Annotated in this window: 65 protein-coding genes, 3 pseudogenes and 2 riboswitches (1 of these 70 cut by a window edge); of the genes and pseudogenes, 57 read left to right on the plus strand and 11 right to left on the minus strand. The window is 41.9% G+C overall.

The window, feature by feature from the left end:
* The 3 genes and pseudogenes from ERX27_RS06865 to nhaC (ERX27_RS06875) form a co-directional block, all read left to right on the plus strand.
* Positions 1-705, plus strand: a 705-nt coding sequence (locus ERX27_RS06865) for a Rib/alpha-like domain-containing protein (protein WP_133432098.1), incomplete at its 5' end; no start/stop codon positions are given.
* Positions 706-931: 226 nt separating this feature from the next.
* Complete coding sequence (locus tag ERX27_RS06870) at positions 932-1,291, plus strand: MarR family winged helix-turn-helix transcriptional regulator (RefSeq protein WP_165983117.1); 360 nt, start codon at positions 932-934, stop codon at positions 1,289-1,291.
* 151 nt (positions 1,292-1,442) lie between these two features.
* Positions 1,443-2,799 (plus strand): annotated as a pseudogene (gene nhaC, locus ERX27_RS06875) (Na+/H+ antiporter NhaC).
* Positions 2,800-2,819: 20 nt separating this feature from the next.
* On the opposite strand, the gene ERX27_RS11395 reads toward nhaC (ERX27_RS06875), so the two are convergent.
* Entirely contained in the window at positions 2,820-2,978 is a 159-nt protein-coding gene (locus ERX27_RS11395; RefSeq protein WP_165983118.1) for a hypothetical protein, read from the minus strand.
* A 112-nt stretch (positions 2,979-3,090) separates the two neighbouring features.
* On the opposite strand from ERX27_RS11395, the gene ERX27_RS06880 reads away from it, so the two are divergent.
* Positions 3,091-3,393: a hypothetical protein gene (locus tag ERX27_RS06880; protein WP_133432100.1), complete on the plus strand. Its 303-nt coding sequence runs from the start codon at positions 3,091-3,093 to the stop codon at positions 3,391-3,393.
* Positions 3,394-3,928: 535 nt separating this feature from the next.
* The gene (gene nhaC / locus ERX27_RS06885) at positions 3,929-5,350 is read left to right on the plus strand and encodes a Na+/H+ antiporter NhaC (RefSeq protein WP_133432101.1); all 1,422 of its coding nucleotides are present in this window, start codon (positions 3,929-3,931) and stop codon (positions 5,348-5,350) included.
* 21 nt (positions 5,351-5,371) lie between these two features.
* Here the strand turns inward: nhaC (ERX27_RS06885) and ERX27_RS11400 are convergent, their stop codons facing one another.
* The gene (locus tag ERX27_RS11400) at positions 5,372-5,530 is read right to left on the minus strand and encodes a hypothetical protein (RefSeq protein ID WP_165983119.1); all 159 of its coding nucleotides are present in this window, start codon (positions 5,528-5,530) and stop codon (positions 5,372-5,374) included.
* Positions 5,531-5,644: 114 nt separating this feature from the next.
* Between ERX27_RS11400 and ERX27_RS06890 the strand changes: the two genes are divergently transcribed.
* Entirely contained in the window at positions 5,645-6,577 is a 933-nt protein-coding gene (locus ERX27_RS06890; RefSeq protein WP_133432102.1) for an LCP family glycopolymer transferase, read from the plus strand.
* 27 nt (positions 6,578-6,604) lie between these two features.
* Here ERX27_RS06890 and ERX27_RS06895 read toward each other — a convergent pair whose 3' ends face one another.
* Positions 6,605-7,285 carry a DUF3169 family protein gene (locus ERX27_RS06895; RefSeq protein ID WP_133432103.1) on the minus strand — a complete coding sequence of 227 codons (681 nt, stop codon included), beginning with the start codon at positions 7,283-7,285 and terminating at the stop codon, positions 6,605-6,607.
* 80 nt (positions 7,286-7,365) lie between these two features.
* Here ERX27_RS06895 and ERX27_RS06900 point away from each other — a divergent pair, with 80 nt between their 5' ends.
* From ERX27_RS06900 to ERX27_RS06920, 5 genes are all read left to right on the plus strand, one after another.
* Positions 7,366-7,830 (plus strand): Dps family protein, encoded by a 465-nt coding sequence (locus ERX27_RS06900; RefSeq protein WP_133432104.1) that lies wholly within the window; start codon positions 7,366-7,368, stop codon positions 7,828-7,830.
* Between the two features lie 95 nt (positions 7,831-7,925).
* A complete protein-coding gene (gene deoC, locus ERX27_RS06905; protein ID WP_133432105.1) occupies positions 7,926-8,588 on the plus strand; it encodes a deoxyribose-phosphate aldolase in 663 nt (220 codons plus the stop codon).
* Between the two features lie 15 nt (positions 8,589-8,603).
* Positions 8,604-9,905, plus strand: a complete 1,302-nt coding sequence (locus ERX27_RS06910; protein ID WP_133432106.1) for a pyrimidine-nucleoside phosphorylase — start codon at positions 8,604-8,606, stop codon at positions 9,903-9,905.
* 11 nt (positions 9,906-9,916) lie between these two features.
* A complete protein-coding gene (deoB, locus tag ERX27_RS06915) occupies positions 9,917-11,089 on the plus strand; it encodes a phosphopentomutase (RefSeq protein WP_133432107.1) in 1,173 nt (390 codons plus the stop codon).
* Positions 11,082-11,429 carry a DoxX family protein gene (locus ERX27_RS06920; protein WP_133432108.1) on the plus strand — a complete coding sequence of 116 codons (348 nt, stop codon included), beginning with the start codon at positions 11,082-11,084 and terminating at the stop codon, positions 11,427-11,429. The genes deoB and ERX27_RS06920 overlap by 8 nt, the downstream gene beginning before the upstream one ends.
* Positions 11,430-11,470: 41 nt before the next feature.
* Here the strand turns inward: ERX27_RS06920 and ERX27_RS06925 are convergent, their stop codons facing one another.
* Positions 11,471-11,743 carry a hypothetical protein gene (locus ERX27_RS06925; protein ID WP_133432109.1) on the minus strand — a complete coding sequence of 91 codons (273 nt, stop codon included), beginning with the start codon at positions 11,741-11,743 and terminating at the stop codon, positions 11,471-11,473.
* A gap of 128 nt (positions 11,744-11,871) precedes the next feature.
* Here ERX27_RS06925 and ERX27_RS06930 point away from each other — a divergent pair, with 128 nt between their 5' ends.
* The 4 genes from ERX27_RS06930 to ERX27_RS06945 all read left to right on the plus strand — a co-directional run bounded on the left by ERX27_RS06930 (position 11,872) and on the right by ERX27_RS06945 (position 15,597).
* Complete coding sequence (locus ERX27_RS06930) at positions 11,872-12,432, plus strand: hypothetical protein (protein WP_133432110.1); 561 nt, start codon at positions 11,872-11,874, stop codon at positions 12,430-12,432.
* Between the two features lie 100 nt (positions 12,433-12,532).
* On the plus strand, positions 12,533-13,852 hold the full coding sequence (locus tag ERX27_RS06935) for an ABC transporter substrate-binding protein (protein WP_133432111.1): 1,320 nt from the start codon (positions 12,533-12,535) through the stop codon (positions 13,850-13,852).
* A gap of 9 nt (positions 13,853-13,861) precedes the next feature.
* A complete protein-coding gene (locus ERX27_RS06940; protein WP_133432112.1) occupies positions 13,862-14,758 on the plus strand; it encodes a carbohydrate ABC transporter permease in 897 nt (298 codons plus the stop codon).
* The gene (locus tag ERX27_RS06945; RefSeq protein ID WP_133432113.1) at positions 14,758-15,597 is read left to right on the plus strand and encodes a carbohydrate ABC transporter permease; all 840 of its coding nucleotides are present in this window, start codon (positions 14,758-14,760) and stop codon (positions 15,595-15,597) included. The genes ERX27_RS06940 and ERX27_RS06945 overlap by 1 nt, the downstream gene beginning before the upstream one ends.
* A 34-nt stretch (positions 15,598-15,631) precedes the next feature.
* Here the strand turns inward: ERX27_RS06945 and ERX27_RS06950 are convergent, their stop codons facing one another.
* The 4 genes and pseudogenes from ERX27_RS06950 to ERX27_RS11515 all read right to left on the minus strand — a co-directional run.
* A complete protein-coding gene (locus ERX27_RS06950; RefSeq protein ID WP_133432114.1) occupies positions 15,632-16,105 on the minus strand; it encodes an S-ribosylhomocysteine lyase in 474 nt (157 codons plus the stop codon).
* A gap of 12 nt (positions 16,106-16,117) precedes the next feature.
* Positions 16,118-17,272, minus strand: a complete 1,155-nt coding sequence (locus tag ERX27_RS06955) for a bifunctional cystathionine gamma-lyase/homocysteine desulfhydrase (protein WP_133432115.1) — start codon at positions 17,270-17,272, stop codon at positions 16,118-16,120.
* The gene (locus ERX27_RS11510) at positions 17,272-18,186 is read right to left on the minus strand and encodes a PLP-dependent cysteine synthase family protein (RefSeq protein WP_239035717.1); all 915 of its coding nucleotides are present in this window, start codon (positions 18,184-18,186) and stop codon (positions 17,272-17,274) included. Before ERX27_RS11510 ends, ERX27_RS06955 begins: the two co-directional genes overlap by 1 nt.
* Before the next feature lie 144 nt (positions 18,187-18,330).
* Positions 18,331-18,792: pseudogene (locus tag ERX27_RS11515) on the minus strand (class I SAM-dependent methyltransferase); the annotation flags it as partial.
* A gap of 221 nt (positions 18,793-19,013) precedes the next feature.
* Here ERX27_RS11515 and ERX27_RS06965 point away from each other — a divergent pair.
* From ERX27_RS06965 to ldmS, 5 genes and pseudogenes are all read left to right on the plus strand, one after another.
* A pseudogene (locus ERX27_RS06965) lies at positions 19,014-19,481 on the plus strand (GrpB family protein); the annotation flags it as partial.
* A gap of 74 nt (positions 19,482-19,555) precedes the next feature.
* Positions 19,556-20,218 (plus strand): response regulator transcription factor, encoded by a 663-nt coding sequence (locus tag ERX27_RS06970; protein WP_133432116.1) that lies wholly within the window; start codon positions 19,556-19,558, stop codon positions 20,216-20,218.
* Positions 20,215-21,876 (plus strand): sensor histidine kinase, encoded by a 1,662-nt coding sequence (locus ERX27_RS06975; RefSeq protein ID WP_133432117.1) that lies wholly within the window; start codon positions 20,215-20,217, stop codon positions 21,874-21,876. Before ERX27_RS06970 ends, ERX27_RS06975 begins: the two co-directional genes overlap by 4 nt.
* 43 nt (positions 21,877-21,919) lie before the next feature.
* A riboswitch (SAM riboswitch) is annotated at positions 21,920-22,016 on the plus strand.
* A 66-nt stretch (positions 22,017-22,082) separates the two neighbouring features.
* On the plus strand, positions 22,083-23,252 hold the full coding sequence (locus ERX27_RS06980) for a M20 family metallopeptidase (protein ID WP_133432118.1): 1,170 nt from the start codon (positions 22,083-22,085) through the stop codon (positions 23,250-23,252).
* 3 nt (positions 23,253-23,255) lie between these two features.
* Positions 23,256-24,431, plus strand: a complete 1,176-nt coding sequence (ldmS, locus tag ERX27_RS06985) for an L-aspartate--L-methionine ligase LdmS (protein ID WP_133432119.1) — start codon at positions 23,256-23,258, stop codon at positions 24,429-24,431.
* A 33-nt stretch (positions 24,432-24,464) separates the two neighbouring features.
* Here ldmS and coaW read toward each other — a convergent pair whose 3' ends face one another.
* Entirely contained in the window at positions 24,465-25,277 is an 813-nt protein-coding gene (gene coaW, locus ERX27_RS06990; protein ID WP_133432120.1) for a type II pantothenate kinase, read from the minus strand.
* Positions 25,278-25,418: 141 nt separating this feature from the next.
* On the opposite strand from coaW, the gene ERX27_RS06995 reads away from it, so the two are divergent.
* The 3 genes from ERX27_RS06995 (at position 25,419) to ERX27_RS07005 (ending at position 28,570) form a co-directional block, all read left to right on the plus strand.
* Complete coding sequence (locus tag ERX27_RS06995; RefSeq protein WP_133432121.1) at positions 25,419-26,222, plus strand: GNAT family N-acetyltransferase; 804 nt, start codon at positions 25,419-25,421, stop codon at positions 26,220-26,222.
* 91 nt (positions 26,223-26,313) lie between these two features.
* Positions 26,314-26,829, plus strand: coding sequence for a DNA-directed RNA polymerase subunit delta (rpoE, locus tag ERX27_RS07000; RefSeq protein WP_133432122.1), 516 nt, complete (start codon positions 26,314-26,316; stop codon positions 26,827-26,829).
* A 145-nt stretch (positions 26,830-26,974) separates the two neighbouring features.
* On the plus strand, positions 26,975-28,570 hold the full coding sequence (locus ERX27_RS07005) for a CTP synthase (RefSeq protein ID WP_133432123.1): 1,596 nt from the start codon (positions 26,975-26,977) through the stop codon (positions 28,568-28,570).
* A 39-nt stretch (positions 28,571-28,609) separates the two neighbouring features.
* On the opposite strand, the gene ERX27_RS07010 is transcribed toward ERX27_RS07005, so the two are convergent.
* Positions 28,610-29,110, minus strand: coding sequence for a DUF2529 family protein (locus tag ERX27_RS07010; protein WP_133432124.1), 501 nt, complete (start codon positions 29,108-29,110; stop codon positions 28,610-28,612).
* Between the two features lie 90 nt (positions 29,111-29,200).
* Here ERX27_RS07010 and ERX27_RS07015 point away from each other — a divergent pair, with 90 nt between their 5' ends.
* The 30 genes from ERX27_RS07015 (at position 29,201) to fabZ (ending at position 52,707) form a co-directional block, all read left to right on the plus strand.
* Positions 29,201-29,542 (plus strand): response regulator, encoded by a 342-nt coding sequence (locus ERX27_RS07015; protein ID WP_239047281.1) that lies wholly within the window; start codon positions 29,201-29,203, stop codon positions 29,540-29,542.
* 76 nt (positions 29,543-29,618) lie between these two features.
* Positions 29,619-30,476 (plus strand): class IIb fructose-bisphosphate aldolase FdaB, encoded by an 858-nt coding sequence (fdaB, locus tag ERX27_RS07020; protein ID WP_133432126.1) that lies wholly within the window; start codon positions 29,619-29,621, stop codon positions 30,474-30,476.
* Between the two features lie 175 nt (positions 30,477-30,651).
* A complete protein-coding gene (locus ERX27_RS07025) occupies positions 30,652-31,908 on the plus strand; it encodes a UDP-N-acetylglucosamine 1-carboxyvinyltransferase (RefSeq protein ID WP_133432127.1) in 1,257 nt (418 codons plus the stop codon).
* Between the two features lie 95 nt (positions 31,909-32,003).
* Positions 32,004-32,324, plus strand: coding sequence for a winged helix-turn-helix transcriptional regulator (locus ERX27_RS07030; RefSeq protein ID WP_133432128.1), 321 nt, complete (start codon positions 32,004-32,006; stop codon positions 32,322-32,324).
* Between the two features lie 124 nt (positions 32,325-32,448).
* Positions 32,449-33,426, plus strand: a complete 978-nt coding sequence (gene glpX, locus ERX27_RS07035) for a class II fructose-bisphosphatase (RefSeq protein WP_133432129.1) — start codon at positions 32,449-32,451, stop codon at positions 33,424-33,426.
* A 146-nt stretch (positions 33,427-33,572) separates the two neighbouring features.
* Positions 33,573-34,889, plus strand: coding sequence for a transcription termination factor Rho (gene rho, locus ERX27_RS07040; RefSeq protein WP_133432130.1), 1,317 nt, complete (start codon positions 33,573-33,575; stop codon positions 34,887-34,889).
* Between the two features lie 103 nt (positions 34,890-34,992).
* On the plus strand, positions 34,993-35,250 hold the full coding sequence (locus ERX27_RS07045) for a type B 50S ribosomal protein L31 (protein WP_133418455.1): 258 nt from the start codon (positions 34,993-34,995) through the stop codon (positions 35,248-35,250).
* Positions 35,251-35,382: 132 nt separating this feature from the next.
* Positions 35,383-35,970 carry a thymidine kinase gene (locus ERX27_RS07050; protein ID WP_133432131.1) on the plus strand — a complete coding sequence of 196 codons (588 nt, stop codon included), beginning with the start codon at positions 35,383-35,385 and terminating at the stop codon, positions 35,968-35,970.
* Position 35,971: 1 nt separating this feature from the next.
* A complete protein-coding gene (gene prfA, locus ERX27_RS07055) occupies positions 35,972-37,048 on the plus strand; it encodes a peptide chain release factor 1 (protein ID WP_133432132.1) in 1,077 nt (358 codons plus the stop codon).
* Positions 37,038-37,871 carry a peptide chain release factor N(5)-glutamine methyltransferase gene (gene prmC, locus ERX27_RS07060; RefSeq protein ID WP_133432133.1) on the plus strand — a complete coding sequence of 278 codons (834 nt, stop codon included), beginning with the start codon at positions 37,038-37,040 and terminating at the stop codon, positions 37,869-37,871. The genes prfA and prmC overlap by 11 nt, the downstream gene beginning before the upstream one ends.
* An 87-nt stretch (positions 37,872-37,958) precedes the next feature.
* The gene (locus ERX27_RS07065) at positions 37,959-38,969 is read left to right on the plus strand and encodes an L-threonylcarbamoyladenylate synthase (protein ID WP_133432134.1); all 1,011 of its coding nucleotides are present in this window, start codon (positions 37,959-37,961) and stop codon (positions 38,967-38,969) included.
* Positions 38,970-38,976: 7 nt separating this feature from the next.
* A complete protein-coding gene (locus ERX27_RS07070) occupies positions 38,977-39,402 on the plus strand; it encodes a low molecular weight protein arginine phosphatase (RefSeq protein ID WP_133432135.1) in 426 nt (141 codons plus the stop codon).
* A 65-nt stretch (positions 39,403-39,467) separates the two neighbouring features.
* Positions 39,468-39,920: a ribose 5-phosphate isomerase B gene (gene rpiB / locus ERX27_RS07075; protein ID WP_133432136.1), complete on the plus strand. Its 453-nt coding sequence runs from the start codon at positions 39,468-39,470 to the stop codon at positions 39,918-39,920.
* The gene (locus ERX27_RS07080; protein ID WP_133432137.1) at positions 39,907-40,437 is read left to right on the plus strand and encodes a TIGR01440 family protein; all 531 of its coding nucleotides are present in this window, start codon (positions 39,907-39,909) and stop codon (positions 40,435-40,437) included. Before rpiB ends, ERX27_RS07080 begins: the two co-directional genes overlap by 14 nt.
* Before the next feature lie 12 nt (positions 40,438-40,449).
* Positions 40,450-41,679: a serine hydroxymethyltransferase gene (locus tag ERX27_RS07085; protein WP_133432138.1), complete on the plus strand. Its 1,230-nt coding sequence runs from the start codon at positions 40,450-40,452 to the stop codon at positions 41,677-41,679.
* Between the two features lie 15 nt (positions 41,680-41,694).
* Positions 41,695-42,324 (plus strand): uracil phosphoribosyltransferase, encoded by a 630-nt coding sequence (gene upp, locus ERX27_RS07090; RefSeq protein WP_133432139.1) that lies wholly within the window; start codon positions 41,695-41,697, stop codon positions 42,322-42,324.
* A 12-nt stretch (positions 42,325-42,336) separates the two neighbouring features.
* The gene (gene wecB / locus ERX27_RS07095) at positions 42,337-43,479 is read left to right on the plus strand and encodes a non-hydrolyzing UDP-N-acetylglucosamine 2-epimerase (RefSeq protein WP_133432140.1); all 1,143 of its coding nucleotides are present in this window, start codon (positions 42,337-42,339) and stop codon (positions 43,477-43,479) included.
* Between the two features lie 175 nt (positions 43,480-43,654).
* The gene (locus ERX27_RS07100) at positions 43,655-44,008 is read left to right on the plus strand and encodes an ATP synthase subunit I (RefSeq protein ID WP_133432141.1); all 354 of its coding nucleotides are present in this window, start codon (positions 43,655-43,657) and stop codon (positions 44,006-44,008) included.
* A 24-nt stretch (positions 44,009-44,032) separates the two neighbouring features.
* Complete coding sequence (atpB, locus tag ERX27_RS07105) at positions 44,033-44,755, plus strand: F0F1 ATP synthase subunit A (RefSeq protein WP_133432142.1); 723 nt, start codon at positions 44,033-44,035, stop codon at positions 44,753-44,755.
* A 44-nt stretch (positions 44,756-44,799) separates the two neighbouring features.
* Positions 44,800-45,012 carry a F0F1 ATP synthase subunit C gene (gene atpE, locus ERX27_RS07110; RefSeq protein WP_041636195.1) on the plus strand — a complete coding sequence of 71 codons (213 nt, stop codon included), beginning with the start codon at positions 44,800-44,802 and terminating at the stop codon, positions 45,010-45,012.
* 50 nt (positions 45,013-45,062) lie between these two features.
* Positions 45,063-45,614: a F0F1 ATP synthase subunit B gene (locus ERX27_RS07115; RefSeq protein ID WP_133432143.1), complete on the plus strand. Its 552-nt coding sequence runs from the start codon at positions 45,063-45,065 to the stop codon at positions 45,612-45,614.
* Entirely contained in the window at positions 45,614-46,144 is a 531-nt protein-coding gene (locus tag ERX27_RS07120) for a F0F1 ATP synthase subunit delta (RefSeq protein WP_243715874.1), read from the plus strand. Before ERX27_RS07115 ends, ERX27_RS07120 begins: the two co-directional genes overlap by 1 nt.
* A 19-nt stretch (positions 46,145-46,163) precedes the next feature.
* A complete protein-coding gene (atpA, locus tag ERX27_RS07125; protein WP_133432145.1) occupies positions 46,164-47,672 on the plus strand; it encodes a F0F1 ATP synthase subunit alpha in 1,509 nt (502 codons plus the stop codon).
* A 33-nt stretch (positions 47,673-47,705) separates the two neighbouring features.
* Positions 47,706-48,566, plus strand: coding sequence for an ATP synthase F1 subunit gamma (atpG, locus tag ERX27_RS07130; RefSeq protein WP_133432146.1), 861 nt, complete (start codon positions 47,706-47,708; stop codon positions 48,564-48,566).
* Between the two features lie 18 nt (positions 48,567-48,584).
* The gene (gene atpD, locus ERX27_RS07135; protein WP_133432147.1) at positions 48,585-49,997 is read left to right on the plus strand and encodes a F0F1 ATP synthase subunit beta; all 1,413 of its coding nucleotides are present in this window, start codon (positions 48,585-48,587) and stop codon (positions 49,995-49,997) included.
* 17 nt (positions 49,998-50,014) lie between these two features.
* Positions 50,015-50,422 carry a F0F1 ATP synthase subunit epsilon gene (locus ERX27_RS07140; RefSeq protein ID WP_133432148.1) on the plus strand — a complete coding sequence of 136 codons (408 nt, stop codon included), beginning with the start codon at positions 50,015-50,017 and terminating at the stop codon, positions 50,420-50,422.
* 53 nt (positions 50,423-50,475) lie between these two features.
* Positions 50,476-50,700, plus strand: a complete 225-nt coding sequence (locus ERX27_RS07145) for a DUF1146 family protein (RefSeq protein ID WP_133432149.1) — start codon at positions 50,476-50,478, stop codon at positions 50,698-50,700.
* An 83-nt stretch (positions 50,701-50,783) separates the two neighbouring features.
* Complete coding sequence (gene murA / locus ERX27_RS07150) at positions 50,784-52,061, plus strand: UDP-N-acetylglucosamine 1-carboxyvinyltransferase (RefSeq protein WP_133432150.1); 1,278 nt, start codon at positions 50,784-50,786, stop codon at positions 52,059-52,061.
* Between the two features lie 4 nt (positions 52,062-52,065).
* Positions 52,066-52,263 carry a DNA-directed RNA polymerase subunit beta gene (locus tag ERX27_RS07155; protein WP_208001767.1) on the plus strand — a complete coding sequence of 66 codons (198 nt, stop codon included), beginning with the start codon at positions 52,066-52,068 and terminating at the stop codon, positions 52,261-52,263.
* Entirely contained in the window at positions 52,264-52,707 is a 444-nt protein-coding gene (gene fabZ / locus ERX27_RS07160) for a 3-hydroxyacyl-ACP dehydratase FabZ (RefSeq protein WP_133432151.1), read from the plus strand.
* Between the two features lie 61 nt (positions 52,708-52,768).
* Here fabZ and ERX27_RS07165 read toward each other — a convergent pair whose 3' ends face one another.
* The gene (locus ERX27_RS07165; RefSeq protein ID WP_133432152.1) at positions 52,769-53,197 is read right to left on the minus strand and encodes a YwpF-like family protein; all 429 of its coding nucleotides are present in this window, start codon (positions 53,195-53,197) and stop codon (positions 52,769-52,771) included.
* A 212-nt stretch (positions 53,198-53,409) separates the two neighbouring features.
* On the opposite strand from ERX27_RS07165, the gene ERX27_RS07170 reads away from it, so the two are divergent.
* The 4 genes from ERX27_RS07170 to tenA form a co-directional block, all read left to right on the plus strand.
* Complete coding sequence (locus ERX27_RS07170) at positions 53,410-54,018, plus strand: single-stranded DNA-binding protein (RefSeq protein ID WP_133432153.1); 609 nt, start codon at positions 53,410-53,412, stop codon at positions 54,016-54,018.
* 189 nt (positions 54,019-54,207) lie between these two features.
* Positions 54,208-54,567 (plus strand): LysM peptidoglycan-binding domain-containing protein, encoded by a 360-nt coding sequence (locus ERX27_RS07175; protein WP_133432154.1) that lies wholly within the window; start codon positions 54,208-54,210, stop codon positions 54,565-54,567.
* A 172-nt stretch (positions 54,568-54,739) separates the two neighbouring features.
* Complete coding sequence (locus tag ERX27_RS07180; protein ID WP_133432155.1) at positions 54,740-55,570, plus strand: transglycosylase family protein; 831 nt, start codon at positions 54,740-54,742, stop codon at positions 55,568-55,570.
* Positions 55,571-55,651: 81 nt separating this feature from the next.
* A riboswitch (TPP riboswitch) is annotated at positions 55,652-55,747 on the plus strand.
* A 49-nt stretch (positions 55,748-55,796) separates the two neighbouring features.
* A protein-coding gene (gene tenA, locus ERX27_RS07185) for a thiaminase II (protein WP_133432156.1) crosses the window boundary here: on the plus strand, positions 55,797-55,954 show its 5' portion. Its footprint extends 508 nt past the window's final position; 158 of the gene's 666 nt are visible here — the first part of the coding sequence; its start codon is at positions 55,797-55,799; its stop codon lies beyond the right edge, outside the window.

Genomic DNA, 55,954 nt, shown 5'->3' on the forward strand with positions numbered 1-55,954 from the left:
GTAGAAGTACCTGCAGGGCCGACGGATGCCGTTGAAAACACGCCAATCGTGACACCGATCACAACACCAATAGGTGTAGTACCGCCAGCAACAGAGGGCATCGGTAATGAAGGTACATTCCCGCCAGGCACAACAGTGGAATGGCAGACACCACCGGATGTATCCAAGCCGGGCACGACAACAGGCACAGTAGTGGTGACATATCCAGACGGTACAAAAGATGTGGTAACAGTACCAGTGACAGTAGAAGTACCTGCAGGACCGACGGATGCCGTTGAAAACACGCCAATCGTGACACCGATCACAACACCGGTAGGTGTAGTACCGCCAGCAACAGAGGGCATCGGTAACGAAGATACATTCCCGCCAGGCACAACAGTGGAATGGCAGACACCACCGGATGTATCCAAGCCGGGCACGACAACAGGCACAGTAGTGGTGACATATCCAGACGGTACAGAAGATGTATTAATAGTCACGGTAGCAGTGAAAGAACAGGCAGATAGTAGATTGGAAACACCGACTAATGTTCATAACAGTTCTCCTGTTAAATCGAAAACAACTAAAAATGTAGAGCGATTACATCAATTACCTGATACTGGGGAAACTTATAATAAAGGTTTGCTTGCAAGTGCTATAGCAATGTTTGGTGGATTATTAATTATTACATCACGCAGAAAAAAAGAACGTCATAAAAACAATTAATCAGATGAAATTATAATTAAATTAAAAAGAAGTATTAATCGAGTCTGGGACATAAATAGCTAAATCTGCTATTTATGTCCCAGACTCTTTTTAATATGCTGTCACGTTTTCGAAAGTTTCAGATAATATATTAAAATAATATTCGCTTTACAAATCCTTTTAGTTTAAAATATATGAGTAAAGATTATAAGTGTCTAGAAATTGCTATATGAAAGTAGGATTTAGAATGGTTGAGAATCAAAAAATAGAAATAGCTCATAATTTCTTTAATAAGGTTAATATAACGAGAAAAGTTTTCAAGACTTTTCTTAATGAATATCAATTAAGTATATATGATATAGAGTTGTTACTAATTATTTATGAAGCAAATAGCATTCAATTAAAAAATATTTATAAAAATGAGACTATAAAAATGAGTCAGATTAATAAATCGGTTAAAAAACTTTATGATTTTAACTTAATTACAAAAAAAAGAGTTCCAGAGGATGAGAGAACTGTTATACTGTGTATCAATCAAGAGCGCAAAGAAGAAGTCAAACATATAATTCATCATTTTAGTAGCATGATTAAAAAAGTATACAGATAAAAAATAGTTATTTTAATCAAAAAATATAGTATCTCCATAAACATTTCTTTATTATTATAATTGAAAGCGATTTCATAAAGGGGTGTCTTAATTGGAGAATAAGCATAGAAGAGAGATTGGGATTGGATGGGCATTACTTCTTTTAGTATTCATGATAGTAAGTATGTTCGGAGCTGTATATTTCCTGGAACTTGCGCCGCATATACCACTTATGATTGGTACGGCAATAGCGGCGCTTGTCGCTTACTATCATGGTTTTAGTTGGGAAGAAGTAGAGGAGATGATGTATAAAGGGATTAGACTTGCGCTCCCTGCAATCATCATTATTATCCTGGTTGGTTTAATTATTGCTGCCTGGATTGGTGGTGTTGTTGCAACGATGATATATTATGGTCTTAAGATTATTACGCCTTCCATGTTTCTTGTCACCATCTGTATCAGCTGCGGCATCGTTGCTTTAGCTATCGGATCATCATGGTCAACAATGGCGACAGTGGATGTTGCCGGTATGGGGATTGGATTAAGTCTGGATATTCCAGCTGGTATGATTGCTGGTGCTGTCATTTCAGGCGCTTATTTCGGAGATAAGATGAGTCCGTTATCTGATACGACAAACCTCGCTGCCGCCCTTACGGGAATGGATTTGTTTGATCATATCAAGCATATGTTTTATGCAACTATTCCGGGACTGAGTATCGCACTGATTGCGTATTTCTTTATTGGCCGTCAGTTCAGCGGTGCTCATCTAGATATGGATAAAATTAATGCCATTAATACAGGAATGGAAAGCTAGTTTATATTATCACCATGGCTGCTACTCATTCCAGTGGTGGTTATTGTCTTAGTGGCAATTAAAGTGCCTACTGTGCCTGCATTAGTAGGAATACTGTTAGGATTTGGGGTACAGATATTGGTTCAGGGTGATACGATTCTGTACGCGGCGACGACTTTGCAGTCTGGATACGTCATTGATTCAAAAGATAAGTTCTTAACTGAGTTATTTAACAAAGGGGGACTCGAATCCATGTCTTTTACGAATATCAATGACTATTGTGGCCATGACATTCGGCGGTATTCTGGAATACAGCGGCATGTTGACAGCCATTATCAATATTATTCTTAAGTTCGCTCGTAACACAGGTAGTTTAGTGGCAGCAACTGTAGTAAGTTGCTTTGCAACAAATGCAACATGTTCAGAACAGTATATTAGTATTGTCGTACCGAGTCGCATGTACATTAAGGGTTATATTGATAGAGGATTACATCCTAAAAACTTGTCTCGTGCTCTTGAAGATGGCGGTACGCTGACAAGTGTGTTTATTCCTTGGAACACTTGTGGTGTCTTCATATTAGCAACATTAGGTGTTCATGCTTATGAATATGGGCCATACGCTATATTGAATTATATTATTCCATTTATTTCAATATTATTTGGTTTTATTGGTTTTAAAATAGTGAAGATGACTGATGAAGAAAAAGCTTACTATCAAACAAAATCCTTAGGTTAGATACGGTTCGCCGTATCTTTTTATTTGAAGTCTTTTAGCTGTCTTGACTCCATGCCGCAGTCCAGACAAATATAAATGCCCTGCTGATCAACTATTTGTTTATGAGGGCAGTCCTCTTTTTTATGCATAGCAACTGCCTGTGTTAAATGAGCAATTTCGTCTGGAGTCATATGTTCCATGGTATTCACTCCTTTTTGATATCTATACCCATTCTATGGATTTTCATTTTATTTCCGTTATAAAGAAGGTTGGGGACTTTTTCAGGCAAATCGATATCCATGGAAATTTAATATGAATTGGGCGTTAGATGTTTCAGTTCAGATAAGCCAATCGAATTATAGATATGGTAATTACGAAAAACTATATGGAAAATCAACAAATTTAACAGTATTTCATGTACTCAGAGATATATACGATCCAAACAATAAAATAGAAAGTTCTCAAGACCCTTATGATATTGTAAATGATGTGTTTGAAGGTAAAAAATATTCAGATAGTGAAAAAGAAAATTTAGCTAATGGTTTAACCTATATTGCAATGAGAGAGAGTAAAGCCACTACGTTAGAAGAATACATTAAATTTATGCAACACTAGTGAAAATATATGAGTAATGCTTGTAAGTGTCTTTTAAAGGTTCGATGAAAGTAGGGAAGTCTTTTGACAGCAAAACAGTCAGCACAGATTGCACTTAATTTTTTTTGAAGGAATTAATAGTACTAGAGCCATATTAGATGAGTTTCTTGATAAGTATCATCTGAATTTATATGATATTGAATTGCTCTTAATCGTCTACAAACATGGTGAAATACAATTTAGAACGATTATCCAGAATGAGATGATTAAAGCTAATCAGATTTAAAAGTCAGTTAGAAACTTATATGATCTGAAACTTATCAATAAGGAACGTCTGCCTATGGATGAACGCACAGTACGACTTTCAATTAGAGAGTCGAGTCGAGAGCAAGTAAATCATGTGATTGAGCAGTTCAGTGATAAGGTAAGAAAAATTAATTTAGATCACAATCTTTAATATATGCACTTATTATTAAATTTTCATTTTTAGTATAGTAATTCTCAGTACACTCCATTAAAATATAATTGAAAGCGATTTCATTAAGGGGTGTTTTATTTGGAGAACAAGCAAAAAAGAGAAATTACTATTGGCTGGGCGTTACTTCCGCTTATTTTTATGATCGTCAGTATGTTCGGCGCAGTTTATTTCCTGGAACTTGCACCGCATATACCGCTCATGATCGGTACAGCTATTGCGGCGCTTGTCGCCTATTATCATGGCTTTAGCTGGGAAGAAGTCGAAGAGATGATGTATAAGGGGATTAAACTGGCACTTCCGGCAATTATCATCATTATTTTGGTCGGTTTGGTTATTGGCGCCTGGATTGGCGGCGGCGTTGTTGCAACAATGATTTATTATGGTCTTAAGATTATTACGCCTTCTATGTTTCTGGTGACCATCTGTATTATCTGCGGTATCGTCGCTCTAGCTATCGGATCATCTTGGTCAACGATGGCAACAGTTGGTGTTGCAGGTATGGGAATCGGACTCAGTATGGATATTCCGGCAGGCATGATTGCTGGTGCTGTTATTTCGGGTTCTTATTTTGGGGATAAAATGAGCCCGTTATCTGATACAACAAACCTTGCAGCAGGTCTGACGGGTACGGATTTATTTGATCATATCAAGCATATGTTTTATACAACGATTCCAGGACTGATTATCGCGCTGATTGCCTATTTCTTTATTGGACGACAGTTCAGCGGTGCTCATCTGGATAGGGATAAAATTAATTCAATCAATACAGGGATGGAAAATCAGTTTGTCTTATCACCGTGGCTGTTACTGATTCCAGTGATTGTTATTATTTTAGTCGCAGTCAAAGTTCCGGCTGTGCCTGCTTTAGTAGTAGGGATACTGTTAGGATTTGGTGCGCAGATTTTTGTTCAAGGAAATTCGATCTTGCAGGCGGCTACGACTTTGCAGTCTGGATACGTCATTGATTCAAAAGATAAATTCTTAACTGAGTTATTCAATAAAGGTGGACTTGAATCGATGTTCTTCACGATATCGATGACGATTGTGGCCATGACATTCGGCGGGATTCTGGAATACAGTGGCATGCTGACAGCGATCATCAATATTATTCTTAGGTTCGCTCGGAATACTGGCAGTTTAGTCGCAGCTACAGTTGCAAGCTGTTTTGCGACAAATGCGACATGTTCAGAACAATACATCAGTATTGTAGTGCCCAGCCGAATGTATATTAAAGCTTATATTGACAGAGGGCTGCATCCTAAAAACTTGTCCCGTGCGCTGGAAGATGGTGGGACGCTGACAAGTGTCTTTATCCCTTGGAATACCTGCGGGGTCTTTATACTCGCAACATTAGGTGTCCATGCTTATGAGTATGGACCGTACACAGTGTTGAATTATGTCATTCCATTTATTTCGATTTTCTTCGGGTTTATCGGATTTAAAATAGTGAAGATGACAGATGCAGAAAAAGTTTACTATAGTGAAAAATCTTTAGGATAGATACGGTTCGCCGTATCTTTTTTATTTGAAGTCTTTTAAGTCTCGCGATTCCATTCCACAGTCCAGGCAAATGTAAATACCTTGTTGGTCGACTACTTGCTCATGAGGACAGTCCTCTTTTTTTGTGACAGACGCTACCTGTGTTAAATGAGCGATTTCATCTGAAGTCATATGTTCCATCGTATCCACTCCTTTTTGATATCTATACCCATTCTATAGATTTTCATTTTATTTTCATTGTATTATGATAAAGTATAAGTGAGAAGAGTTGTGGAAATTAGAAGAGGTGGAAAAATGAAGAAAAAAGGATGTTTCAGCTGGTTAGTCACGATAGCTTTGATTATTCTGTTAGTGATAGGAGGTATACTGGGTTACGCGTATTTTAAAGTAAAAGGGACTGCAGATTCAATTCATTCTCCGATAGCAGGGCGTGAGAAATCTGATTTAAGAGACAAAGGGGTCGATGTCAAGAATAAAGATGCCATTTCTGTCGCTTTGTTTGGTGTAGATGCAAACGCAAAACGTTTATCAGAAGGAGACCATGGCCGTACAGATACCATCCTTCTTCTCAGTATTAATCCGAATAATAAAAAGACGGTTATGATTTCCATCCCCCGTGATACATATAGCGAGATAGTGGGACATAACTCAAGAGAGAAAATCGCCCATGCTTATGCCTATGGTGGTGCGAAAATGGCAGTGAATTCCGTCGAAAAATTAATGAACGTACCGATTGACTACTATGCAGCAATCAATATGGACGGTATGCAGGAACTAATTGATACAGTTGGTGGAGTGGATGTTGTCAGCAACGCAACTTTTACTGCACAGGGAGAAAGCTTTGTTAAAGGTCAGAAAGTGCATTTAGACGGTAAAAAAGCACTCGTCTTTATCAGAAGCCGTAAAGAAGAGGGTGCTGGGGATGATTTCGGGCGTCAAGAACGTCAGCAGATTGTCATCCAGGGATTAGCACATAAACTGTTATCAGCGGAATCTGTAACTAAATTTGATGGCATCTTAAAAGCTACATCGAAAAACGTTATTACCGATATGACATTCTCTGATTTAACTTCATTGCAGTCAGGCTATTCTAAGACACTGAACAATGTGGAAAAATATCAGCTAGAAGGCACTGGAAAGATAAAGGACGATGGTCTCTGGTACTTCCTTGCTGATGAGAATAAAAAACAGCAAATTTCTGATGTATATAAAGAAAATCTCAAATAAAGAAGGGGCTCATATTGAGCCCCTTCTTTATATCATTTTACGAACTGTCAGCTGATAGATGATGTTGATAGCAACTGCACACAGCACAATAATGATTAAAGCGAAGTGTTGTGGCTGTCCGGTTTCCAGGCCGTAGAGCGTAATCAACAGCATAGAAGCAGGCAGCAGGATATTCGTCAGTTTGAATGCGTTATAAAGACCCGTAAAAATAACAATCATTTCTTCCTTATTTAATGTTTCAATCAATTTATCATCAAATTCACTGTCGAAATTGTTCGGCAGTTCGCGTTCCGGATAAAGTTTATTGATCATACCATAGCCGTAATAGCGCAGGAAGATAATGAGAAGAAATACAATAACACTGACGATGTTTAGCCATAAGGGCACTTGATTGAGTGCAACCATCAGAAGAGAGGCAAGCGCCACATAGAAAGAGATAATCATGGCAATGTTCATCAGTGAGAACTTTTTGAATGATTGACGGTCCTGCTCATAGTGTTCAAGTGCCGGATCGTTATCCACCTTATAGGCAGCAGCACTATAAACATAACCGATAATCCCGGCTATAACTGCAATGATAATAAGTGTGATGACAAATGCATCAGAATGCAGAGCATCATTAGCAGGGATTTTCCAGAAGCTCATCGTGAAAATAAGAAGGGCTGCCAGTATGACGCAGATGATGGGAAAAAGATATTTTCTTGTCATAGAATACTCCTTTTTTTATGTATTATACCCAATAAAAACGGGTAAAGTCATTATAACGATAAATAGGGAGGATGATTAAAATGGCTAAAGCTAAAAAAGCACAGACACAAGATAATAAAGTAGTTGCGGCATTGAATCAGCAAGTGGCTGACTGGACAGTACTTTATACTAAAATTCATAACTATCACTGGTATGTAAAAGGGCCTACTTTCTTTGCGCTCCACACAAAGTTTGAAGAACTTTATACACAGGCGGGTACTTATATCGATGAGCTGGCAGAACGTATATTAGCGATTGGCGGCAATCCTGTTGCTACTTTAAAAGAATCACTGGACTTATCTGTTGTCAAAGAAGCGAAAAAAGATTTATCAGCTGAAGATATGGTTGCTGATTTATCTAAAGACTTCGATAAGGTTATTGCACAACTTAAAGAAGGTCAGGAAACAGCAGAAGCAGCTGGAGACGAAATGACGGCGGATATGTTCCTTGGCATGATTACGGATCTTGAAAAACATAACTGGATGTTTAAATCTTATTTAGGCTAATATTAGATTGCACACGGCTCAGCCGTGTGCTTTTTTTTGTTTAAATCTGACGTAATGCTATAATAAAACTAACCAATATATAGGAGGAATTTAACATGGAATTAGCGAAATACATCGATCACACTTTACTGAAGGCGGATGCAACGACAGAACAAATCAATAAGATTGTCGCAGAAGCAAAGGAATATAACTTTATGAGTGTGTGCGTCAACCCCACACATGTTAAACATTGTGCTGAACAGTTGAAAGGAACGGATGTCTTAGTCTGTACCGTTATCGGTTTTCCTTTAGGCGCTACAACATCAGCAGTTAAAGCATTTGAGACGAAAGATGCTATCCAGAATGGTGCAGGAGAAGTCGATATGGTCATCAACATCGGCGCGCTGAAAGACGGCAACGACGATTTAGTCTATGAAGACATCAAAGCTGTAGTGGACGCTGCAGCAGGAGTGACAACTAAAGTCATCATTGAAACAAGTCTATTAACTGAAGATGAAAAACGTCGTGCGTCTGAACTTGCGAAAAAAGCAGGCGCAACATTTGTCAAAACTTCGACAGGATTCTCAACAGGTGGTGCGACAATTGAAGATGTGAAGTTAATGCGAGAAACTGTAGGGCCTGATATGGGTGTTAAAGCTTCTGGTGGCGTACGTTCTTTAGAAGATGTGAACGGCATGATCGAAGCAGGGGCAACACGTATCGGAGCGAGTGCAGGAGTAGAAATTCTGAACGGACAGCAATCAGATCAAGACTACTAAAAGGGGGATTTAGCCATGAGAATGGTTGATGTTATTGCGAAAAAACGAGATGGCGGCAAGTTAACGACAGAAGAGATCAACTTCTTCATCAAAGGTTATACAGCAGGTGATGTGCCTGATTATCAGGCATCCAGTCTTGCGATGGCGATTTACTTCCAGGACATGGATGACCAGGAACGCGCAGATTTAACAATGGCGATGGTCGAAAGTGGCGACCAGATCGACTTAAGTGATATTGATGGCATTAAAGTCGATAAGCACTCGACAGGCGGGGTCGGTGATACAACAACACTTGTACTCGCACCATTAGTTGCAGCACTGGATATTCCTGTTGCGAAGATGAGCGGCCGTGGACTCGGTCACACAGGCGGGACAATTGATAAGCTGGAAGCGGTCGAAGGTTTCCATGTTGAAATCTCTGACGAGGAATTCGTACGTCTGGTCAATGAAGACAAGATTGCGGTCATCGGTCAGACAGGGAATCTGACACCAGCTGATAAAAAACTGTATGCACTGCGAGATGTAACAGGGACAGTCAACAGCATTCCACTTATTGCGTCAAGCATCATGAGTAAGAAGATAGCTGCAGGCTCTGATGCCATTGTCCTCGATGTTAAGAAAGGTGCGGGTGCTTTTATGAAGACAGATGAAGATGCAGAGCAGCTCGCACACGCAATGGTTAAGATTGGTAATAACGTCGGTCGTCGTACGATGGCGATTATTTCTGATATGAGTCAGCCGCTCGGCTATGCGATTGGTAATGCACTTGAAGTGAAGGAAGCCATCGAAACATTGAAAGGTGAAGGCCCTGAAGATTTAAATGAACTTGTGCTGACACTAGGCAGCCAGATGGTCGTTTTAGGTGGCGGTGCAGAGACACTAGATGAAGCGCGTGGTAAACTGCAGGAAGTCATCGATAACGGTAAGGCACTTGAGAAGTTCCGTACCTTCCTGGAAAACCAGGGCGGTAACGGCGATGTAGTTGATGACGTGTCATTACTGCCACAAGCTGCATATGAAATCGAGGTGCCAGCGAAACAATCTGGCGTTGTCAGCAGAATGGTAGCCGATGAAATCGGTATTGCTTCCATGCTTCTTGGAGCAGGCCGTGCGACTAAAGAAGATACGATTGATCTTGCAGTCGGTCTGATGCTCCGTAAAAAAGTCGGCGACAAAGCAGAAGAAGGCGAATCACTCGTGACTATTTACTCAAACCGCGAGGATGTTGAAGACGTCAAAGAGAAAATCTATGCGAATATAGAGATTGCTGAACAGGCTGAAGCACCGAAGCTGATTCATACAATCATCACAGAATAGGAGAGGATCACATGTTTAAACGTATCCACTTAATCGTTATGGATTCTGTCGGTATCGGAGAAGCACCCGACGCGGATCAATTCGGCGACACAGGCAGTCATACTCTGTCACACACACTTGAGGGATTTAAAGGTGAGCTGCCGAACTTAGAAAGACTTGGACTCGGTAATATTGCTGAACTTCCTGTCGTCAAACCTGTTGAAGAGCCGGCTGCTTTCTATACGAAACTAAGCGAGGCATCTGTCGGTAAAGATACCATGACAGGACACTGGGAGATTATGGGTCTTAATATCGATCAACCTTTTAAAGTCTATCCAGATGGTTTTCCGGATGAACTGGTACAGGAAATAGAAAAGCTGTCAGGCCGTAAAGTTATAGCGAATAAGCCAGCATCTGGCACAGCTATTATTGATGAGTACGGTGAACATCAGATGAAGACGGGCGATTTAATCGTCTATACTTCAGCTGATCCGGTCCTGCAGATTGCAGCACATGAAGAAATTATTCCGCTTGAAGAATTGTATGATATTTGTGAGAAAGTACGCGAACTCACGAAAGATCCTAAATACTTGATTGGCCGCATTATCGCACGTCCTTATGTCGGTGAGCCGGGCAACTTCACTCGGACTTCTAACCGTCATGACTATGCGCTTAAGCCATTTGACCGCACAGTGATGAATGAACTGAAAGACGCCGGTAAAGATGTCATCGCCATCGGTAAAATCAATGATATTTATGACGGCGAAGGTGTGACGGAAGCTATCCGTACAAAAGATAACATGGACGGAATGGATCAGCTGATGAAAGTCGTTGAAAAAGACTTTGAAGGCTTAAGTTTCCTCAATTTAGTCGATTTCGATGCACTATTCGGTCATCGTCGTAACAAAGAAGGCTACGCCAATGCCCTCAAGGAATTCGATGCGCGCCTAGGGGAACTGCTGCCTGAGCTTCACCAGGATGATTTACTGATTATCACCGCTGATCATGGTAACGATCCAACAGCGCCAGGAACAGACCATACACGTGAATATGTACCGCTCCTGATGTTCAGTCCGAAGTTCAAGAAAGGACATGAACTGGAAGGCCATACAACATTTGCATCAATTGGTGCCACGGTTGCTGATAACTTCGGTGTTGCGTTACCGAAGTTCGGTCAGAGCTATCTGGGTGAGTTACATGATTAGACGCTTAGTCTATGGATTAGCCTACACGACAGCAGGGGTTCTGCATTTTGTGCATGAGCCATCATTCACCAAAATAGTGCCGCCGAAGCTTCCTTTAAAAAAGGAGATTGTTTATCTGACAGGTGTGATGGAAATTTTCTTCGGTCTAGGAATGATCCTAAGAAAACCAGGTCCGTTATTTAAAGCTATCATCAAACTGTTTCTCGTTGCCGTCTTCCCGGCTAATGTCTATATGGCGATAAAGAAGATAGGTTTAGGAGATAAGCAGCTTTCTCCGGCTGCACTTTGGGGACGACTGCCTCTACAGTGGTTGTTAATCAAAGAAATGGATAAATTATAAACGAAAAAAAGTAGAAGACTGATTTTTCAGCTTCTACTTTTTTATTTTTCCAGCTGCATCTGGATGGCACGTAATGTATAGAGCCAGTCTGCGATGACATCATAATTGCTCTTTTTAAAGGTATAACAGTAATCAAGAAAAGCGATCGCATCATCCAGAGGGAAAGATTCGTCGGGAAGATAATGCTTTAAAGATTGCTTGTAGTCGCGAAGTAGAGCACTGCTGATGATTTGTTTATATCTATTGTACAGGTCTAACGCTTCATCTTTGCCATATTTCTTCATTAAAATCATACGTTCGTTTTGATTGAACATGTCATCAACTCCATTGCAACAATCATAGCACCTGAATATTAAACTCATATGAAGGTTTTGTAAATAATTGTATGAATGGATGCAGATGAAAGGGGTATAGTAAAAGAAAAACGAAAAGAGGAATTAGAATGGGTTGTCCTTATCACTATGAACCAAGAAAGAAATCAAACTTACCACTGATTGCAGGACTTGCTATTGGTGCTTTATCAGTCGGATATACGCTATTAAAAAATAAATCAGAACAAAAAGGAACAGAAGAAGTGACTACTTTCAATAAAACTATTGGACATGAATTTTATATGCCGCACTTTATGGTTAAAAATGTACGTCTTGATGCAGCTGAGATAGCGTTAACAATCAATGTGGATTATCGAATCAATCAAGTTTTAATCGATTATCTTATCAACAATCGTCCAAATTATTACTTCAAACTCATATTACCTGAGAAATATCAGTCTCTTTTCCAGGAATCTACTAGTGTCATTAAAGGGGAAGAAGTAGCAGCTGGAAGCGACCGCGCAGATTACACAGTGACTTTCCAGTTCGAAGCGAAACCAGAAACAACAGCAGAAGAAATCAAAGCGATTGATGTATCGGACAAAATCCACATGACAATTTTGGATGATAGAGACAACGTGTTAAATGATTTCCCTGATGTTTATAATGCAGCGAATATTATCAGATATTAAAAAAACAGCTTATGCTGTTTTTTTTTGGTTTACATTTGCAAGTGACTATCATGTAAATGGTATAATGACACTGTAATAAAATATGAGGAGGATTGTGTTGATGAAGAGAATTGCGGCTTTGATGTTAGTATTGTTAATGATTTTAGCAGGATGTGGCGGTTTAGTACCAAAGGGTAACGATTCGAGTGATAAAAATAATGCTGAAAAAGCTGACGGCAAGACAGAAATCAAGTTCTGGTCATTCTGGGGCTCAGATCCACGTAAAGCGACCATCAATAAAATAATTGACGACTACAACAAATCCCAAGATAAAGTAACGGTCAAATATACTTATCTGCCTTGGGGAGATATCTGGACGAAAAACCTGGCGGCAGTAGCTGCAGGTAACCCAGCAGATGTTGTGATTAATGATATTAACTCAACAGCACTTCGTGGCCTAAAAAATCAGGCGGAAGATTTAACCGATTTAGCTGAGAAAGATCAGCTGGAAGGTAAATTCTCTAAGGAACTCTGGCAGGCTTCTCAACATGAAGGCAAAGTCTATGGGATTCCGTTCAATACTGATACACGTGTACTCTTCTATAATAAAAAAATGATGAAAGAAGCGGGTCTTAATCCTGACCAGCCGCCTGCTACATGGGATGAAATTAAAAAATATGGTCAGCTGATGGATAAGAAAAAAGGAAATACTTATGAAAATATCGGCTTTTATCCTTTCTTCGGTGGAATAGGTGCTGACATCTGGCTGACGAATGCTAACCATAAGAACTATATTGATGAGAATGGTAAAGTATCAATTGATACACAGGAAAATATCAACACAATGAACTGGCTGAAAAAATATCAGGATCAATATGGTACAGATACCCTGCAGAAATTCCAGGCTAAGTTCGATAGTCAGCAAGGCAATCCGTTTTTTACTGAAAACGTCGGTATGATTATTAAGGACCAAAGCTTTGCAACACAGTTAGATGATTTTGCGAAAGATATCGATTACGGTGTGGCACCGCTTCCTGCCGTTAAAGAAGGCGAAGAACCTACAAGCTGGGGCGGCGGATTTGTAGCGGAAGTACCTAAGGGCTCTAAACATAAAGAAGCAGCCTATGACTTCATTAAGTTCCTGACAAATGAAAAGAACCAGCAGTTATGGGCTGAAGAAACATTCGATTTAGTAGCGAACGAAAAAGCAGCTCAAGCAGCAGGTGAAAATCTGTCAGGCAATAAAAAAGTGGCTTATCAGGCAGCTGTTGATAATATGAAACAGACGATTCTGACGCCAGTTCCTGTTACAGCACCGGAGTACTTTAATTTAGTGAATCCACAGCTAGATGCAATTATGCGAGGCAAGAAATCCCCTGAAGACGGACTTAAAAAGGCTCAGGAAGATTTAGAGAAGCTGGTAGAGCAAAACAAAAAATAGGAGGTAGCCATGAAAAAGAAGTACAAAGATAATCTGGCTGGCTATTTCTTTATTTCACCATGGATATTCGGTTTCCTAGTGTTTACACTAGGACCGATTCTTTTTTCTCTGTATGCCAGTTTCACGAATTATAATATCACCTCACAGATGGACTTCATCGGCCTTGATAATTATCAGCGACTTTTTCAGGAAGATGAACTGTTCTATACGTCAATGATGAACACGCTCTATTTTGTGCTGTTCTCTGTACCGCTGACGACAATCGGCGCTATTTTACTGTCTTTAATGTTAAATCAGGATGTACCGGGTATGCGTGTCTTCAGAACGATTTATTACTTGCCTGCTGTATTATCAGGGGTAGGTGTTTATCTGTTGTGGATGCAGCTGCTTGATCCTTCAACAGGTCTAGTGAATACGGTCCTTGGCTTCTTTGGAATAGATGGACCTAACTGGCTGCTAAATCCTGCCTGGACGAAGCCGTCACTTATCTTTATGAAACTGTGGAGCGTCGGCGGCAGTATGCTGCTCTATTTAGCGAGCCTGCAGGGCGTTTCAAAATCACTTTATGAAGCAGCTGATATAGATGGCGCGAACCGGTTTCAGAAATTTTTTCACATTACATTACCCATGATTACACCGATTATCTTCTTCGATATTATTACGAGTACAATCGGCGCTTTTCAGATATTCCAGGAGGCATACGTCATGAGTAGTGATGGTGCAGGTTCACCAGGTAACTCACTGCTCTTTTATAATCTCTACATGTGGCTCAAAGCTTTTAAAGCATTTGATATGGGTTATGCGATGGCAATGAGCTGGATTCTTTTTATCATCGTCTTGATTATCACCATCATCAACTTAAAGATTGCGCCGCGCTGGGTGCATTACGAGGGAGGGGATGAATAATGAGAAACCAGATCCATCCGATGTGGCGCTGGGTTAACTTTATTCTGCTCGTTGCAGGTTCTCTTGTCATCTTAAGTCCCATATGGTGGATGATAGCGACTTCACTTAAATCGATGGAAGAAATCATGGGTGTGCCCACTTTTATCCCGAAAGAATGGCATTTTGAGAACTATATTGAAACATGGAATGCAGCGCCATTTTCCACTTACGCGGTTAACTCCTTAACTATCACACTGATTGCTGTAGTGGCTAATGTATTTGCGAATGCCTTTATTGCATATGGCTTCGCTAAGCTGGATTTTAGAGGTAAGAAGTTCTGGTTTTTAGTTGTTCTGGGCACAATGATGATTCCCGGCTTTGTGACATTGATTCCGCAATATGTGCTGTTCGCCAAATTGCATCTTCTCAATACGTATTATCCGCTTATTCTGCCGGCATTCTTTGGCAGTGCATTTAATATTTTTCTGCTGCGTCAGTTTTTTATGGGCATCCCTAAATCCTATATAGAAGCAGCCAGAATGGAAGGTGCGAGTCATTTTTATATTTTTCGTAAGATTGCACTGCCGCTTGTCACACCTGCTCTCGCGACAGTCGCTATCTTCACGTTTAACGGAGTGTGGAATGACTTTTTAGGGCCATTGCTTTATGTTAACGATGAAAATCTCTATACCTTGCAGATTGGTCTGCAGGTCTTTAAAGAGCGGAGTTCTACACAATGGAACTATATGATGGCAGGCTCTTTGATGGTCTTACTGCCTGTCATCGTTCTATTCTTCTCTTTCCAGCGATTCTTTATAGAAGGGTCTAACATTACTGGACAGACTTCAGTAGATAAATAAAAAACAGCCTCTGAATTTTCAGAGGCTGTTTCATTTATTCTGCGTCGTCCTGATAAATGACTTTCCATTCGTGTTTTTTCGCGAGCATTTCTTCTGCTAACTGCTGTGCGCCTTCTAAAGAGTGGCTTGCTGCCCAGCCGCACTGTACTTCGTTGCAGGCAGGTACTTCTGTCGCATTTTTCACGTCATTCAATGTTTTTTCTAAGATGGCGAGCACATCATCATAGTTGTCATGGTTGATTAAGCTTAAATAGAAGCCTGTCTGACAGCCCATTGGTGATACATCGACGACTTTATCAGTATGATTACGGATATTTTCGGCCATTAAGTGCTCCAGCGAATGCAGCGCTGGCATTTCCATATGTTCTTTATTCGGTTGTTTGAAGCGGATATCATATTTATGGATGACATCGCCGTTCTTTCCTTCTTTAATGCCTGCTAAACGGACAAAAGGTGCCACAACTTTTGTGTGATCAAGGTTAAAACTTTCTACGTTCATTTTTTGCATGAGATTCTCTCCTTATTTGATGGATTCAATAGCTTTAAAGCCATTCTGCAAGTCTTCAAGTAAGTCTGCACTATCTTCAATACCCACTGAGATACGAACTAAGCCATCTGTAATACCCAGTTCCAGACGACGTTCACGTGGAATAGAAGCATGTGTCATCTGACTAGGGACAGAAATCAGGCTTTCAACCGCACCAAGTGATTCTGCAAGTGTGAAGTATTTAAGTGATTTCACGAGTTCTTCTGCACGTTCTTTAGAGCCGACATCAAATGAAATCATTCCGCCGAAGCCAGTAGCCTGACGTTTCTGTGCTTCAAGTTGTTTGCCTTCGAGTAAACTTGGATGGAAGACTTTAGTCACTGTGTCGTTGTTCACTAAATATTCAACGAGCTGCAGTGTTGTTTTTTCAGTTTGTTCCATACGCAGCGCAAGTGTTTTGATACCGCGGACGAGGAGAAAGCTGTCCTGTGGCCCTAAGATACCGCCTACAGAGTTCTGGATGAACCCTAAGTCTTCTGCAATTTTATCATCTTTAGTCGCAAGTAAGCCTGCAACAACATCACTATGGCCGCCGATATATTTAGTCGCTGAGTGTAATACGATGTCTGCGCCTAAATCCAGTGGATTCTGGAAATAAGGCGTCATGAATGTATTATCGACGACTGAGATTAAGTTGTTTTCTTTAGCGATTGCTGCCATTTCTGCGATATCAGTCACGTTCAGAAGTGGGTTCGTCGGTGTTTCAATATACAGCATTTTTGTTTTGTCTGTAATGGCCGCTTTAACGGCTTCTGCGTCCGTTGTGTCAACGAACGTCGATTCGATGCCGATACGGTCAAATACTTTTGTGAAGACGCGGTATGTACCGCCGTAAACGTCTGAACCGACGACGATATGATCGCCTGCATTAAGTAACATGACAACAGAAGAAACAGCTGCCATACCTGATCCGAAAGCGAAACCATGGGTACCATGTTCGATATCAGCGATTAACGTTTCAAGTGCTGTACGTGTCGGGTTTTTTGTACGTGAGTACTCATAGCCTTGGCGAAGGTTGCCGATACCATCTTGTTTATAAGTACTTGTCTGATAGATAGGGGCGTTGACTGAACCTGTAAATTCATCGACTGTTTTACCGCCGTGAATCATCATTGTTTTTTTCTGCATTATAATTCTCCTTTAGTTTTAAAGATTTGCTGTGAAATGTAGCGATCACTTGCGTCAGGGAAGATGACGACAATGTTACCTTTGATATGTTCTGCTTGTTTAAGAGCGGCAACCATGGCAGCCCCAGATGAACTGCCGACAAGTAAACCTTCTTTTTGTGCGAGGTCTTTGACCATCTGAAAAGCTTCATCGTCTGAAATAGTTTCAATGGCGTCAATCAGCTCACGCTTCAAAAAATCCGGCCATACTTCTACACCGATGCCTTCAGTTCGATGCGCGCCGCTTGGTCCGCCGTTTAAAATAGAGCCCTCCGGTTCAACAATCACTGTACGTGTATGAGGTTTCAGGCGTTCAGCGAGTCCTGTGAAAGTGCCCGCACTGCCTGCGCCTGCAACCATCATTTCGATAGTGCCGAGTTCATCGATCAGTTCTTCGTACAGCCCCGCGTAACTCGCAGGATTATCTTCTGTTTCGAACTGATTGGCGTAGTAAGCGCCTGTCTTTTCAGCATATTCTTTCGCTTGTCTTCTTGCTTCTACCATACCAAGGGAAGAATCTGTATGCACGATATCTGCCCCAAGTGCACGCATGATTTCCTGTTTCTCGACGCTGAATTTTTCGGGCACAAAGACTTTCAGTGTTAAGCCGTGCTGCTGGCAGGCAAGTGCGAGACCGATGCCTGTATTGCCGGCTGTCGCTTCGACGACTTCATTTGTTGCTTCGCCGCGTCGCACAGCAGACTCAATGATGTTCTGACCGAGACGATCTTTAACGGAGCCGCCTAAATTATGCATTTCGAGTTTGGCGAATAGACGAACGCCCTGCGGTAACTGGAACTTTGTCAGTTCTACGAGGGGGGTCTGTCCGATTAAATCAGCAGGTTTCTTATAGCTCTTCTTTTTTAGGACTTGCAGATGTGCAAACTTATTAAGCTGAGTTGCTGAATAACTGAAGCCCTGTCTTTTCGCGATATTTTTCATAACATCTTTAAATGGATAATATTCACGGTTTAAGTCTGCGACAAGATTATCAAATCCGAGATCTGAATAATAACGAATCATATCCTCTTTTTCTTCCGGACTGTTGAATACAGTATCCAATATAATGATCTGACCGTTGCCATTCAATGTCTCAGCATAATTTTTAATAGCTGTTTCTTTTTCTTCGTCCGTCAGGTGGTGAAATGCGAAAGAGCTGATAATCGTATCTGCCTGCTGCGCATTGTAATTAAGGAAATCACCCTGTTCAAATGTCAGACCTGTTTTTTCCTGACCGATTGCTGCCATCTCTTCGCTTGGCTCTACAGCTGTAACGTCCAGTTCTTTAGCGAGCAGCAGTAAAGTTAAATTGCCCGTACCTGGTCCGAATTCAATTGTTTTACCTTTTGCCTGTTTGGCCGCTTCATTCAACATGAAAGGGTAGTTCGCAAATACATCTTTATATTCAGGGTCGTTGCCATCGACTGCATTATCGTACTTGTCCGCCCATTGTTCGAAAATATCCATAAAAGCTGGTGACATTCAGTTCACTCCTAAAGTGTATTAAACCTATCAATTAAGTCGGGATTAATATTAACATGAAGTCCCAATGATTACAATGAAATGCTTTGTGAAAAGTCGAACAAAATATTATAATAACTAAAAGTTGAATAAGCGTGAGCAGAGGGAGAGGGGAATGAAAGATGAGAAAAGTAGAAGTGATGCCTTATGATAGTATCTGGTAGCATTTATATTTAGAAGAAAAAAAGAAGATGGAAGCGATCTTCAAAGAGCTGCTGGTCTCGATTCATCATATCGGCTCAACAGCAGTTCCTGGACTGGCGGCCAAACCAGTCTTGGATATCATGATTGTCGTCAAAGACATTGTGCAGGTAGATGATGTAAATGACAGCTTAATGGAAATCGGATATGAGCCAAAGGGTGAGAATGGGATCAAGGGGCGGCGCTATTTTCAGAAAGGCGGAGATATGCGTACGCATCATCTTCATGTCTATGCAGAAGGAGATATGAATATTACACGTCATCTTGTTTTCAGAGATTATCTTAGAACGTTTAGTGGCGAGGCGGAGCGATATGGGCATTTAAAATTAGAACTCGCAAAATTATATCCATCTGATATCGAATCCTATATCAACGGCAAGAATATTTTTGTGCAGGTAATGGAAATAAAAGCAATGGACTGGTATAACTTGCAGCATCCAGTATCTTAAAGTTTTCTTAAACTTTCAAGTAAGCCTTGAAGAGTAGACGCTTACATGCTATAAAGACGTAAAGGGGTGGTTTGATGGTCAGTGTGTTAATCGTAGAAGATGAAGTAGAAATTGCTGAGATGATTAAGTTTATTCTGCAGCGGGAAGGTTATGAGACTATTGATCTCGTCCATACGTTTCAGGATGCCTGCAAGCAGTCTCTGCATTACGATGCTTATATACTGGACATCAATCTGCCGGACGGTAAAGGTTATGACCTGGCTGAACGTATTCGTCGTCAGTCAGATGCACCCATTTTATATGTTTCAGCGAATGTAACAGACGAAGATAAACTCACCGGCTTTGCAACAGGGGCAGATGATTATATCACCAAACCATTTAATCCGCTGATTCTCGCTGCAAGAGTGAAGGCGAATATTGATCGTTACTTGAGGGCGAAGCAGCCTATTGATTTCTTTTTTGATGAGCGTACCGCTGAGCTGACAGTTAAAGATAAAGTCTATCATCTGTCGGGGAAACAATATCTTCTCATGCAGTATTTATTTGAAAATCAGAATAAAGTGCTGACAAAAGAAGAGATTTACGAGGCAGTCTGGGATAACCAGTTCATCGATGAGAATACAGTGATGGTACATATCAGGAAACTACGAGAAAAAATTGAAGAAGTACCGAGTGACCCTGTCAGACTTCTCACAGTCAGAAGTGTCGGTTACATCTTGAAAGTGGAACACAATTGAAGACAACGGCGCGCAAATTCACCTGGAAATTTATCGGCTATTTTTCATTATTCTATGTGTTGATCAATTTGCTTCTTCTTTTATTGATTGTTTTTTTTATCGTTCGTTCATCGAGTAACATGACAAGCGGAACACTGCAGGCGCAGTCTACAGATACGATACAGAGTCTTATCGACATCAGCAATGAAAAAAATATTACGATTCAGCAAGAGCTCTCACAGGCACTGAAAGACCAGGATGGCATGCTTCTCATACGTAATAGTCACGGTGATATCATCAAATCCTTCAATAATCATGAAAAAATCCATACACTCAGCTGGTATTATCTGCAGGGAGTCACGACATGGTCACTGACCGAACAATACCAGGCGGTGCTGATCAACCGCCAGCCGCTGGTTAAAGCCGCTGAATTATTTGATTTAGAAGAGACCGTGGCACTTCATCGCTACATGGATGAACATAATCTGTCGCTTTTTAAGCAGAATATGGAAAAAGATAAACTGATTAAACTCTACGGCAGCTTTAACACTAAAGACGTCGAAGAGAACTGGTTCAAGGATCTCAATAATGATAACTTCAATAAGTATGTGCTGCAGGAAACGATGCATGATGATGATTACTATTTATTTGTAGCAGAAAATCAGAATGCTCGGGACAAAAGAATTATTTTAGCAGAGAACGGTATTTTTATGGATAAAGATTATATGGCCTTTGCTTTAAACTTCCTGCTCTGGTATCTTATTTATTCTTCACTTATTTTCGGGCTGATACTGGCACTCGCTTATTATGTGAGCCGCAACTTTGCACGACCTCTTATCCATTTTGTTGACTGGCTGAGTCAGTTGAGCAGAGGCATCTACCGCGTCCCTGACAATAAGCATATCTACAGAAGGGACCGCATGCGCAGAAAGTACCGGATGTACACCTCTGTAGATGAATCCATCCGTGAATTGACAGAGAAGCTGGATAACGACCGGACTTATCAGAACCGTGTTGCAACGCTGCGTGATGAATGGGTATCAGGTATCACTCATGACTTTAAGACGCCGCTCAGTTCCATTTATGGCTATAGCAAACTCTTAAACAGCGATCTTGACATCAGTTGCGAAGACCGTCAGAAGTTTGCTGAAATCATTGAAGACAAAGCCCTTTATATCGATTCACTGTTAAAAGATTTAAATATGACTTACCAGCTGAAGAATAATCATTTTGAATTTAATAAACAGACGGTCAATGTCGGCGAATATATTCAGCAGTTTATCGACTCGTTCAATCATCCGAATCTGCATGCCGTCAATCAGCTCAATCAGAATGTTAAGCTTGATAAAGAACGCATGAATCGGGTACTGATGAATATCGTCTCTAATGCTTTTGTCTATAATGATGATATTGAAGTCTGGATCAATTCATTTGCTGATGGTAATGATATTGTCATTGAGATCGGCGACAATGGCAAAGGCATCCCGCAGGAAGAGATACCCTATATATTCAATCGCTATTACCGCGGGACGAATACGACGGCCAATAATGAAGGTTCTGGTTTAGGTCTGGCAGTCGCTAAACAGATTGTCGAAAACCATAACGGGCAGATCAGTGTCCATAGTTCAATAGCAGGTACAAAATTCCAGATTAGGCTGCCTCGAGAACTAAATGATTGACGAAACAATCAGAAAACTATATAGTAATCATTAAATAATTCCATACTTATCAAGAAGGATCGAGGGATAGGCCCGATGACATCCAGCAACCTACCGTTTGGCAAGGTGCTAAGTCCTACAGCATAGCTGACAGATAAGATTGCAGAGACATTCCTTATCTTGGAATGTCTCTTTTGTTAAGTGTACGGAAATAAAGGAGCTTTTTTATGGAACAATATGAAAACCGCATTTTAGAATATATTAATCAACATAAAGAAAGTATAATTGAGCTGAGTCATGCGATACATGCAAGACCTGAACTGGGCAACGAAGAGTTCTTCGCGTCAGCGGAGTTATCAAAGCTTCTTGAGGATAACGAGTTTCACCTTGAGCGGGATATCGCAGGTCATGCGACCGGCTTCATTGCGACTTATGCCAGTTCTAAACCAGGTCCTACTATCGCTTTTCTCGCAGAATACGATGCACTCCCTGAACTCGGGCATGCATGTGGACATAATATTATCGGTACAAGCAGTGTGCTCGCTGCCCTCAGTCTGAAGACAGTGATTGACGATATAGGCGGTACTATCAAAGTGTTTGGTTCACCTGCTGAAGAAGGCGGAGTCAATGGTAGCGCGAAAGCAAGTTATGTTAAGGAAGGTCTCTTTGATGATAGTGATGTGGCCCTGATGGTTCACCCTGGCCATGAATCATATCGCACAGTACCGACACTAGCAGTCGATGTCTTTGAGGTGGAGTTCTTCGGCAAGAGCGCACATGCCTCTGAAAGTGCGTTCAACGGCATTAATGCACTGGATATGATGATCAGCTTTTTCAACGGTATTGCACAGCTGAGACAGCATATCAAACCGCGTGATAAAGTCCATGGTGTTATTCTGGACGGGGGTGCAAGTGCAAATATTATCCCGGACTATACGAAAGCACGTCTCTATACACGGGCATTGACACGTGAGCAGCTCAATGGTTTGACTGACAGAGTAGAAGAGATTGCGCACGGTGCTGCTCGTATGGCCGGTGGAACTGCCAAACTGAATCGCATTCAGAATGGAGTGGACGAATTCATTGTGAACGACCGTCTGGATGATTTATTTGAACGCCATGCGATGAAGCATAATGAACCTATTGAGCATGATGATTTTGGTTTCGGTTCGACTGATACGGGTAATGTGAGTCATGTCATTCCTACCATTCATCCTCATTTGAAAATGGGACCTTCAACTCTTGTCGGTCATACACCGGCATTCAGAGAAGCAGCGGCAAGCCCGGGAGGCGACCATGCCCTTCTGCAAGGTGCACGTATTATGGCGACAATGGCTGTTGAACTGATTACTAAACCTGAAGTTTTAAATCAAATCAAGCAACTACATAAGGAGTAACGAATGAATAACTTTTTATCTAAACGCCCGCTGACTATGCATCAGCTTTATGGCAATCATGTTGTATTTACATCTCGCCCTTCATACGAAAAAAATCCTTGGCTGACAACGGAAGAACATCAGGCCAATATGCTGACGGCAAGGGAATTACTGATAGCGGATATACCGGTGATTCTTCATGAAGCAACGGTTGGAGAAAAGACGAAAACATTATTGGAAGCAGCAGGTATTGAACTGCCGTCCAATTATCGTACGTTTAAAGATGCGGATAGTTATCATCAGCGGTTGAGAGAAGCAGAAGAAGCGGGAGAGAAGATTTTCTTCCAATATACACATAATGAGGACTACGTGAAACCGTCTACGTACTATGTGAATAAAGATTTATTTGTAGCGCTTAATAATAAAATGAAGCTGTCAGACTGGACGAAAGGCAAATTCCTGCCAAAACGCGACGTGGTACCTGTCAGCAAGCTTGAAGAAACACTCGAAACTTGGCAGTATCCATACGTCATCAAGCCGGGTGATGACCATCCGACTGCAGGTGGTTATGGCGTAATGATCTGCTATAACGACCAGGATCGTGAGAAAGCACTCAGCCGTATTCAGGAAGCAGAAACAGATTCAGACTTCATCATTGAAGATTACATCAAGACAGAACAGAACTATTGTGTGCAGTACGCCTATAGTGATGCAGCAGGGCTTCAGTATATCGGTGCTTCAATTCAGGATACGAATGAATATGGCAAGTACCGCGGCAACACAACAGCTCATCATGTACCTGAACAAGTGATTGCGGCTGGCCGTGAGATCATGGAGAACGGCGTCGCTGAAGGCTATCGTGGTATTGCAGGATTTGATCTCCTCGTCGATGATCAAGGTGCTGTCTATGCGATTGATCTGAACTTCAGACAGAATGGTTCGACCTCTATGCTGATTATGGACGAATTGTTGGAAGGCGATTATGAGAAATTCTTCGGTGCATACGCGAAAGTTACAAATGAGGATTTCTACGCCCGGATTTTAGAAGAAGTAAAGGCAGGACGACTGTTCCCGCTTGCTTATTACGATGGTGATTATTTTGAGGGACAGACTGTACCTTCAAGATTTGTTGGCATCTGGCATGGCGAAAAACAAGATGTAGAAAAGCATGACCAGGCTTTTGTAGAATTCAACCGATAAAAATAAGACAGACCGCTGACTCAGCGGCCTGTCTTATTTTTCTTCCATTAATTTTAAAGTGCCGAGTGCACCTGAATATTCGCCGTTCTCGATGAAATAAGGTTTAAAGCCGCGCAGTACCGTATAGTTCATAACAACTTTTTTCAGCAGTTCATTGCTTAGGAACGATGAACCGATGTAAACGACGTACTCAGCGCCGAATTCTCTTGCGGCATGGATGGAAACAGTCGTCACGGTTTCACCGACGGCACCGATAGCAGCTGCCAGTTTATCAGCATCAGTGTACTGGACCGTCTCTTTTGTATGCAGCACACGGCCGAAGTTTGCCGCTGTCAGTTCACCCGGAATAGGGGTCTTATCACCTTTATAGATATGTTTAACTTTGAGGTCGATGTCATCACGGTCACCTTTTGCGGCCAGTGCAGTCAAAGTCTCGTAATCTGCTTCCCCGGTCAACAGGTAGCCAAGCCCTTGAATCATACCACCGCCAGCACCAGTACCACCCGCGCGCTCCTGCACTTCTCCTTTAACGTGGTGAATAGAAGTGCCTGTTCCGACATTGGTGAAAATATAATTTTCAAGAGGATGATTCAGCTGTTCAAGAAACGTCTGAATACCTTTAAATGTGGCATCAAATTCAATGCTCTGAAAAGCATCTTGTGGAATAAGGCTCTGGAGATAAGTCGCTTTTCCGCCTGTCAATGCGACTTCAGCATCCGGATATTGTTGCAGCAACTCTGCAACTGTCTCGACTTCTGTAGATAAATACTTCGAAAAAGTACGCTCGCCGTTCTCTTCTTTAACAATTTTAATCAGTGTCCCACCAGCATCTATACCGAATTTCATTTTAAAACCTCTTCTTTTTTGGTTACCATGATACAACTTGCAGCGTGACTTGTAAATTAAGTTCATGATTTAGTATGATGCAGTGCAGTGAAAAAGGGGTATAATCTAAAAAAAGGTGAATAACGCTGGAGGTTGTGGATTATGGAATTCAATGGATCACAGATTAATATCGTGCAGTATAGCGCAGATTACAGAGAGCAGTTAGAAGCATTCGAGCTGGAAGAGCGTCAGATGATTTATTCTTCTCTGCCGATTCAAGTGCTGGAGGAAGGACTGATGGATCACAATAGACGTCCATGCGTCGTTTTAAATAAAGAAGATCAAGTAGTAGGCTTCTTTGTTCTTCATCAGTATTATCAGCATGAAGGATATGAAACGCCGATTAATGCGGTCTATGTCAGAAGCTTATCTATCAACTCTAAATATCAGGGACATGGTTACGGTACTGAAATCATGATGAATATTCCTGATTATGTACAGCAGGTTTTCCCTGACTTTGAACATCTTTATTTAGTGGTTGATGCAGAGAACCAGGCAGCATGGAATTTATATGAACGCGCAGGCTTCCTGCACTTAGCAACAAATCCTGAGGGACCCATCGGTAAAGAGCGTCTATACTATCTTGATTTATCAGGTCAATATGTTTCTAAATTGCGTCTGATCAAGCAGGATGATACTGTTCTACTTGATAAGGACGGCACTAATGTAGGACAGATTAAGCTGTCAGTGGACGGCAAGGCTGTTCGTATTGAAGAGTTTCAGCCTGCTGATGATGAAGTGCGAGAAAGCGCACTTAGACAACTGGCGACTTATGTCAGAAAACATTATCCTGAAGCGGATCGCATTTTAGTGGATACTGATCAGCCGGACCCTTATTTGAACATTAATTTCGTGCAGGAAGATTCGGAGGCACCTGAACAGCTGATGAAGCTGATCAAGTATTAAAGAGAAATATTTACTGGTAAATCATGATTATTCTTGTTATGATTTAGGGTGAATAAAAATCGACTGCCTGACGTGAAAGGACGAATTAATAATGAAAATCAGTGAATATACTAAAGAAATGATGAACGAACATTCTTTCATCGATATGGCTTATCTTTATCTCTTAGAAAAAGGGAAGGATCAAGGCTTGTACGATATCATCGATGAATTCAAAAAAATCGGTGATTATAAAGATGAAGAAATTGAAACACGTGTGGTTCAGTTCTATACAGATTTAAATACAGATGGCCGTTTCCTCTCTACAGGAGAAAATATCTGGGGTCTTCGTGACTGGTATTCTGTCGACGATATCGAAGAAAAAATTGCACCGACTGTTCAGAAGTTTGAAGTGCTTGATGATGACGATGAAGATGACGCTAATATCGCGCTTCTTGGTGAAGAAGAAGTCGACGATGAGCTGGATGTTGTCGTAGAAGACGGCAGCGATGAAGAAAACCTTGAAGATCCTGAAGATGAAGCTGTTGAAGATGAACTCGATCAAGCGGGTCTAGTCGTTGAAGAAGACGACGATGATTTTGAAGAAGACGAAGAAGAGGAAGAACTCTAATTTCTCTTTTAAGATGATTGACTTATCTTCTAAAAATGATTATTATTTTACTTGGGCTCCTTTAAATAGGACAACGTATAAAATTTACGCTCCCTTTGCGCTTGCAAAAGGAGCGTTTTTTATTTTTTAATTTCAGGAGGTTTATATGACTAAATTTATTTTTGTAACAGGTGGCGTTGTATCTTCACTTGGTAAAGGGATTACTGCTGCGAGCTTAGGGCGTCTGCTTAAAAACCGTGGCTTAAACGTAACGATTCAGAAATTTGATCCTTATTTAAATGTCGATCCAGGTACGATGAGTCCTTATCAGCACGGTGAAGTATTCGTGACGGATGACGGCGCTGAAACCGATCTTGACTTAGGTCACTATGAGCGTTTCATCGATATTAACTTGAATCAGTATTCTAACGTCACAGCGGGTAAAGTCTACTCTCACGTTCTGAAAAAAGAGCGTCGTGGCGACTATTTAGGCGGCACTGTTCAGGTGATTCCGCATATCACGAATGAAATCAAGGCACGTCTGCTCAAAGCGGGCGAAAGCACTCATGCTGATGTCGTTATCACTGAAATCGGTGGTACAACAGGTGATATTGAGTCATTACCATTTCTTGAATCAATCCGTCAGATCAAAAGTGATCTCGGTCGTGAGAACGTCATGTATATTCACTGTACGCTTCTTCCTTACATTAAAGCGGCAGGCGAAATGAAGACAAAACCAACACAGCACAGCGTAAAAGAACTGCGTGGTCTGGGTATTCAGCCTGACATAATCGTTGTACGTACAGAATACGAAATGACACAGGATCTGCGTGATAAAATCGCTTTATTCTGTGATATCGATAAAAATTCAGTCATTGAGTGCCGCGACGCGGACACACTTTATCAGATTCCACTGGCGCTGAAAGAACAGAAGATGGATGACATCGTTGTTAAACGTCTAGGCTTACAGGCTGACGAGGAAGCGGAACTGACAGAATGGACACAGCTTCTTGACACAGTCCGCAATCTGGATGGTAAAACAAGAATCGCGCTTGTCGGTAAATATGTGGCGCTGCAGGATGCTTATTTATCTGTAGTAGAAGCACTTAAACATGCAGGTTACCAGTTCGGTAAAGACGTGGAGATCAAATGGCTGAATTCTGAAGAACTGAACGTCTCTAACTTTAAAGAAGAATTAAAAGACGTTGACGGTATCTTAGTACCAGGCGGTTTCGGTGAACGCGGAATTGAAGGGAAAATTCTTGCGACGCAGTATGCGCGTGAAAACAATATTCCATTCTTCGGTATCTGTTTAGGTATGCAGCTTGCAACCGTTGAATTTGCACGTAATGTGGTCGGTTTAAAAGATGCGCATTCATCAGAACTTGATCCAAACACACCTTATCCAGTCATCTCATTATTACCTGACCAGAAAGATGTAGTGGACCTCGGCGGAACGCTCCGTCTCGGCCTCTATCCTTGTCAGCTGACTGAAGGAACAAAAGCGCATGCAGCCTACGGTGAACCATTAGTAGAAGAACGCCACCGTCATCGTTATGAGTTCAATAACGAATTCCGTGGTCGTCTTGAAGAAAAAGGTTTGGTCTTCTCAGGAACATCACCTGATGGCCGTCTAGTTGAGATTATCGAAATTCCGGAGCATAAATGGTTTGTTGCCTGTCAGTTCCACCCTGAATTCTTATCTCGTCCTACTCGTCCACAGCCGTTATTCAGAGATTTCATTGAAGCGACAATCAAATAGTAGAAAAGTGCTATCTGCAGTACAGCAGATAGCACTTTTTTATGCGTTCTCGTCATCTATCATTTCTTTAATAGTGGCATAGAGAATGTAATAAATATAATTCATCGCCATCATATGAGGGGTGATGATACGGCTGAAGTCTTCAGTCGGCACAAGCGCGCGCGGTGTCGAAAGATCGATGAAGTTCATACTACTGATGCGTTCGTCTTTATTACAGATGAGAACGTAGTCAATATCCTGCTGGTCAAGGTCTGCGATGTATTCAATGACAGCATCATCGTAAACATCAGCCATGAGCAGAACTCTGTCTGTTTTATCGATGACCGATTCTGTAATCAGTTTTTCTGAATCCGGCAGCCGTTCGGCACTGCTGGTCGCAAATTCCTCGAAATATTTAAGGTCTCCGAATCCTTTTACATAAACTTTGCCTTCACCTAGAATAGCTTGTGCAAGCAGACGTGCTGCGATGTCGATCTCTGTCTCCTGGTTGTTAATTTTCTGAAAGACACCATTCAGCTGTGTATTGAAAATCTTAATCATGATGAATCCTTCCTTTTCCTGAATAATATCGCACATATATAGTACAATCTTAGTATAAAAAGGAGGACGATTACAATCATGAGGATTCTGGTGATTGATGATGAAGCCAATATTCGCCTATTGCTGAAGGAAATATTTTCATTGAGTGGTTATACAGTTGATGAAGCTGAAAACGGACTTGTAGCGCTTACAATGGTGAAGGACAAGCAATATAACCTTATATTGATGGATAAAAGAATGCCGGTGATGAACGGAGAAGAAGCACTCAGTGAAATCAAAAAACTGACGGACACACCTGTCTACGTCGTTTCTGCATTTCAGTCTGCTGAAGAAGTTGAAAAACTCTATCAGCTAGGTGCAACGGGTGTACTGACGAAGCCTTTTGTCATGAAAGATGTACTGGAGATTGCTGAGCAATTTGCAGATGCTTAATATTATGCAATCATTTCTGGTCTTTGATATACTGAAGTTATAAAAGTTGTGCATAGCACATAAGGAGGATATTTTCATGCCATTAGTTTCTATGAAAGAAATGTTAATCCAAGCAAAAGAAGGCGGTTATGCAGTAGGTCAGTATAACTTGAACAACCTTGAGTTCACTCAAGCTATCTTAGGTGCTTCTCAAGAAGAAAATGCACCAGTCATTCTTGGAGTATCTGAAGGCGCAGGAAAATATATGGGCGGTTTCTATACTGTTGTTAAAATGGTTGAAGGTTTAATGAAAGACATGAACATAACTGTTCCTGTAGCGATTCATTTAGACCACGGTTCTAGCTTTGAAAAATGTAAAGAAGCGATTGATGCTGGTTTCACATCAGTCATGATTGATGCTTCTCACCATTCATTTGAAGAGAACGTAGAAATCACTAAAAAAGTCGTTGAATACGCTCATTCTAAAGGTGTTTCTGTTGAAGCGGAACTGGGTCGCGTTGGCGGACAGGAAGATGATGTTGTATCTGACGGTGTTGTTTATGCAGACGCTAAAGAATGTCAGGAATTAGTTGAAAAAACAGGTATTGACTGTTTAGCACCAGCACTTGGTTCTGTTCACGGTCCATATAAAGGTGAACCTAACTTAGGTTTCAAAGAAATGGAAGAAATCGGTCGAGCAACTGGATTACCACTTGTATTACACGGTGGTACAGGTATCCCGACTAAAGATATCACACGTTCAATTTCTTTAGGAACAGCTAAAATCAACGTTAACACAGAAAACCAAATCGCTTCAGCTAAAGCAGTACGTGACACATTAAACAACGATGCAAATGTTTACGATCCACGTAAATATCTTGGACCAGCTCGTGAAGCAATTAAAGCGACTGTACAAGGTAAGATTCGTGAATTTGGTACTTCTAATAAAGCATAATCTGTTATTGAAAAATAAAGCACACTTCATTGCTGAAGTGTGCTTTTCTTGACTTTTTACCACATTTTGCATTATATTTAAAATCGCAAATCTTATAGCTATTGATATATAAATATAACGAACAGTAAGATAGAAGATTAAAATATAATTGTGAAATGCGAAAAGGAGTACATATATGTCTGAAGAGGTAATCAAGATAAGAGGTGGCAAACTGCTGAATGGTAAAGTCCAGATCAGTGGTGCAAAAAACAGTGCAGTAGCACTTATCCCGGCAACATTGATGGCAGATGATATCGTTAAGCTAGACGGGCTTCCGGATATTTCTGATGTTGTCACTTTAATGAGTCTGCTGGGCGACTTAAATATTAAAACAGAGCTTGAGGGCGATACACTGACTGTGGATTCTTCAGAAGCAGTGAACCTGCCGCTCCCTAATCATAAAGTACAGTCACTTAGAGCATCTTATTATATGATGGGTGCGATGCTCGCCAGATTCAAAAAATGTACGATTGGTTTACCGGGCGGCTGTCCTCTTGGACCACGCCCGATCGATCAGCATATTAAAGGCTTCGAAGCATTAGGCGCAACTGTGACAAGCGATGAAGGCGGCATGCATTTACATGCTGAGAATCTGCGCGGCGCGACTATTTTCATGGATGTTGTTTCTGTAGGAGCGACAATTAATATTATGCTTGCTGCTTCTATGGCAGAAGGTAAGACCGTCATTGAAAATGCGGCGAAAGAACCTGAGATTGTAGACGTGGCAACGCTGTTAAATAACATGGGTGCTAAAATACGCGGTGCAGGTACTGACACACTGAAAATTGAAGGTGTAGAGAAGCTGCATGGTACAAGTCATACGATTATCCCGGACCGTATTGAAGCGGGGACTTATATGTGTGCTGCTGCAGCGATGGGTGAGGAAGTCGTGATCGAGAACATTATTCCACTCCATATGGACCCATTAACGGCTAAACTGAAAGAAATGGGTGTCAATATTGAAGTAGGTGAAGACAGTGCGATTATTCGTCGTTCAGAATCTTTAAAACCGCTTAATATTACAACCAATGTCTATCCAGGATTTGCGACAGACCTGCAGCAGCCGTTCACACCGCTTCTCTTTATGGCGAATGCTGCAAGCACCGTAACAGATACTATTTATCCGGCGCGTTTTAAGCACGTCGATGAACTAAGACGTATGGCTGCAGACATCAGTGAAGAATCCGGTACTGCTTATATCAAGCCGTCAAAACTGACAGGGGCAGAAGTGGCAGCAAGTGACCTACGTGCTGGTGCGTGTCTTGTCATTGCAGGTCTCACTGCTGAAGGTGTGACTACTGTCTATAATGTTAAACATATTGACCGTGGCTACAGCGGGATTGTTGAGAAATTAAAAGCGCTTGGCGCAGACATTTGGCGTGAACAAATCTAGCCTATAAAAACACCTCTCGTGAGGTGTTTTTATATATTTATTATAGTTGATATATTTTTTATACTTTAGTATAATGGGAGTAAGAGGTGAGGAATATGGAAATTTGTCCTTATTTAGAAGAGACATTTAAAATCCTCGGTAGAAGCTGGAACGGGTTATTGATCAACTATCTTTCAAGATGTGACAATCGTAGTGCACATTTCTCAGATATTAAACGAGATCTGAAATCTATTACACCCCGCGCCCTGAGTCTGAAACTCGGGGAACTTGCAGACTGGGGACTTATTGAGAAGAAAGTGACGACAACGACACCACTTTCGATCGAATATGTGCTGACACCGAAAGGATATGCACTGAGTCAGGCGATGATTCCAATAGAAGAATGGGCTCAGGAAAATCTTGAGCTGAACCATTAAAATCCTGCCTGGCAGGATTTTTTTGGTTTCTAAAGACTGAATATTGATGAAAAGAATATACCATTAACCTGAATGTGTTATACTATTTGTGAATGCAAACCTGATAGATAAAGGAGAATGGAATATGGAACGTAGTTTATCGATGGAATTAGTTCGTGTGACTGAAGCAGCGGCACTTCAGAGTGCGAAATGGGTAGGTAAAGGATTAAAGAACGAAGCAGATGATGCAGCAACAACTGCGATGCGTACTGTATTTGATACAATTCCGATGGATGGTGTGGTTGTCATCGGTGAAGGTGAAATGGACGAAGCACCGATGTTATATATCGGTGAGGAACTAGGTACTAAAGAAGGTCCAGCCATCGATATCGCGGTTGACCCGTTAGAAGGAACGACACTGGTTGCAGAAGGTAGCTGGAATGCGATGACGGTTCTTGCTGTCGGAGACCGCGGGACACTGCTTCATGCGCCGGATATGTACATGGAAAAAATCGCGGTGGGTCCTGAATGTAAGGGCGTCGTTGACATCACGAAGAGCGTCAGCGAAAACCTGCATGCGGTAGCAAAAGCGAAAAATAAAGATATCTCTGAAGTAACGGCGACGCTTCTTAATCGTGAACGTCATCAAGGTATTATCAAGGAAATTCGTGAAACAGGTGCACGTATCAAACTGATTGAGCACGGCGATGTAGCGGGTGCTATTAACACAGCATTTGATTTTACGGGTGTTGATATTTTATTTGGTTCAGGTGGTGCACCAGAGGGCGTGATTGCGGCTGTTGGTATTAAAGCGCTTGGCGGTGACTTCCAGGGTATCCTGTTACCTGAAGATGCAGAGCAGGAAGAACGATGCCGCAAGATGGGTATCGAACCGAATACCGTTCTTCAGCTGGATGATATGGTTAAAGGTGACGATGCTATCTTTGCAGCGTCTGCAGTGACTGACGGCGAACTGATGAAAGGTGTTCAGTTCAAAGGTGGATTCGCAACGACACACTCACTTGTCATGCGTGCTAAATCAGGAACTGTCCGCTTTGTTCAAGGTCGTCACAGCCTTGAGAAAAAACCGGGTCTCACTATCAACGATTCTGATACAATCTAATAGACCAATCAGCATGCGAGGCATGCTGATTTTTCTTTTGGCATGATTCGTTTTATGATAAACTATGAAAGTTCATCGCAAGATCCCCGTATCTTTCCCTCTTATCTATTATCAGAGAAATGAATAAATTAAATAGAAGGTGTCATATGACTGAAAAACAACGGACAAGCCCTCAGTATGAATCTTTTGATGCGCTTTATAAGAACAGTACGACTAAAGAACTGACTGCACGCGCAAAAGAACTGGGACTTGTGAACTATAGCAAACTGAATAAAAAAGAGCTGGTTCTGGCTGTCATGGAAAAACAGATGGAACAGGACGGCAATTATTATATGGAGGGCGTACTGGATGACATACAGTTAGACGGCTACGGTTTCCTGAGAACGGTCAACTACTCAAAAGGTGAAAAAGATATTTATATTTCAGCCAGTCAGATCCGTCGCTTTGAAATCAAACGAGGCGATAAAGTAACGGGTAAAGTACGTAAGCCTAAAGAAAATGAGAAATATTATGGTCTCCTGCAGGTGGACTTTGTCAATGATCAGAATGCGGAAGAAGTGAAGAAGCGTCCCCATTTCCAGGCGCTGACGCCTCTATATCCGGATAGACGTATTAAACTTGAAACGACTAAGACAGCGTATTCAACACGTATTATGGATCTTGTGACGCCTATTGGTTTTGGCCAGCGTGGCATGATTGTCGCACCGCCTAAAGCAGGGAAGACTTCTCTGCTGAAAGAAATAGCCAATGCGATCTGCACGAATCATCCAGATGCGAAGCTCTTTATTCTACTTGTCGGTGAAAGACCGGAAGAAGTAACTGACCTTGAACGGTCTGTTGAGCAGGCAGAAGTGGTTCATTCAACGTTTGATGAGCCGCCTGAGCATCATGTTAAAGTGGCTGAACTGTTACTTGAACGTGCGAAACGCTTAGTCGAACTCGGAGAAGACGTCATCATCCTGATGGATTCCATCACAAGACTCGCTCGCGCGTACAACCTGGTGATTCCGCCGAGCGGCCGCACCTTGTCAGGTGGTCTTGACCCAGCAAGTCTGCATAAGCCGAAAGCCTTTTTCGGTGCGGCTCGTAACATTGAGGCAGGTGGCAGCCTGACTATTCTTGCGACAGCGCTTGTAGATACAGGTTCACGTATGGATGACATGATTTACGAGGAATTTAAAGGAACAGGTAACATGGAACTGACACTTGACCGGAAATTAGCTGAAAAGCGTGTCTATCCTGCGATAGATATCCGCCGGAGCTCAACGCGTAAAGAGGAACTCCTGCTGGATAAGAAAGAACTTGATATGGTCTGGCAGCTGCGCAACCTGTTCACTGAAGCACCTGACTTCACTGAACGCTTCCTAAGACGACTGAAGCAAAGTGACAATAATGCTGATTTCTTCAACCAATTAGGTGAGCGTATGGCTGAGAGTGCAAAGAGCGGCAAACCGATTATTTAATGGTTGCATTCTGAGGTCAGACCCTATATAATATGTAAGTATTGACGTGTATAACACGAATAACTCTGTTCCAGATGGTTCAGGGCAAAGGAGCTGAAAAATAATGAAACAAGGCATTCATCCAGAATACCGTAAAGTAATCTTCTTAGATTCTACTACAGATTTTAAATTCTTAAGCGGTTCTACTCGTTCTTCAAACGAAACGATGACATGGGAAGACGGTAACGAATATCCAGTTATCCGTTTAGATATCTCTTCAGATTCTCACCCATTCTACACTGGCCGTCAGAAATTCGCATCTGCGGATGGTCGTGTTGAGCGTTTCAACAAGAAATTCGGATTCAAATCAAGCAACGAATAATAGCTTACGAGTTCCACATTCAACTGAATGCTGGAACTTTTTTTGTATCATAAATTCGCCTTTTGCTATGCGCTTAAAAGTCTTATTTTATGATATAATGAAGCGATTATGTGTTAAAAGGTGGCAGGTCATATGTATGAAAGTTATCACGCAGGCTGGGTGGAATGTATTGCCGGCAGTATGTTCAGTGGCAAAAGTGAAGAGTTAATCAGACGGATCAGACGAGGACTCTATGCAAAGCAGAAAGTCATGGTCTTTAAACCGCAGATCGATAACCGTTACAGCGATGATGAAGTAGTTTCGCATAACGGCACGAAAGTAGAGGCGTTCAATGTGCCGGGTTCAGCAGCTATACTGGACCATGTGACGAGTGATATCGATATTGTAGCGATAGATGAAGTGCAGTTTTTTGATAATGGCGTAGTTGAGATTGCGACGGAACTTGCAAACCGTGGACATCGCGTTATTGTCGCAGGACTGGACATGGATTTTAAAGGAGTGCCTTTTGATCCAGTGCCAGAATTGATGGCCATCAGTGAACACGTCACGAAGCTGCAGGCAGTGTGTGCAGTATGCGGTTCGCCTGCATCACGTACTCAGCGTCTGATAGATGGTAAACCAGCACGTGTTGATGACCCGCTCATTCTGATTGGCGCAAATGAAAGTTACGAACCAAGGTGCCGGGCGCATCATATCGTAAGAAGTACAGAGGAGGATTAATATGTTAGATCAGTTAGAAATCGTTGAAGATCGTTATGAGCAGCTGAATGAGTTGCTGAGTGATCCGGATGTTGTATCGGATCCAAATAAACTGCGTCAGTATTCTAAAGAGCAGTCAGACTTATCAAAGACAGTAGAAGTCTATCGCAATTATAAAGAAGTAAAGCAGCAGCTGGAAGAAGCACTCGAAATGATGGGTGATGCTGAAGATGCAGAAGAAGAAGCAATGATTAAGGAAGAAATCGCAGAACTGAAACCGCAGATTCCAGCACTAGAAGAAGAGCTGAAATTCTTATTGATTCCAAAAGATCCGAATGACGATAAAAACGTTGTCATGGAGATTCGTGGTGCAGCGGGTGGAGATGAAGCGGCTATTTTCGCCGGCGATCTGTTCCGTATGTATTCTAAGTTCGCTGAAGAGCAGGGCTGGAAGATCGATATTATGGAAGCAAGCGAAGCGGACCACGGGGGTTATAAAGAGATTATCTTTATGATTAACGGTAACGGGGCATTCAGTAAGCTGAAATTCGAAAACGGTGCACACCGCGTGCAGCGTATCCCGTCCACTGAAAGTGGTGGACGTATTCATACATCAACTGCAACGGTAGCCGTACTGCCTGAAGTAGAAGATGTTGAAATTGACATCAAGCAGGAAGATTTAAGAATTGAAACGTATCGTTCAAGTGGTTCGGGCGGTCAGCACGTCAACACGACTGACTCTGCTGTACGTATCACGCATATTCCGACAGGTATTGTCGCAACTTCTTCAGAGAAATCACAGATTCAGAACCGTGAGAAAGCCCTGAAGCTTCTGAAAACACGTGTCTATGACATGATGCTGCAGGAAGAACAGGCAAAATACGCAGAACAGCGTAAATCAGCTGTCGGTTCTGGTGACCGTTCAGAGCGTATTCGTACTTATAACTATCCGCAGAACCGTGTAACTGATCACCGCATCGGTCTGACGATTCAGAAGCTTGATCAGATCGTTGAAGGTAAAGTACTTGAAATCATCGAGGCACTGACAGTTGCTGAGCAGACATCTAAGCTTGAAGAGTTGAACGAAGGTGTCCTTTAAGCCGAGCGAACTGCTGATACCTGCACGTCAGCTGTTACGCGTGCAGGATATCCCTGTAAACGGCGCGGACTGGCTGCTGATGGATTTATTTGAACTATCCAGGCTTGATATCATGCTGGATCAGCCCGTGCTGACTGAGGAGATGCAGCAGCTCTATGTTTCTAAAGTAGAGCTGCTGGCATCTGGCGTGCCTCTGGGACATTTAACCGGTTTTCAGGTGTTCTACGGCCGACCTTTTCAAGTCAATGGACATGTGCTGATTCCGCGTCCTGAAACAGAGGAACTCGTTGAACGAACCCTTGAATATGCGGGAACGGTCGTAGCTGATATTGGAACTGGCAGCGGTTGTATCGCTATCACACTTGCTCTGGAGTCTGATTACGAAGTCTACGCAGTGGATATCAGTTCTGAAGCACTTGAAGTAGCGAAACGAAATGCAGAATTGCTGGGGGCATCTGTCCGATTTCTAGAAGGTGACCTGCTCGCCCCTATTAAAGCAGAAAGTATCCAGCTGGATATACTCGTTTCAAATCCACCTTACATCGCTGAAAGTGAAAAAGAGCTGATGTCTGATTCTGTACTGGATTTTGATCCACATCTTGCCCTCTTTGCTGACGACGATGGACTGGCACTTTATAAACGCATGATTCAGGATTTACCTGAGGTTATGAAAGAAGGCGGCCATGTATTGTTTGAAATCGGTCATGCACAGGGCTTGGCCTTGAAAGAGTCTATCAATCAGCTTTATCCGAATGTCGACGTCCATATAGAAAAAGATATTAATCAGCTGGACCGCATCATCTGGTTCAAATGGTGTCAATAAGTTATGCACAAAACGTAAAAGTTATCCACGATTTGTGCATAACTTTTTATTTTATACTAAACTAGGGATAATGGAGGCGATTATGAGATGGAAACATACGTTTGGGATGTGCGTAACTATGTGCATGACTTATCCACATATCCACAAATAGCAGAAATTATAGCAGGTTTTAAAGAAGATGAGCTTATCGCGATACCGACTGAAACGGTATACGGGCTGGCAGCAAACGCTAAAAGTGCAGCAGCGGTCTCAAAAGTCTATGTGGCCAAAGGCAGACCCAGTGACAATCCACTGATTGTTCATATCTATTCGCAGAAACAGATGGACTTCATCGAAAATATTCATCCGGCAGCTCAGCAATTGATGGATTATTTCTGGCCGGGACCTATTTCATTTATCCTGCCACTCAAGAAAGATAGCCTCGCTGAACAGGTGACTGCAGGAAAAGAGACGGTTGCTGTTAGAATGCCGGAAGATAAAACTGCACTGCAGTTACTGGAAATCGTCGGCCTGCCTCTCGCAGCACCGAGCGCCAATTTAAGCGGTCGTCCTTCTCCTACCAATTATGAACATGTCTATGAAGACTTAAATGGCCGTATACATGGTATAGTTCGCGGTGATGATAGTCACATCGGAATTGAAAGTACGGTGCTTGATTGTTCAAGTTATCCATTTAGAATTGCAAGACCAGGTGCTATTACAGCATCCATGCTGGAAGAAGTGGTAGCAGGTTGCATGACGGAGGCTGATTACACGAGTGATGATGCTCCCATTGCACCCGGCATGAAATATCGTCACTATGCGCCGAATAGCCCGATTCAGTTGGTAGATGGTGGTATATCCTCATCTCTTCAAGTCGACCGTCACACTGCAGTTGTCGGGCCGGAAAGCATTCGCTTTCTTGTGACGGGTGGCACTTTCTATCCGCTCTGTCAGGATGAACAGGATATTAAAGGTGCATCGGCAAATCTTTATGATGTCCTGAGAGCGATCGATCACAATAAAGAAATCACAGAGATCATTCTCAGCGGTTTTAAACGTGATGAAGCGAGCCAGGCACTGATGAATAGAATAGATAAGGCATCAGCCGGAAAGTAGGAAAAAGATGAAAATAATTTTTGTCTGTACAGGTAATACATGCCGTAGCCCACTTGCTGAGAGTCTTGCGCAGTCAGCTATACCGTCACATCTTTTTGAATCAAGAGGACTGGCGGCTTTCCCGGGGGCGCCCGTGTCTGAGTATTCAGCTGAACTCATCAGCAGGCACCAGTTACCAGCAGTCGGTCCAGCAATGGCTTTCACTGAGGAGGATGCTGAAGTAGACTTGATTCTGACGATGTCACGCCAGCATAAAAAGAACATCCAGTCTCTTTATCCGGCAGCGAATGTCTATACACTTTCAGAATATGCCTCGGATAGTCAGAGAGATATCGCCGATCCATACGGGGGACATTTTGCACATTATGAACAGGTGTTTACAGAATTAAGAAAGCATATTGACAATTTAGCTAAAAAGTTGCCACCTGTTTAATAAACACTCGAGGAAAAAATACAAATAAGCTATAATGAACCTATTCGAGTAAGGGAGGTCTTAAAATGAAAGTTGCGATTGCAAGTGACCACGGTGGCTATCAGCATAAAGAAGCCATCAAGAACCATCTTGATGAATTAGGAATTGAATATAAGGACTTTGGCACGGATTCACCTGATTCTGTTGATTATCCGGATTACGCGCGTCCAGTCAGTGAAGCAGTGACGTCTGGAGAGTATGACAGAGGTATTCTGATCTGCGGGACAGGTATTGGGATGTCTATAGCAGCCAATAAAGTAAAAGGTGTCCGCTGTGCACTTGTCCATGATGTCTTTACGGCACAAGTCACTAGACAGCATAATGATTCAAACGTGCTCGCTATGGGGCAGCGCGTCATCGGAGAGGGTCTTGCACTCCTGATTGTTGAGACGTGGCTGAAAGGTGAATTTGAAGGCGGACGTCATCAGGCAAGAATCGATAAGATTACAGCACTGGAAGATGCTTATGGCAGACATTAAGACACTGCTCGCAGAACTGGAAGCCATTCACTTCTTCAAAGAAGGTGAGATCTGCGTCATCGGCTGCTCTACGTCAGAAGTCATCGGTGAAAAAATCGGTACACATAGTTCTGATGAAGTCGCAGAAACCTTTTTTGAGGCCTTTAAGGCTATTGCTGAGAAAACAGGTGTTCAGTTCGTTTTTCAGGGCTGTGAACACATCAACCGGGCACTGACGCTGGAAAAAACGCTGGCTGATAAGCTGGGCCTGCAGACTGTAACTGTAGTGCCTGTCAGAAAAGCAGGCGGCAGTATGAGTGCATACGCTTATCGCCATCTATCAGAACCTGTGGTCGTTGAACATATTCAGGCAGACTGCGGTATTGATATCGGACAGACATTAATCGGTATGCATATCAAACATGTGCAGATTCCGGTACGGGTCAACACGAAAAAAGTCGGTGAAGCAGTTGTGACAATAGCGACTCATCGACCGAAGCTGATCGGCGGACCAAGAGCACAGTACGAATTAAACTAAGGGGGATTCATCATGATCAAGAAACAGGATGCAGAGCTTTACGCGGCAATTGAAAAAGAACGAGCAAGGCAGAACAGCAATATCGAGTTAATCGCATCAGAGAACTTTGTATCTGAAGCGGTGATGGAAGCACAAGGTTCAGTTCTGACCAACAAATATGCTGAAGGCTATCCGGGGAAACGCTATTACGGTGGCTGTGAGTTTGTGGATATTGCGGAAAATCTGGCGAGAGACCGCGCTAAAGAATTGTTTGGAGCCGAGCATGTGAATGTTCAGCCGCATTCAGGTTCTCAGGCTAATATGGCAGTTTACCGTGTGGCACTGGAAGTAGGGGATACAGTGCTAGGAATGGATCTGTCTCACGGTGGTCACTTGACACATGGGTCTAAAGTGAATTTCAGCGGTATCGATTACAAGTTCGTGGCTTATGAAGTGGATAAGGAATCAGAAACGATTGATTATGATGAGGTGCGTCGTCTGGCACATGAACATCAGCCGAAGCTGATTGTAGCAGGGGCTTCTTCTTATTCACGTCAGATTGATTTTGCTCGATTTAAGGAAATCGCTGACGAAATCGGTGCCAAGCTCATGGTAGATATGGCACATATCGCAGGACTCGTTGCAGTTGGTCTTCATCCAAGTCCAGTACCGCATGCAGACTTTGTGACGACAACGACACACAAAACACTCCGTGGACCACGCGGTGGTATGATTCTCTGCAAAGAAGAATATGCTAAAGCGATCGATAAAGCGATTTTCCCAGGAATCCAAGGTGGACCACTGATGCATGTCATCGCTGCTAAAGCTGTTGCATTCGGTGAAGCGCTGCAGCCTGAATTTAAAGAATATCAGGAGCAGGTTCTGAAAAATGCTGTCGCACTGAGCGAAGCATTAAAAGAAAAAGGACTACGCATCGTATCAGGCGGTACGGATAACCACGTCTTTGCAGTAGATGTCACGACTTTTGGTCTGACAGGCAAGGTTGCGGAAAAAGCACTTGATGAAGTCGGTATTACCACAAATAAAAATACGATTCCTTTTGATGAAAACAGTCCTTTTGTAACAAGCGGCATTCGTATTGGCACACCCGCTGTTACAACACGTGGTTTCAAAGAAGAGGAAATGAAAGAAGTCGCTGAAATTATAGCAGATGTACTGCATAATCATGAAGAACAGGAAACACTTGATAAAGCAAAAGAACGCGTCAGTGCGCTCGTTGCTAGATTTCCCTTATACCAATAAAAGAGAGGTGCAATAATGGGCAAAGTACATGTATTTGACCACCCATTGATTCAACACAAACTAAGTTATATTCGTGATGAACAAACAGGAACGAAGGAATTCCGCGAGCTAGTCGATGAAGTCGGCATGCTGATGGCTTATGAAGTCACACGTGACCTTGAACTGCAGGATGTCGAAATTCAGACACCTGTCACTAAGATGACAGCTAAGCGCTTAGCAGGTAAGAAAATTGCAGTTGTACCCATCTTAAGAGCAGGTCTGGGTATGACGGATGGCGTGCTGAAATTAATTCCAGCTGCACGTGTCGGCCATATTGGTTTATATCGTGACCCAGAGACACTGCAACCTGTTGAATATTTTGCGAAATTACCACAGGACATAGAAGAACGTGATTTTATCGTTGTCGATCCGATGCTTGCAACAGGCGGATCAGCAATTGAAGCGATTAATTCGCTCAAGAAGCGCGGTGCACTTAAAATCCGTTTTATGTGTCTGATTGCAGCGCCTGAAGGTGTAGAATTATTAAAAGAAGCCCATCCTGATGTTGATATTTATATCGCCGGACTGGATGAGAAGTTGAATGATCATGGTTATATCGTGCCAGGACTTGGCGATGCGGGCGACCGTTTATTCGGTACAAAATAAGGAGAGAAGAAAATGAAGAAGATTATGACGGTATTTGGGACGAGGCCGGAAGCCATCAAGATGGCACCTCTCGTTTTACAGTTGAAGAAAGAAGAAGGTCTGGAGCCGATTGTTGTTGTAACGGCACAGCATAGAGAGATGCTTGATCAGGTACTTGAAATCTTTGATATCACACCTGACTACGATCTCAATATCATGAAAGCCGGTCAGACACTGACTGAAGTAACTGGGCGCGTGCTGACAGGTCTTGAAGGCGTCATTAAAGAAGCGAAGCCGGATATGATTCTTGTTCACGGTGATACGACGACGACTTTTGCGGGAGGTCTTGCAGCATTCTATAATGAAGTCGCTATCGGTCACGTAGAAGCAGGACTTCGTACATTCAATAAATATTCTCCGTTCCCAGAAGAAATGAACAGACAGATGACGGGTGTTCTTGCAGATCTTCACTTTGCACCGACAGATGAAGCGGCTGAGAACCTTCGCCGTGAAAATAAACCGGAAGACGCAATTGTCGTAACAGGCAACACAGCAATCGATGCATTATCAACGACTGTACAGGATGATTACCATAGTGAAATCATTGATGCATATGCAGACAAAAAAATTATTTTACTGACTGCTCATCGTCGTGAGAATATCGGCGAACCGATGCATAACATCTTCAAAGCTATCAAACGAATCATTGATGAACATGAAGATGTGACAGTAGTCTATCCGATGCACAAAAATCCGAAAGTACGTGAAATCGCTGCACAGTACCTGGCTGACCATGATCGCATCAAACTGATTGAGCCGCTGGATGTTATTGATTTCCATAACTTTGCGGCAAGAAGCCATTTTATCCTTACAGATTCAGGTGGTGTCCAGGAAGAAGCGCCATCACTCGGTAAACCCGTTATCGTTCTACGTGACACAACAGAACGTCCGGAAGGAGTAAAAGCAGGGACGCTTAAACTTGCGGGTATTGAAGAAGAAGACATTTACCGTTTGACTAAAGAACTGCTGACAGATGAATCGATCTATAATGCCATGAGTCAGGCCAGCAATCCTTATGGTGATGGTCATACTTCTGAGAGAATCTGTGCGCATATTAAGCATTATTTCGGCTTGACAGAGGAGAAACCAACTCCATTCAAGGTTTCAGATAAATAAAAACAGCAAGCAATGATAACGCGAAAATAAAAAGAATAAATGTGTCTGAAATGTGAACATTTTGTTAAACTTTATTTTTTGAGTTTTTGGCATGGCATTGACACACATTTAGGGCTATATTATCATAAACCTTGGAATGTAACGGTTTTCATTGCGTTCGAAGGAGACATATTATATGTCAAGTTTCAAAATCTTTTTTAAGCGTTATCTGCAGTTTTTTCTCTATCTAATCCTCATACTTCTTGTTGCCTATCTTATTACAGGAAGTAGCTTCGCGTTAGGATTAATCATCGGTACGATTGCTTCGGCAATCAGTGCTTTTGTATGGCATCACTATCTGTATCGCGCGATCAATAGTGAGTCGCTGTACATCTCTAGTGGTATGGGTATTCGTTTTCTCATTGCGACGATGGCCTGCCTCTTCTGGGTGAGATTTCCTGAAGCGATCAGCATCTATGGCATCGCGCTTGGCCTCACTCTAACGTATGTCATGATTCTCATACATACATTTATCAGTCTGAAACAATAATAAATAATAGGAAGAGGTGAAGAAATGGAACACGCATCACCACTCTATATCTGGAACTTCATGGGACACGATATCATCTTCAATCTAAGCTCGATTATGATGCTGGTTATTACAGCGGTTATCGTCCTTCTGATTGCGATTCTCTGCACTCGCAATTTAAGTCACAGACCATCGAGTGCTCAAAACTTTATTGAATGGATTTTCGACTTCACGCGCGGAATCATCAACAGCAATATGGACTGGGGGAGAGGGGCACGCTTTCACTTTTTAGCTGTCACTTTATTACTTTTCATCTTTGTTGCTAACATGCTTGGTTTACCATTTGCGATTGTGACTGGACACACATTATGGTGGAAATCGCCGACAGCAGACGCTACAGTGACGCTGACGCTTTCAACTTTAATGGTTGTACTGACACACTTCTATGGTATTAAGATGCGCGGTGCGGGCAATTATTTCAAGAGTTTCGCTCAACCAGTATGGTTTATGGTACCGTTCAAGATCATCGAGGAGTTTTCATCCACTCTGACACTTGGTCTTCGTCTATACGGTAACATCTTTGCCGGAGAAGTTTTACTCGGCTTGCTTGCAGGTATCGGCGGCGCTGGAATGCTCGGCTGGTTCGGTGCAGCAATCCCGCTTATCATCTGGCAAGGTTTCTCAATTTTCGTAGGTGCAATTCAAGCGTACATCTTTGTTATGTTATCAATGGTTTACATGTCACATAAAGTGTCTGAAGACCATTAATATAAAATAAAAAAACAATTATATTTCTTAGGAGGAAATTATTAATGAATTTATTAGCAGCAGCAATCGCAATTGGTTTAGCAGCACTTGGCGCAGGTATCGGTAACGGTCTTATTGTTTCTCGTACAGTTGAAGGGGTTGCTCGTCAGCCTGAAGCACGTGGTCCATTAATGACAATCATGTTCATCGGTGTAGGTTTAGTCGAAGCCCTTCCTATCATCGCAGTAGTAGTAGCATTCATGGTAATGAACCGCTAATTATAATATCACTCGTTAAGGCGAAGTCTTTATGATTTCGCCATTCATTTATGACTTTAACTGTGGCGAAAGGAGCGTTAATATTGGATTTCTTTATTTTAGGAGCAACTGAACATGTTGACGGTGTTCAATGGGGGACTATCTTTGCAACACTTCTGACATTCATTATTTTACTCGCATTACTGCGTAAATTCGCATGGGGTCCGCTTAAAAATATTATGGATGAGCGTCAGCAGGCGATTAATTCTGACATCGATAACGCAGCAGCTCAGAACGAAGAAGCAAGACGTTATGCTGAAGAAAATAGAGCTTTACTTACTCGTACCCAAGGAGAAGTGCAATCAATCCTTGAAAATGCAAAAGTACAAGCGAAACGTGAACATGAAGAAATTCTTCATACAGCGAATGCAAGAGCAAACAAATTAGTTGAAGATGCACAAGTTGAAATCGAGAACGAAAAGAAACGTGCAATTGCGGACATCAATGACCGCGTTGCTGAACTTTCTGTTCTGATTGCATCTAAAGTCATCAACAAAGAAATTAACGAACAAGATCAAAAACAACTTGTGAGTCAGTATATTCAAGAGGCAGGCGATAAATAATGATTATCGCGAAGAAATATGCCGAAAGTCTATTCGAAGTCGGACACGAGCAAGGGGTATCGGACAGCATCAAGAAAGATCTTGATACTTTAAAGACAGTCGTATCAGCTGACCAGTCTTTCCATCGTTTCGCTGAAGATCCACAAGTATCCAAACAATCTCGCATCGAATTTGTTGAAAAGACGTTCAAAGGTGTCAATCAGCCGCTGATGAATTTACTTAAGATTCTCGCTGAACGTAAGCATTTAGAACTGATTCCAGCAATCAGTGCAGAGTATGAACATTTTTATAATGAAGCGAATGAACAACAGTACATGAAAGTAGAATCTGTCTATGCACTCTCTGATGAGGAGATCAACGACATCGGTAAAGCTTTCATCAAGCGTACAGGCTATAAAAGATTACTGATTGAAAATATCATTAACAAAGATTTGATTGGCGGTATCAGAACGACAATCGGTACAACAGTTTATGATGGTTCAGTTCAGAATAGTCTTAAAGAAATCTCAAAAGCAGTTCAACAACAATAATCATTAAGGAGTGACATAGATGGCCATCAAAGCTGAAGAAATCAGTGCACTGTTAAAGTCACAGATTGCAAACTATGAATCTGGTGTGACAGTAACAGATGTCGGTACAGTAATTCAGGTCGGTGACGGTATCGCTTTAGTTCACGGTCTTAACAACGTTATGGCAGGGGAACTTGTTGAATTTCATAACGGCGTGTTAGGTCTTGCACAGAACTTAGAAGAAAACAATGTAGGTATCGTTATTTTAGGACCTTATACAGAGATTAAAGAAGGAGACGAAGTGAAACGTACAGGTCGCATCATGTCAGTACCTGTAGGTGAAGAACTGATTGGTCGTGTTGTTGACCCACTTGGTCAGCCAATCGATGGCAGAGGCCCGCTCAACACAACTAAAACACGTCCTATCGAATCTCCAGCAACAGGCGTTATGGACCGTAAATCAGTAGACGAGCCGCTTCAGACAGGTATTAAAGCGATTGACGCACTTGTACCTATCGGTCGTGGTCAGCGTGAGTTAATCATCGGTGACCGTCAGACAGGTAAAACAACGGTTGCTATTGATACGATTCTTAACCAAAAAAATGAAGATATGATCTGTGTATACGTTGCAATCGGACAAAAAGAATCAACAGTGCGTACAGCGGTTGAAACTTTACGTCAACACGGTGCGTTAGATTACACTATCGTCGTATCTGCTTCTGCATCACAACCAGCACCACTTCTTTACCTTGCGCCTTACTCAGGTGTCGCAATGGCAGAAGAATTCATGTTCAATGGTAAACATGTTTTAATCGTTTATGATGATTTAACTAAACAAGCAGCAGCTTACCGTGAGTTATCATTATTACTTCGTCGTCCGCCAGGTCGTGAAGCTTACCCAGGGGATGTCTTCTACTTACATAGTCGTTTACTTGAGCGTGCAGCGAAACTAAACGATGACTTAGGTGGCGGATCTATCACAGCGCTTCCATTCGTTGAAACGCAGGCAGGGGATATCTCAGCTTACGTTCCGACTAACGTTATCTCTATTACAGATGGTCAGATTTTCTTACAGTCTGATTTATTCTTCTCAGGTGTACGTCCAGCGATCAACGCCGGTTTATCTGTATCACGTGTAGGTGGTTCAGCACAGATCAAAGCGATGAAAAAAGTAGCGGGTACACTTCGTCTTGACTTAGCATCATACCGTGAGCTTGAATCATTCGCACAGTTCGGTTCTGACTTAGATCCAGCAACTAAAGCGAAGTTAGAGCGTGGTAAACGTACAGTAGAAGTACTGAAACAAGATGAAAATAAACCTCTTACTGTTGAAAAGCAGGTTACGATTCTTTATGCATTAACTAAAGGTCACCTTGATGACATTCCTGTACAGGACATCACTCGTTTTGAAGATGAATTCTTAGGATGGGTGGGCAATAATGCATCACACCTTTACCAGGAAATTCGTGAAACTAAAGCTTTACCGGCAGACGAGAAATTCGTTGATGCAATCAATGCTTTCAAGAAAATCTTCAATCCTTCAGTCTAACAGAGAATGATAAGTAAATAAGGTGGTGACAAAATGAGTTCACTTAGAGAGATCAAAACACGTATTACTTCAACACAGAAAACGAGTCAGATTACGAAAGCCATGCACATGGTATCTAACTCTAAACTACGACGTGCTGAAGAAAATGCGAAAAGCTTCTATCCATATATGGACAAGATGCAGGAAACAATCTCAGCAATCGGTGGTAATGATAGTTCACATCCTATGCTTGTAAAACGTCCCGTCAAGAAAACTGGTTATCTCGTTGTAACGAGTGATAAAGGTCTTGCAGGTCCTTATAATGCAAGTGTGCTGAAGAATGTGACGAATATTATCAGAGAACGTCATAACAATGATGCAAGTCAGTATGGCATTCTGGTCATTGGTCGTGTAGGCCGAGATTTCCTGAAGGCACGTGGCTATAATATCATCAATGAGATGGTAGGACTGCCAGAACAACCTTCATTCAAAGCGATCAATGCAATGACTAAAAGTGCAGTTGAGCGTTACGAAGCGGGTGAATTCGATGAGCTTTACCTTCACTTCAGCCATTTTATCAGTGTGCTGGAGCAGGAAGTTCAGGAACGTCGTATTTTACCAGTCAGTCAGAGTGATATTCAGGCGACTCGAGCGACTGCGATGTATGAATTTGAACCCGACAAAGAAGCCATTTTAGATGTCATTCTTCCTCAATACGCAGAAAGTTTGATTTACGGAGCCTTACTCGATGCTAAAGCTAGTGAACATGCTTCTCGTATGACAGCGATGAAGAATGCAACAGATAATGCTAAAGAACTGATAGATGACTTATCATTACAATATAACCGTGCTCGTCAGGCGGCAATTACACAACAGATTACTGAGATTGTCGGCGGCGCAGCGGCACTCGAATAATTTTAGGGAGGAATAATAATGGCAGTAGGTCACGTAATTCAAGTTATGGGTCCAGTTATCGATGTTAAGTTCGAACATGGTCAGTTACCAGAACTTAATAACGCTTTAACTTTAGATATCCAGCGTGAAAACGGCACTACAACGTTAACTCTGGAAGTAGCCCTTCATTTAGGTGACGATGCAGTTCGTACTATCGCAATGAGCTCTACAGACGGCGTACAACGTGGTGCTGATGTTACAGATACAGGATCACCTATCTCTGTTCCAGTTGGAGACGAAACATTAGGACGTGTATTCAACGTTCTCGGTGAAAAAATTGATTTAGGAGAAGAGTTACCGGCAGGTACTCGGCGCGATCCAATTCACCGTCTTGCACCAAAGTTCGAAGAGTTATCAACGAAAGTGGAAATCCTTGAGACAGGTATCAAAGTTGTCGACTTATTAGCACCATACATCAAAGGTGGTAAAATCGGTCTCTTCGGTGGTGCCGGTGTAGGTAAAACGGTATTAATCCAGGAATTAATCAACAATATCGCACAGGAGCACGGTGGTATCTCTGTATTCGCAGGCGTTGGTGAACGTACGCGTGAAGGTAATGACTTATACCACGAAATGAGTGACTCAGGCGTTATCAAGAAAACAGCGATGGTATTCGGACAGATGAACGAGCCACCTGGTGCGCGTATGCGTGTCGCTTTATCAGGTTTAACAATGGCAGAATACTTCCGTGACGAACAAGGTCAGGACGTACTGTTATTCATCGATAATATCTTCCGTTTCACTCAGGCAGGTTCTGAGGTATCAGCCCTCTTAGGTCGTATGCCTTCTGCCGTTGGTTACCAGCCAACACTTGCAACTGAGATGGGTCAGTTACAGGAACGTATCACTTCTACTAACGTAGGTTCTGTAACGTCAATCCAGGCAGTATTCGTACCAGCCGATGACTATACTGACCCGGCGCCAGCGACAGCTTTCGCTCACTTAGATGCAACAACAAACTTAGAACGTAAATTAACAGAGATGGGTATCTACCCGGCCGTAGATCCACTTGCATCAACTTCACGTGCTTTAACACCTTCTGTAGTAGGTGAAGAGCATTATGCAGTAGCTCGTGGTGTACAGGCAACGCTTCAGAAATATCGTGAATTACAAGATATCATTGCCATCCTGGGTATGGATGAGTTATCTGATGATGATAAAAAGACTGTTAACCGCGCACGTCGCATCCAGTTCTTCTTATCACAGAACTTCCACGTAGCTGAACAGTTTACAGGTCAAAAAGGATCCTATGTGCCAGTTGCACAGACAGTTCAGGACTTCAAAGCAATTCTTGAAGGTAAATACGACCACATCCCTGAAGATGCATTCCGCTTAGTCGGTGGCATTGAAGCAGTACTTGAACAAGCTAAAGGTATGGGTGTACAAGTCTAATTTAGGAGGAATGAGATATGAACACGTTAGCGTTAAATATTGTTACTCCTAATGGTTCAGTTTATTCTACTGAGCAGGCTGAACTTGTCGTACTACAGACTGAAGGTGGTGAGATGGGGATCATGGCCGGACATATTCCGACTGTTGCCCCGCTCAAGATCGGTGCAGTACGTGTGACTGTTGATAAAAAAGTACATTATATCGCTGTAACGGAAGGCTTTGCTGAAATCCGTGCGACAGGCGTAACAGTGCTTGTACAGGCTGCTGAACAATCAGATGCCATCAATATTGACCGTGCACAGGAATCTTTACGCCGTGCCCAGGAGCGTCTGGAGCATGACAAAAAAGAAGGCGTGGATTATCACCGCGCTGAACGTGCACTTCATCGTGCCATCAATCGTTTGGATGTAGCCAAATATCGTTAAAACCCAAAAAGACTTAGCACGCGCTAAGTCTTTTTTTAATTGAGGAGGAAAATATGGATACAGGTATATATGCACTCATTCATCTGGTTCTTCATGTTGTGTTTACATGTCTCTCTTTTTGGGCACTTAAATCATTGAGAACAGAACAATGGTTTAAGGGCAATCACACAAAGCAGATACAGTTACTTCTGGTTTTTGTTAGTTTTGCGCTCGGAAAGTTGGTCAGTGACTTTATGATGGATATCATCTATTTTTCTCAGCAGATGACCTGGATGTAGAGAGCCCGGTAATTAAACTTACTGTTCCATACATATTTTTGATATAGTATAGGTTATAGAAGTTGAGTGGTGGAGGAAAAATAATGGATATGATTTTAGTAAAGGGCGGAAACCGTCTGTCAGGAACAGTTAAAGTAGAAGGTGCAAAGAATGCAGTGCTACCTATTTTAACAGCATCTATATTAGCGGATAATGGCGTAAGTACTTTTACAAATGTTCCTCAGTTATCAGATGTTAATACAATCAGTCATGTACTGGACGGTTTGAATGTCAGCGTGAAGCAAGTAGCTGCAAATACATATGAAGTAGATGCAACGTCAGAACTTGAATCAACGGCAAGTTATGAATACGTCAGTAAAATGAGAGCGAGTATATTGGTGATGGGGCCTCTTCTTGCAAGATTAGGTCATGCACGAGTTGCACAACCAGGTGGCTGTGCTATTGGATCACGCCCTATTGAACAGCATTTAAAAGGATTGTCAGCATTAGGAGCCGTAATTGAACAGGAAAATGGTTATTTAGTCGGACATGTAGAGGGTCGGCTGAAAGGCGCAAACATTTATCTGGATTTCCCGAGTGTCGGCGCGACTCAGAATATTGTGATGGCAGCGACACTTGCTGAAGGAACAACTGTCATCGCTAACGTTGCAAGAGAACCTGAAATTGTTGACTTAGTCGATTATTTAAATGCGATGGGTGCACGTATTACGGGTGCCGGTACAGATACGTTAACGATTGAAGGCGTTGAACGTTTAACTGGGACTGCACATACGATTGTTCCCGACCGTATCGAAGCAGGTACTTATATGATTGCAGCAGCGATTACACGAGGCGACGTTCTGATTGAAGGTGCCCGCACGGAACATATGACATCTCTTATTTCTAAGCTTCAGGAGATGGGCGTCACTATTTCAGAAGAAACACAAGGATTACGCGTAACAGTGAATAAGCCTCTTAAAGGCGTCGAAGTTAAAACAATGCCGCATCCAGGATTCCCGACAGATATTCAGGCACAGATGACAGCCCTGATGATGACGGCAGAGACTGAAAGTCGTATGACAGAAACCGTATTTGAGAATCGTTTTATGCATATCGATGAATTTATGAAGATGAACGGAAATGTCAGAGTCAGCGACCGTACTGCTTTTATTCGTAAGAGTGAGCTGCACGGTGCATCAGTGAAATCAACAGATTTAAGAGCAGCTGCTTCACTGATTCTTGCAGGACTGGTCGCAGAAGGTTATACACGTGTGACTGAACTGAAGCACCTTGACCGTGGGTACGTTAACTTCCATGGCAAACTCAAGCAATTAGGAGCAGATATTGAGCGAACGGAAGAAGATAAAGTAGAAGTGAGGTAAAAAAATGGCTAATTATTCAGGTAATGAAGTCGTTCACCGCAAAATACCGATGTTTGTGACGATTGTAATTATACTTGTACTGGCACTCATCTTATTTTTAGTTGGACTGATGATGGGTTACGGTGTTCTTCATTCACCGTTTGGCATCTTTAATCCAAATACATGGACACATATTTTCGAATTGACTGGGAGCTTAAATTAGATGGAAACTATTCTGACTTTTGATGAAATCAAGAAAATTATTCCGCATCGTTATCCATTTCTGCTGATTGACCGAGTTGTTGAGCTGGAAGAAGGTAAACGCTGTGTGGGCATCAAGCAAGTGAGTGGCAATGAACCTTTCTTTCAAGGGCATTTCCCGGACTATGCTGTCATGCCCGGGGTTCTGATTGTTGAAGCACTGGCACAAGTAGGTGCAGTTGCGATGCTTGATATGGAAGCAAACAAAGGAAAAATCGCTTTATTTGCAGGAATTGATAAATGCCGTTTTAAAAAACAGGTGACGCCTGGTGATACGTTGAGATTAGAAGTAGAGATCTCTAAAATTAAAGGGCCTATCGGTAAAGGAACTGCAACAGCAACAGTAGACGGCGCAGTAGCCTGCAGCTGTGAAATTACATTTGCATTAACAGATGCTAAAGAATAATGAAACCCCTTGTCACATCTTAAAGTGTGACAGGGGGCTTTTGTTTAAAGTGAGATTTTATTCAGTCTTTTTCTCTTAAAATAGGTTTAGAGACCATCATGCGATTAAATGTGCTGATCAATTCATCACCTGTTAACTCATCTTCAACAAGTTGCTCAAGCAGCTGCTCTGCATAAGCCTGTCTTGGTGTATAAATATGACATTCAAAAATAACAGAAATATGGTCATTTAATTCTTTGATATTTTTAATAGTTGCTTCAAACAAGGCTGGATCATTGGAGGCGCGCGTGATGACAACTCTTGTGTCCAGCACGGTGTGGTTTTGCTGATAGGCTTCCATTGTTTCTTTATGTATACGATCAATCAGGATTTCCAGCAGCCAGCCTGTACCACTGTTCTCCTTATTAATGATGACTCCATCATGTACGGTGAACTCATGTGTGGTCTCATTTTCTACAATCTGAAACCTGAGTGCTTTAAATGTTTTCATGGATCCATCCTCCTTTCATTCATTATATAGTTTGCCTGAATTTAATTCAAAAAGTTATCGATTTTCCTGAAATGTCAGTAATAAGTCGCAGTTTTTTATCAAATACAAGTAATTTATCAGAATCTGCACTACCTGAGCCGCAGAAAAATAAAAACGGTGATTTTTCAATTTATTTCAGTCAGGTTATAGTGAGTTTAGAAAGGAGGTGACACATGATCAATAAAGTTGTGCTCGTTGGACGTCTGGCGAATGCGCCTAAAACCAACCAACATTCCAGTAAAAATAGCGTACAGTGCGTCACATTCCCTATTGCGATTGAACGTGGGTATAAACCTCGCGATGAGCAAGCTCAGACAGTAGATTTCCTGCACTGTAAAGCTTTCAACAAAACAGCGGCGAATATATTACAATATTGTCGTAAAGGCTCAACAGTTTGTGTGACGGGTCAGATCCACAGCAACCGTTACCAGAAACCAGGAGAAGATAAACCACAGTATTTTACAGAAATTCTGATTGAAAGCATCAAGTTTCTGCCTAATTTTGGTGCCATTAAAACAGGTGATATACTCCCTCAGACACCTGATGAAATCTGGAGTGAACTATCAGATGCCGAAAAAACACATACGATTCTGCTGGCTAAAGAAAAATTAGTAAAACAGATAATTGCTGATCAGAATACAGCACCCATCGAGACCGAACCAGTTAAAGTCATTACTGATGATGAAAGTCATGAGTTACTGAAATCACTTGATACATTAACGAATGATACGCCACAGGAAAAAGCTGAAGACGAAACAAAGGAAGCAGCTGTACTCTCATAAGACATCCTTCTTACTCACACCCCACTCGCCCTTTCAAACGTGCTGTCTGGAAGGGTTTTTTATTTTGATATCATTTTGTAATGCTAACGTAATTTAAAGAGCCGACTTATCATTTTTCTGTAACCATAGAAATCATAAAGCGTGCTAAAGTAATATCAAGATTAAACAAAGACGGGAGACAACACAGAAATGAATAGATTATCAGTCATTGTCGGTGCTGTCATTTTGTCTGGCATTGTAGCAACAACGAATGCTGAAGCAAAAATGCAAAATTTGCAGATGGATGAATCGGTTTGGTCAATTACAGATAAATATGATAGAACGATTGAGAACATAGAAAAAATCAACGCGGTTGATACCACTCTAATTACACCTAATCCGAAAGTAGAAGTCCTTGTAAATGGAAAATACAAAGTGATTAAGGGCGATACAATACCAGAAATAGCCGACAAGTGTGATGTATCAGTTAAACAGATCCATCATTTAAATCATATAACAGAAGAACAAAAGTTGACTGAAGGTCGCACACTTCAAGTGAATGAGAACTGAAATTAACCCTCTGAGTTAATTTCTTTTTTTATAAAAAGAATCCAATCATAACTTTTTGTAACGATAGCGTAATATTACGCTTTTATTTTATATATATCTGTAACCTATGAAATATTTTATTCTGATATATTGTTATTAATGAAAAAAGACCATCCCTAGGAGGAAAACATTTATGAAAAAAGTATTGGCGGCATCGACTGCAGTAGCGGTAGCAGGATCTTTCGTAGCAACAGCAAATGCAGCAGAGTACACAGTTAAATCTGGAGATACACTTTGGGCGATTTCACAGCAATATGGTACTTCAGTTGCAAATCTTAAAGCTGAAAATGGTTTAACTTCTAATCTGATCTTACCGAAACAAGTTTTAAAAATTAATGAAAAAGCTGTTAAAGCGGAAAATCATGATACAATAGTCTATAATATTGTTGCAGGCGATACTTTAGGGAAAATCGCTGCTCAGTTCAATGTAACAGTAGCAGATCTTAAAGCCTGGAATAACTTATCATCTGATTTAATCATTGCAGGTAAAACTCTAGTAGTGGGTGGTCAACAAGCAGCACCAGTAAAAACATACCAGGCGCCAGTACAGCAGGCGGCACCAGTAAAAACATATCAGGCACCAGCACAGCAGGCGGCACCAGTAAAAACATACCAGGCGCCAGTACAGCAGGCAGCACCAGTGAAAACATATCAGGCACCAGCTCAACAAGCTCCAGCATATCAAGCGCCTAAAGCAGCGACAACTCAAACTTCAGCTGCTTCATACGCTACAAATTCAAGCGTAGATGCTCATTTAAAATTAATTATGCAACGTGAATCAGGCGGTAACCCACGTGCGGTCAACCCAGCTGGTTACTACGGTTTATTCCAGTTTTCACCAACAACTTGGGCTGCTGTCGGCGGCACAGGTAACCCGGCTAATGCTTCTGTTGAAGAACAATGGAAACGTGCTCGCATCCTTTATACACAATACGGTGCACAGCACTGGAGCACAGCTTACTAATCATTCAAGACTATCTGCGGATAGTCTTTTTTTATTTGCATTCAAACCTTGAGTTCTATATGCTTAACATAACAATATATCTATTACTGCTAGGGGTGCCTGATGGCTGAGATGACGATGTCAAACCCTTTACCTGATCTAGATAATGCTAGCGTAGGAAAGCGGTCGTGCTTAAAGACCTTTTTCTGCAGAAATAGGTCTTTTTTATTTTGAAGGAGGAATCACTATGTTTACAGATGAACTACAACAGGAAGCGGCGCCTATTATTGATGCCATTTATCATGATCCTTTTATAAAAGGTATCATCAACGGGGATATTTCGAAGGATGCGATTCGTCATTATTTGAAAGCAGATCACCTCTATTTAAATGAATTTGCTAAAAT

The sequence above is a fragment of the Macrococcus brunensis genome (genome assembly GCF_004359615.1).
GTDB lineage: Bacteria > Bacillota > Bacilli > Staphylococcales > Staphylococcaceae > Macrococcus > Macrococcus brunensis.

What these genes read in the sequence shown, in the direction of transcription:
- atpE (WP_041636195.1), top strand. Translation starts at nt 44,800, where the DNA reads ATGAATTTATTAGCAGCAGCAATCGCAATTGGTTTAGCAGCACTTGGC.
- ERX27_RS06980 (WP_133432118.1), top strand. Translation starts at nt 22,083, where the DNA reads ATGGAACAATATGAAAACCGCATTTTAGAATATATTAATCAACATAAA.
- ERX27_RS07165 (WP_133432152.1), bottom strand. Translation starts at nt 53,197, where the DNA reads ATGAAAACATTTAAAGCACTCAGGTTTCAGATTGTAGAAAATGAGACC.
- prfA (WP_133432132.1), top strand. Translation starts at nt 35,972, where the DNA reads ATGTTAGATCAGTTAGAAATCGTTGAAGATCGTTATGAGCAGCTGAAT.
- ERX27_RS06940 (WP_133432112.1), top strand. Translation starts at nt 13,862, where the DNA reads ATGAAAAAGAAGTACAAAGATAATCTGGCTGGCTATTTCTTTATTTCA.
- ERX27_RS07175 (WP_133432154.1), top strand. Translation starts at nt 54,208, where the DNA reads ATGAATAGATTATCAGTCATTGTCGGTGCTGTCATTTTGTCTGGCATT.
- deoB (WP_133432107.1), top strand. Translation starts at nt 9,917, where the DNA reads ATGTTTAAACGTATCCACTTAATCGTTATGGATTCTGTCGGTATCGGA.
- ERX27_RS07170 (WP_133432153.1), top strand. Translation starts at nt 53,410, where the DNA reads ATGATCAATAAAGTTGTGCTCGTTGGACGTCTGGCGAATGCGCCTAAA.
- ERX27_RS06925 (WP_133432109.1), bottom strand. Translation starts at nt 11,743, where the DNA reads ATGTTCAATCAAAACGAACGTATGATTTTAATGAAGAAATATGGCAAA.
- rpiB (WP_133432136.1), top strand. Translation starts at nt 39,468, where the DNA reads ATGAAAGTTGCGATTGCAAGTGACCACGGTGGCTATCAGCATAAAGAA.
- ERX27_RS06970 (WP_133432116.1), top strand. Translation starts at nt 19,556, where the DNA reads ATGGTCAGTGTGTTAATCGTAGAAGATGAAGTAGAAATTGCTGAGATG.
- ERX27_RS07025 (WP_133432127.1), top strand. Translation starts at nt 30,652, where the DNA reads ATGTCTGAAGAGGTAATCAAGATAAGAGGTGGCAAACTGCTGAATGGT.
- ERX27_RS07045 (WP_133418455.1), top strand. Translation starts at nt 34,993, where the DNA reads ATGAAACAAGGCATTCATCCAGAATACCGTAAAGTAATCTTCTTAGAT.
- atpA (WP_133432145.1), top strand. Translation starts at nt 46,164, where the DNA reads ATGGCCATCAAAGCTGAAGAAATCAGTGCACTGTTAAAGTCACAGATT.
- ERX27_RS11395 (WP_165983118.1), bottom strand. Translation starts at nt 2,978, where the DNA reads ATGGAACATATGACTCCAGACGAAATTGCTCATTTAACACAGGCAGTT.
- ERX27_RS07120 (WP_243715874.1), top strand. Translation starts at nt 45,614, where the DNA reads ATGATTATCGCGAAGAAATATGCCGAAAGTCTATTCGAAGTCGGACAC.
- ERX27_RS06955 (WP_133432115.1), bottom strand. Translation starts at nt 17,272, where the DNA reads ATGCAGAAAAAAACAATGATGATTCACGGCGGTAAAACAGTCGATGAA.
- ERX27_RS06900 (WP_133432104.1), top strand. Translation starts at nt 7,366, where the DNA reads ATGGCTAAAGCTAAAAAAGCACAGACACAAGATAATAAAGTAGTTGCG.
- ERX27_RS07005 (WP_133432123.1), top strand. Translation starts at nt 26,975, where the DNA reads ATGACTAAATTTATTTTTGTAACAGGTGGCGTTGTATCTTCACTTGGT.
- ERX27_RS06935 (WP_133432111.1), top strand. Translation starts at nt 12,533, where the DNA reads ATGAAGAGAATTGCGGCTTTGATGTTAGTATTGTTAATGATTTTAGCA.
- ldmS (WP_133432119.1), top strand. Translation starts at nt 23,256, where the DNA reads ATGAATAACTTTTTATCTAAACGCCCGCTGACTATGCATCAGCTTTAT.
- ERX27_RS06950 (WP_133432114.1), bottom strand. Translation starts at nt 16,105, where the DNA reads ATGCAAAAAATGAACGTAGAAAGTTTTAACCTTGATCACACAAAAGTT.
- fdaB (WP_133432126.1), top strand. Translation starts at nt 29,619, where the DNA reads ATGCCATTAGTTTCTATGAAAGAAATGTTAATCCAAGCAAAAGAAGGC.
- ERX27_RS06870 (WP_165983117.1), top strand. Translation starts at nt 932, where the DNA reads ATGGTTGAGAATCAAAAAATAGAAATAGCTCATAATTTCTTTAATAAG.
- glpX (WP_133432129.1), top strand. Translation starts at nt 32,449, where the DNA reads ATGGAACGTAGTTTATCGATGGAATTAGTTCGTGTGACTGAAGCAGCG.
- ERX27_RS07155 (WP_208001767.1), top strand. Translation starts at nt 52,066, where the DNA reads ATGGCTAATTATTCAGGTAATGAAGTCGTTCACCGCAAAATACCGATG.
- ERX27_RS07030 (WP_133432128.1), top strand. Translation starts at nt 32,004, where the DNA reads ATGGAAATTTGTCCTTATTTAGAAGAGACATTTAAAATCCTCGGTAGA.
- ERX27_RS06895 (WP_133432103.1), bottom strand. Translation starts at nt 7,285, where the DNA reads ATGACAAGAAAATATCTTTTTCCCATCATCTGCGTCATACTGGCAGCC.
- ERX27_RS07065 (WP_133432134.1), top strand. Translation starts at nt 37,959, where the DNA reads ATGGAAACATACGTTTGGGATGTGCGTAACTATGTGCATGACTTATCC.
- rho (WP_133432130.1), top strand. Translation starts at nt 33,573, where the DNA reads ATGACTGAAAAACAACGGACAAGCCCTCAGTATGAATCTTTTGATGCG.
- ERX27_RS07180 (WP_133432155.1), top strand. Translation starts at nt 54,740, where the DNA reads ATGAAAAAAGTATTGGCGGCATCGACTGCAGTAGCGGTAGCAGGATCT.
- deoC (WP_133432105.1), top strand. Translation starts at nt 7,926, where the DNA reads ATGGAATTAGCGAAATACATCGATCACACTTTACTGAAGGCGGATGCA.
- atpB (WP_133432142.1), top strand. Translation starts at nt 44,033, where the DNA reads ATGGAACACGCATCACCACTCTATATCTGGAACTTCATGGGACACGAT.
- ERX27_RS07145 (WP_133432149.1), top strand. Translation starts at nt 50,476, where the DNA reads ATGGATACAGGTATATATGCACTCATTCATCTGGTTCTTCATGTTGTG.
- ERX27_RS07080 (WP_133432137.1), top strand. Translation starts at nt 39,907, where the DNA reads ATGGCAGACATTAAGACACTGCTCGCAGAACTGGAAGCCATTCACTTC.
- ERX27_RS11400 (WP_165983119.1), bottom strand. Translation starts at nt 5,530, where the DNA reads ATGGAACATATGACTTCAGATGAAATCGCTCATTTAACACAGGTAGCG.
- ERX27_RS07100 (WP_133432141.1), top strand. Translation starts at nt 43,655, where the DNA reads ATGTCAAGTTTCAAAATCTTTTTTAAGCGTTATCTGCAGTTTTTTCTC.
- ERX27_RS06910 (WP_133432106.1), top strand. Translation starts at nt 8,604, where the DNA reads ATGAGAATGGTTGATGTTATTGCGAAAAAACGAGATGGCGGCAAGTTA.
- ERX27_RS06890 (WP_133432102.1), top strand. Translation starts at nt 5,645, where the DNA reads ATGAAGAAAAAAGGATGTTTCAGCTGGTTAGTCACGATAGCTTTGATT.
- ERX27_RS07115 (WP_133432143.1), top strand. Translation starts at nt 45,063, where the DNA reads ATGACTTTAACTGTGGCGAAAGGAGCGTTAATATTGGATTTCTTTATT.
- ERX27_RS07140 (WP_133432148.1), top strand. Translation starts at nt 50,015, where the DNA reads ATGAACACGTTAGCGTTAAATATTGTTACTCCTAATGGTTCAGTTTAT.
- ERX27_RS07050 (WP_133432131.1), top strand. Translation starts at nt 35,383, where the DNA reads ATGTATGAAAGTTATCACGCAGGCTGGGTGGAATGTATTGCCGGCAGT.
- atpD (WP_133432147.1), top strand. Translation starts at nt 48,585, where the DNA reads ATGGCAGTAGGTCACGTAATTCAAGTTATGGGTCCAGTTATCGATGTT.
- murA (WP_133432150.1), top strand. Translation starts at nt 50,784, where the DNA reads ATGGATATGATTTTAGTAAAGGGCGGAAACCGTCTGTCAGGAACAGTT.
- upp (WP_133432139.1), top strand. Translation starts at nt 41,695, where the DNA reads ATGGGCAAAGTACATGTATTTGACCACCCATTGATTCAACACAAACTA.
- ERX27_RS06880 (WP_133432100.1), top strand. Translation starts at nt 3,091, where the DNA reads ATGAATTGGGCGTTAGATGTTTCAGTTCAGATAAGCCAATCGAATTAT.
- ERX27_RS06945 (WP_133432113.1), top strand. Translation starts at nt 14,758, where the DNA reads ATGAGAAACCAGATCCATCCGATGTGGCGCTGGGTTAACTTTATTCTG.
- ERX27_RS06995 (WP_133432121.1), top strand. Translation starts at nt 25,419, where the DNA reads ATGGAATTCAATGGATCACAGATTAATATCGTGCAGTATAGCGCAGAT.
- wecB (WP_133432140.1), top strand. Translation starts at nt 42,337, where the DNA reads ATGAAGAAGATTATGACGGTATTTGGGACGAGGCCGGAAGCCATCAAG.
- ERX27_RS07070 (WP_133432135.1), top strand. Translation starts at nt 38,977, where the DNA reads ATGAAAATAATTTTTGTCTGTACAGGTAATACATGCCGTAGCCCACTT.
- fabZ (WP_133432151.1), top strand. Translation starts at nt 52,264, where the DNA reads ATGGAAACTATTCTGACTTTTGATGAAATCAAGAAAATTATTCCGCAT.
- ERX27_RS06930 (WP_133432110.1), top strand. Translation starts at nt 11,872, where the DNA reads ATGGGTTGTCCTTATCACTATGAACCAAGAAAGAAATCAAACTTACCA.
- ERX27_RS06920 (WP_133432108.1), top strand. Translation starts at nt 11,082, where the DNA reads ATGATTAGACGCTTAGTCTATGGATTAGCCTACACGACAGCAGGGGTT.
- ERX27_RS07085 (WP_133432138.1), top strand. Translation starts at nt 40,450, where the DNA reads ATGATCAAGAAACAGGATGCAGAGCTTTACGCGGCAATTGAAAAAGAA.
- atpG (WP_133432146.1), top strand. Translation starts at nt 47,706, where the DNA reads ATGAGTTCACTTAGAGAGATCAAAACACGTATTACTTCAACACAGAAA.
- coaW (WP_133432120.1), bottom strand. Translation starts at nt 25,277, where the DNA reads ATGAAATTCGGTATAGATGCTGGTGGGACACTGATTAAAATTGTTAAA.
- ERX27_RS07010 (WP_133432124.1), bottom strand. Translation starts at nt 29,110, where the DNA reads ATGATTAAGATTTTCAATACACAGCTGAATGGTGTCTTTCAGAAAATT.
- rpoE (WP_133432122.1), top strand. Translation starts at nt 26,314, where the DNA reads ATGAAAATCAGTGAATATACTAAAGAAATGATGAACGAACATTCTTTC.